This is a genomic window from Ralstonia sp. RL (assembly GCF_001683835.1).
GTDB classification, from domain to species: domain Bacteria; phylum Pseudomonadota; class Gammaproteobacteria; order Burkholderiales; family Burkholderiaceae; genus Ralstonia; species Ralstonia mannitolilytica.
Genome location: NZ_LWRX01000018.1, coordinates 1 through 55,900, shown reverse-complemented (window position 1 = coordinate 55,900; position 55,900 = coordinate 1). Strand labels below are relative to the sequence as shown.

Here is a 55,900-nt window from a genome sequence, read left to right as displayed (position 1 = left end):
CCTCTCGCGCACCTATACCAACAAGTTTGTCGATCAGGTGCGCGAGCGCCGCTAGCTCAAACCAAACACTCCCTTAGAAGCGCGTGCGCATACCGACGCCAAACTCCGTCTGGCTGTTGTGGCCGTTGGTGCCGCCCACGATGTACTGGTCCTTCAGCTTCATGTAGTCGGCCGCAACGTAGAACTCCGTGCGCTTGGACACGTGGTAGAACACCGAGCCGTACAGCGTGCTCTTGCGGCCGCTGCCCGCTGCGGTGGCGCCCACGACGCTGGCATACGCATTGAGGGTGTTGCCGTCGGAGCTGAAGGCGGCGTTGTTGGCCTTCATGATCTGATAGCCGATTTCGTAGTCGAACGCGCCTGGGGGCGCCACCTTCAGCGACACGGTGTACGCGTTGTCGCTGCGGTTGCCGATCGCGGCCGGCTGTTCGCCGGTGTAGTGGAAGTAGCCGGCATTGACGCGGAACATGCCGAAGATCACGTTGCCGCCCACCGAATACGAACGGTCCATGAAGCCGCCCACCTTGGCCTGTTGCGCAAAGCCGGCCAGGTTGAAGTTGCCGCCGTTGTAGCCCAGGGCCAGCGACTCGGTGGTCCCTTGCGTGAACTGACCCGGCACTTCGCCAAACTGATAGGCCAGGCCAGTGAAGAAGCGGCCGTCCCACAGCTTCTTCCACACCACGCCGTTGTTCAGACGCGTGCCCGTGGCGCTACCTGCGTAGAAGATCAGTTGCTTGAAGTTGTTGACGTTGGTGTAGCCGCCTTCGTCCAGCGTGACGGTGGCGCTGGTGTACGGGTCGCCGTAGATGCCCGACACATCGCGCGCAATCGCGTTCTGGCGGCCAAAGGTCAGCTTACCGAGCGATTCGCTCGACAAACCCACCCACGCATCACGGTTGAACAGCACCCCCGGGGTGTCCATGTTGCCGGTGGGCGTTTCGAATTCCGATTCCAGCTTGAAGATGGCCGACAGACCGTTGCCCAGGTCTTCCTTGCCGGTCAGGCCCCAGCGGCTGCCGGAGAACCAGGGCACCTGGAAGCCGGTCAGGCGCGCGCCCGAGGCATTGGCGTTGTTGACGGTGCTGATGGTGGTGTCGATCAGCCCGTAGAGCGTCACGTTCGACGACTGGGCGTGGGCGCCGGTGGCCAGCGTGGCCGCCGCAGCCGCTGTTGCCGCAAGGGCAAACTTGATGCGGGACATTGAAGTCTCCTTCCTTTGTGGGTGATGGTGTCCGGTCGTGGTGCCGGCTTCGGAAAACGCGCGACGGCGGTGGGTCAGGCCGCCGATGCAATCGCTGGGCGAGCGTAGAAGGGGCCACCTTTCTGGAGCCTTTCGCGTCGGCGTGCGCGCAACGTTAGGGTCTACCCGCATTGGGGCATGGGCAGGCGCGCGTTGTTGCGTCGTCCAATGCAACGCATTGCAGCCCCGGCAATCAGGCTCGCGGTAGAGTGTCGAGTCACCTCACCCCAACTCCACCAGACCTTCCCCATGCACCCGTCCCAAATGACCGGCCTGCAATTGCTGCAGGCCATGTCGCACGGCGAGCTGCCGCGCGCGTCCATCAGCGAAACCATCCCGATGACGATGGATTCCATCGAAGCAGGCACCGTGCACTTCACCGCCCAGGCCGACAAACGCCACCTCAATCCGCTGGGCGGTGTGCACGGCGGCTTTGCGGCGACGGTGCTCGATTCCGTAACGGGCTGCGCCGTGCATTCGATGCTGGAAGCCGGCGTCGGTTACGGCACGGTCGACCTGAACGTGAAGATGGTGAAGGCCGTACCGGTGGATACACCGCTGGTGGCCGTTGGGCGCGTGCTGCATGTCTCGCGCACGATCGGCGTGTCGGAGGGCACGCTCAAGACGCAGGACGGCACGTTGCTCGCGCATGCCACGGCAACGTGTGTCATCCGCCGTCCGTAAACCCGATTGCCTGGAGCCCCTGATGTCCGAACCGCTGCAAACCCTGTCTGCCCTGTCTGCGAAGACCACCGCGCTGGTGCTGATCGACCTGCAACGCGGCATCCTGCCGTTCGCGCAAGGGCCGCATACGGCCGACCAGGTATTGGGCGCGTCCGCCAAGTTGGCCAAGCGCTTTCGCGAGCTGGGTGCGCCCGTGGTGCTCGTGCGCGTGGGTTGGGCGGCCGACTACGCTGATGCGCCGCGCCAGCCCGTCGACCGCCCCACACCCACGCAGCCGGGCGGCCTGCCGCCGCAATGGTGGGAACAGCCCGCCGAGCTGGAAGTCGCAGCCACCGACATCCAGATCACCAAGCGCCAGTGGGGCGCGTTCTACGGCACCGAGCTCGACCTGCAATTGCGCCGCCGCGGCGTCACCACCATCGTGCTGGGCGGTATCTCGACGCATGTGGGCGTGGAATCGACCGCGCGGGCCGCATGGGAACACGGCTACGCGCTGGTGCTGGCCGAAGATGCGATGAGCTCGAACGATGCCGCGCTGCACCGTTCGTCGGTCGAGCACGTCTTTCCGCGCCTGGGCCGGGTGCGCAGCACCGAAACCATCCTCGCGGCGTTGACGGATTAAGCGCCGCCGTCTTCCCTCGGTACATACATCACGAGGCGCAGCCGCGGGTCTTCCATCACCGGCAGGCCGATGTAGTCGTAGCGGACGACCTTGCCGCCCGGCGTGCGGATCAGCTTGTGCTCGGCGCGGGCGGCGCGGACTTCATGCTGGCGCCACCAGGTGTCGAACTCGCGGCTCTCGGTGCGCAGCCGGTCGACCAGCGCCACGAGGACGAGGTCGTCGGCATGCGGGTCGTACACCGCGCGAAACTTCGCCAGCATGCGGCGCGCCTCGCTCTCCCACTCGACAAAGCGCTCGCGCGCGTTGGCATACAGGAACATGTAGACCAGCGCGTTGCGGTCTTCCGGCGGCATCGTGCCGAAATCCATGAACAGCTGCGACGCGGCATCGTTCCAGCACAGCAGGTCGGTACGGTAACTGCGCACGTGCGCGGGCAGGGCCATGCCGGCGACGGCGCGGCGCAGCACGTCGGGCACATCCTCCATCAATGAGCGCACCGGGGTGCCCGGGAAGACCGATTCGGCCCGCGCCAGCCCGCGCATGTGGGCGCGCTCGTCCGACGACAGCTTCAGCGCGCGGCCGATCGCCTCGATCGTCGCCACCGAAGGCCGCACGTCGCGCCCCTGTTCGATGCGCACATACCAGTCGATGCTGATGTTGGCGAGCTGCGCCACTTCTTCGCGGCGCAGGCCGGCGGTGCGGCGGCGGCCGCCACCCTCGGGTAGCCCCACATCCTGCGGGCGCAACTGGCCGCGGCGGCTGCGCAGGAACTCGCCCAGCTCGTTGCGCGGCGAGGCGGGGAAGGGAGCCAGGTCTGCAGTGAAATCGTCCATGACGGTATTACACACAAGCGCGCGCGAAGGTGGGAGGGACAGCCCAATCCTAGGTTAATCCTAGCTCTGCATCGAATCGGCACGGGCGCCTACGCTGCGATCACCTCTCTTTTCCGGAGCCGATCGTGACCCACGTTTCTTCCTCCTCTTCCGCATCGGAACCGCGCCGCTGGCTTGCCTTTGGTGTGATGGTGACGGCGCAATTCATGTTCATCGTCGATGCGTTCATCGCCAATGTGGCGATCCCCAGCATCCGCACGAGCCTGCACGCCACGCCCGCGCAACTGGAGGCGGTGCTGGCCGTCTACCAGCTCGGCTACGCGATCCTGCTTATCACCGGCGGCCGGCTGGGCGACCTGTTCGGGCGGCGGCGCGTGTTCCTGCTCGGGCTCATCGCCTTTACCGCCACCTCGGCCGGTTGCGGGCTGGGGGCCAGCGCGGCCGCGCTCATCGCGTGGCGCTTTGCGCAAGGTCTGTCCGCCGCGATGATGGTGCCGCAGGTGCTGGCGAGCGTGCAGGCGCTCTTTGCCGGCACGGAGCGCGACCGCGCGCTGTCGATCTTCGGGCTGGTGATGGGCACCGGCGGCGCGGCCGGGCTGCTGGTGGGCGGCGCGCTCACCAGCGCAGATATCGCAGGGCTGGGCTGGCGCTCAGCCTTCCTGATCAACGTGCCGGTGGGGCTGGCCGCGGCGCTGCTCGGCTGGCGCTGGATCCCGCGACCGGCGGCAACCACGCCGGTGCGCCTGGACACCGCCGGCGTCGCCTGGATGGCCGCGAGCGTGGCCGCCGTGCTGGTACCGCTGCTGTTCGGCCGTGAGCTGCACTGGCCGGGGTGGACGCTGGCGATGCTCGCCGCGGGCGTACTCGGCGTGGCAACGTTCCAGCGGCTCGAAGCGCGCGTCGACCGCGCCGGCGGCACGCCGCTGCTGCCGCCGGCGTTGCTGCAGCATCGCGCCTTCATGACGGGGCTGACGGCGTCGGGCCTGCACTACATCGGCATGATGGCGTTCTTCCTGGTGCTGACGCTGTATCTGCAGAACGGGCGGCGGCTGTCTGCGCTGCAGATGGGCGTGGCGATCCTGCCGCTGGCGATCGCGTTCCTGGGCACGTCGCGGGTGGCCAACGCGCTGGTACGGCGCCACGGCGTGCGCGCCATGCTGGGCGGGCTCGCGTTGATGGCGCTGGGCCTGCTGGTGCTGGTGTCCGGCTTTGGCGCTGACTGGTCGCATCCCGCTGCGCCGGGCATGACGCTGATCGGCATTGCCGTGGCGCTGTACGGGGCGGGGCAAGGCCTTGTCGTGGTCCCGCTGATCGGCCTGGTGCTGACGGGCGTGGCGCGGGCGCAGGCGGGGGCCGCGGCGGGGTTGCTCATCACCACGCAGCAGGTGGCAGGCGCGCTGGGCGTCGCGTGTATCGGCGGGTTGTACTTCACGTTCGCCGCAGACGGCGGCGCGGGCATCGCGCGCGGCACCATCGCCGGCTGCGTCGCCATGCTGGCCGCCCTGGCGGCGGCGGCGATCGGCTTTGCACGGTTGGGCGCGCACCAGCGCCGCCTGTCTGCCGCCGGCGCGGCAAACCCGGCCTGAGCCGGGGCATTCGATACTCCGGCGCGCGGCACAAACGCGCCGGCGTGCATTGATCGGCATGGGCGAAGGTTCCACACTCCCGCGCGATGCATTTGGCATCGTCCGCCTTCCCCCGCTCATGGCTACCGTTTCCCCGCTTCGCGCCGCTGCGTCGGCGAGTTCTCCGGCGCCGTCCGCCGTTTCGCTGGCGCGCCGCGTCGTTGCTGAGGCGCTGGGCACGGCGCTGCTGATCGCGGTGGTGATCGGCACGGGCATCCACGCAAACCGCATCTCCAGCGGCGATGCCACGTGGACGCTGCTGGCGCAATCGCTGGCCGGCGGCGCGGGCCTGCTGGCACTGCTGACGGTGTTTGCGCCGGTGTCGGGCGCGCACCTGAACCCGGCGGTGACGTTGTCGGCGGCACTGCAGGGCGGCTTGCGCGCGCGTGAAGCGTTGGCGTACGTCGCGGCGCAGACGGTGGGCGCGGCGCTCGGGGTGGCCGCGATGCATGCCATGTATGGCATGGCCGTGTGGTCGGCAGGCACGCATGCGGCCACGGGCGGCGCGCTGTGGTGGAGTGAGGCGTTGGCAACCTTCGGCCTCATCGGGGCGGGCATTGCGTGCGGGCGTCATGCGCCCCGGCACCTGCCGGCGGTGGTGGCCGCCTATATCGCGGCGGGGTATTGGTTCACGTCGTCTTCGTCGCTGGCCAACCCGGCATTGGCGTTCGCGTGCGCGCTGACCGACGGCCCCTCGGGCATCCGCCCTGAAGACGTGCCCGGCTACATGCTGGCGCAACTGGCCGGCGCGCTGTTGGCGACACCGCTGTTCCGCTGGTTGGCGGGGGCAGAACCGGCGCGGGCTCCCCGCCCCGTCGCGGCCCGCACCGACGCGCTGCCGATGCGCCGCCAGGCTACCGGGCGCAGCGCTTAGCGGACCAGCGAGATGGCCTGGGTCCGCATGTACTGAAACAGCTCGGTGTCGCGCGCCAGGCCGAGCTTGCGCAGCGCCATGGTCTTCTGCGAGCTGACGGTCTTGATGCTCGAGCCGAGCTGCTTTGCAATCTCCGACAGGGCCATACCGCGCGCGTACAGTTGAATGACTTCACGCTCACGCACGCTCAGTCGTCCGTAGGCCTCCTGCACGCTGGAGCCCAGGCGGACGTCTTGGGCGATCCCCGGGCTGTAGTAACGCACGCCGCGCGCCGTTGCCATGACGGCGTGGCCGACGTGGATCAGGTCGTCGTTCTTGCTGACGAGGCCCATCACGCCGGCATCCTGCATCGCACGCAGCAGGGCGGGATTGTCGACCATCGTGCAGACCACGACGGCACGCCTGGGCTGCAGCTTACGCAGGCGGGTCAGCAGTCGCATGGCATCGCAGGCCGGGTCGCCGCCCATGTTGTAGTCGGTGACGACGACCTGGCAGTCGATATGGCGGAGCACCTGCAGGAGTTCGCGCCCGTCATGGGCCTGCGCCACGACACGCAGTTGCGGAAACCGCGCCAGGGCGGCGGTCAGCCCCATGAGGATCACCGGATGATCATCGGCCGCCACGATCGACAGGAACGCAGACATGGCGGGCCCTCAACCGTGCCCGCACGACAGCGGGCACCGCCGTGCACGGCGGCGGCAAGCGCAATCGGCCTGGGCAGGCGCTACGGCCTGCGCTCGTGCATGGCGCTGGGCCAGCAGAGGGAAGGGGCGGACTGGGGCCGTCATGGAATCGGGTGAAGCGGCAAAGGAGTGCCGGTACCTTACTGAGCCCGCGCACCGCTCGGGATCAGACCAGTCCTACTTTGGCCCCGTCGTAACGTTTCGGGGCAGAAGCTGTTTCAATCAGGGCTGCACAAAACTAAACGCGATGCCGCCATCGGCTAGCCGGCCGCCTGCACATGCGCAAGAAATGCCGTCACCGACAGCGGCGCGGCCCACAGATACCCCTGGCCCGTCGCGCAGCCCAGCGCCCGCAAGGTCTGGCGCTGCGCTTCGGTCTCCACGCCTTCGGCAATGCACTCGAGCTGCAGCGCGCGCGCCAGCTCGATCATCGTGCGGCAGATCACGCCGCGCTGGCTGCTCTGGTCCACCGCTGCCGTGAACGAGCGGTCGATCTTGAGGATGTTGAAGGGCAGGTCGGCCAGCAGCTTGAGCGTGGCGATCCCGACGCCAAAATCATCGATCGCAAGCGGATGTCCCATCAGGCGCAGCCGGTTCAGCGCGATGGTGAGCTGCGTCGCGTCGGGCACCAGGGAATCCTCGGTCAGTTCAATGGCGATGGCGCCGGGCGCTATGCGCGCTCCGCGCACGGTCGCCTCGATGCGGTCCACGGTGCCCGCGCGGCCCAGCGTCGCGGCGGACGCATTCACGCCAATGGACACCCCATGCGCCTGCGCGGCGAGCGCCTGTTGCACGCGCACGCACCGCTCGAGCATGTGAAAGAAGAGGCCGTCGGCCAGGCCCAGCGCCTCCAGTCGCGGCACGAAGGCGGCGGGCGATACGCGCCCGTGTGTCGGATGGATCCAGCGGCACAGCGCCTCCGCCCCGACGATCTGGTTGCTCGCGAGATCATGCTGGGGCTGCAGCACCAGCTCGATCTGCTCGGGCGTCTCACCGATCAGCGCGGCGAGTTCGTCGTCGGAAAAACGTGGCACGGCCGCGGGCGCCGGCGGCGCAGGATCGCGCTCGCGCGCGGCGGCGGCCTCCAGCAGGGGCAGCACATGCGCGGGCCGCAGCGGCTTGTGGATGCCATGCGTCTGGGCCAGGCCCACGGCATCCGCGAGGCTCACGTGCGATTCGACGATCGGCGCGTCCATGGCGCTCACCCACGCCCACACGGGCGCCTGGCGCGGAAACACGCGACCCTGGCGCAGGCGCATCTGCTCCATGAGTTCGGGGCCGTTCATGCCGGGCATGTCGATGTCGCACAGCACGAGGTCGACGTGACAGAGTTCCAGCAGGTAGAGCGCCTCGCGGCCATCGCATGCGGTCAGGATCTGCTGCACGCCAAGCGTATGGAGCAATTGCCGGGCGGCGGCCCGTTGTACCGGATGGTCGTCGACCACCAGCACGGCGAGTTGCGCGAAACCTTCCATCGGCCGTCCTCGTTCTTGTCGATATGGCGGGGCCCATCCCGTTTGCGCCGTGCAGCGTCCGCCGTGATCCGCCATTGAAGCACTGTGCGACGCCCTTGTCAGGCGCAAGGGTCAGAAAAAACAAAGCCCGCGCAGCTTTTCAACTGCGCGGGCCTTGAGCGATTTCCCCCAACCTTTTGAGCTCCGGCGCCGGTGTCGACGGCGCCAAGATGCAGGAAATCGTGCCCGAAAAAAATGAAGCCCGCAACAGGGGCGGGCTCAAAAGGGGGGGAGTGCTCTCTAAAGAGAGAGCAAGATGAAGTGTAGTGGAGGGGAAGGCGTCGGACTGTCCGGATGCGGCCGAATCGCTTGTAGGACAAAAACCGACGCAGTTCCGCGATGTTAGGCGCATGAACGCCGTGGATAAACACCGATTCACAACATTTGAGTGACGCACGAACCGCTTTCCGGCAGCTGCCCGCGCCGTCAGCGCCGACATTGGAAGCGCGGCTCAAAGCACCCGCTTGAACGGTCGTGCGCGTTGCGATCCGGCAACGGTGCGGGCATGGAGTGATGAGAGACAGCGTAGCCGGAACCGGCGAGAAGACAAGGCAGCGGCATCCGCCGCCGCAAAGAAAAAAGCCCGAGCACTAGGTGCTCGGGCCACAATCCACCAAGGAGGGTGGAGGAGACAGTTCCTACTATAGCGAATCGTTTGCTGCGTTGCAATAACGTAGAACTACGTAATGGAGCAAAGCGTTGTCAAGGCGCCACGGAGGGCGGAAACGATCGCAACAGTCACACCATGGCGCAACGCAACAAACAGCGCGGCGGGCCCTGGGAATGCGTTGCCCACCGGCTCGCCACAGCTGAAACAAATCGGGTACGAAGTACTCGCTTACTTTTTCAGCGCCGATCAGAACGCAGGCAGGATCGCGCCCTTGAATTGCGTGTCGATGAACTTGCGCACCTCCTCCGACTGGTACGCATGCACCAGCGTCTTCACCCACGGCTGGTTCTTGTCTTTCTCGCGCACGGCGATCAGGTTGGCGTACGGGCCCTGGCGGTCTTCGAGCGCAATCGCGTCCTTCGCGGGGGTCAGACCGTTCTTGACGGCGTAGTCGGTGTTGATGGAAGCGGCATCGAGGTCATCGAGCGAGCGCGGCAGCTGCGCCGAGTCCAGCTCCACCAGCTTGATCTTCTTCGGGTTCTCGACCACATCGCGCGGCGTGGCGTTGTTGCCGTTGGTGCCGACGCCGGCCTTGAGCTTGATCACGCCGGCCTTCTGCAGCAGGAGCAGCGCCCGATTGCCGTTGGATGGGTCGTTCTGGATGCCGACCTTGGCGCCTTCCCTGAGCTGCGCCAGCGACTTCACCTTCTTCGAGTAGAAGCCCATCGGCGCCACGTAGGTCAGGCCGACGTTGACGATCTTGTAGCCGCGCGCCTTGATCTGGCTGTCGAGGAAGGGCTGGTGCTGGAAGCCGTTGGCGTCAAGGTCGCCGGCGTCGAGGGCAGGGTTGGGCTGGGCGTAGTCGTTGAATTCGATGATCTTGACGTCCAGGCCGTCCTTCTTGGCGACCTTCTGCACGACTTCCCAGATCTGCGCGTCGGGGCCGCTCATGGTGCCGAGCTTGATCTGCTTGGTGTCGGCATGGGCGGCGGCGGCCACGGCGAATGCGACGGCGGGTACGGCCGCGCGGGCGAGACGGGTGAACAGGGACATGGAGAAACCTCGTGGATTTTTCGTGGATGCGGGAATGAAATCCGCCCGCGGGTAGCGGGCGTGTGACGTGATCCTGTCACAGGCGAGGCCGCAATCGAACGATATTTTCGGCATGTGCATATGCCCCGCGATGGTGCAGCGAGCCACCTCGCTGCGGGAGGTGCCGCCACAGGCAGGTCGGCGCGTCGGCGCGCAGACGCGTGGGGCGCCAGCACGGCAACTGGGGACAGGGCATTGTCCGCGCCGGGCACCGGCATTGAGTGCGGGGCGCCGCTCTCTGCCACTCCACGCTTCGCGGGTTACCGCGCGGCCCCGGATCAGCGATGCAGCAGCGGATACAGCGCCAGGCCAAGCAACGCCGCCCCCGCCACGATCACCGGTTCGGGCAGCTTCTTGAACTTCACGAGCAGCAGCACCGTCGCCACGGCCAGCAGCGCCGTCGGGACATCGACGATGGAGCGCTTGGCCAGCACGATGACCGCGCCGGTAATGGCGCCCACGGCGGCCGCCGTCACGCCGTCCACAAACGCGAGGATGGAGGGCAGCTTGCCGTATTTCTTGAAGTACGGCGCCGGGAGGATGGTGAAGAGGTAGCACGGCAGGAACGTGCCGAGCGCGGCCACGCACGCACCGGGCAGGCCCGCCACCAGGTAGCCGATAAAGCCGACGGTGATGACCACCGGGCCGGGCGTGATCATTGCCACGGCCACCGCGTCGACGAACTGCTTTTCATTGAGCCAGTGGTGCTCCGTGACCACGCCGCCGTAGAGGAACGGCACGATGGCCAGCCCCGAGCCGAAGACGAATGCGCCGGCCTTGGCGAAGAACGCGCCCAGCTGCGAGAGCAGCGGCCAGTCCACCGTGCCCAGCAGGCTGCTGGCGGCCGCGACCGGGGCAGCCGCGATGGCGTTCGTGCGGCCCTGGCGCAACCACCGGGGCGGTGTGCGCCAGAACCACACCAGCACACCGGCGGCCAGAAAGAGCCACGCCACTTCGGATTCCGTCACGACCGTCACCGCCGCAAGCAAGAGGTAGATGGCCCACAGCAGCTTGTCTTTGCCGACGCTCTTGGTGGTGAGCTTGTGCGCACTGATGGCGATGATGCCGATCACCGCTGCGCCCACGCCGTAGAACACCGACTGCATCCACGTCAGGCCGCCAAAGCGCGTATAGGCCCACCCCAACGCCACCACCATCAGGAACGACGGCAGCACGAATGCAATGCCGACCAGCGTGGCGCCGACGATGCGGTAGTGCACATAGCCAAGGTAGATGGCCAGTTGCGCGGCCAGCGGCCCCGGTGCGAGCTGGGCCAGCGCGAGGCCTTCCTTGTAGTCCGCTTCGGTAATCCACTGACGGGCATCGACCAGATCGCGGCGCATGTAGCCGGCCAGCGCTACGGGGCCGCCAAAGCCCAATGCGCCAAGCCGGAGGAAATACAGCAGCAGTTGCCGCAGCGTGTAGGTGGGGCGTTCAAGGGCAGTGTTCATGGGTGACCTAAAGGGGTGGCTGCAAGGGGTGACAGCCGTCACGGCTTGCGGCTGCCGGAAAAATGCACATACAACGAATCGAGCACGGTGCCGATCTCTGCAAGCAGGGCATCGTCGTCCGCCACGCGCTTGCGAGCGCCTGCCAGGATGGCTTCGAACCCGCCGGCTTCCGGCGTGGCCGCGCCGCCCACATCGAGCGCATGCACCATGGCGCCCAGGCGCGCGAGGCCGGCATCGTCGTCGAGCCCAAAGCTGGCGACGAGCACCTCGAACGAAACGCGTTCGCCAACATGCGTGAAGGCGGCACCGTCAAAGTCGAAGCCGAGCGCATCGGCGGGGCAATCGGCCGGGCTGTCGAGCCACAGGAAGCGGGCGTGCGGATCGATGAAGCGCTGGATGAGCCAGGCGCTGGCAACGCGGTCCACCCACAGGTGCCGGCGGGTGGCCCACAGGCGGCCCTGATATTGGGTGCGATCGCGGCGGGGGATGCTGCCCGCGGCGGCGCGCGGTTCGCCCGGCGAGTGTGTGGCTTCGACCGCCGCGGCAAAGTCGCGCCATTGCGCATCGGCACGCACGGTCGCTTCATTGGAGAAGAAGTCGATCTTGCGGATGGCCTCGTAGGCGCGGGCATGGCGGCGCAGCAGCCGGTTGCGCTCGGCGGCGGGCAGGTCGGGGAGCGTCTTGCGCGCTTCGGACAGCTCGGCCAGCCACTCGGCGTAGTCGGGTGACCGGTCGAACAGGGCGCGGTAGGCCGCGTCTTCCGCCGCGTCGCCGGCCTGCAGGCGCAGCACCCAGGCCTGGCCGTCTTCCTGCAGCGTCTCGTCTGCCAGGTCGTTGAGCTGGGCGGCATGCTCGGCGCGCGCAGGCAGCAGGTAGACGCCATCGCGCAGCGCCGCACAGCCGATCGCCTTGATGGCGCGCCAGATGCGCATGCGCGCGGTGGCGCGGGCGGTCGGCAGGCTGACGATCAGCAGCAGCCAGGAATCGGGCGAGGCGGTCATGACGGCAGCATAGGCGTACGTCATAACCGCTGCAATCTTGTAGAGGTTCCTACATCAGCGCGGCGGGAGGTTCATGGCGTTGGTCAGGAACGCTCTGACGTCCGCCTCGGCGCGCTCAGCTTGCTGCAGGTTGGCGCCCGTGGAAACGCCCCGCACGGTGCAGCGCTTGTAGTCGGCCTCCATGGCCTGCAGGTTGGGGTATTTCTCGCCGCTCTGCAGCCGGTAGTACGCATCGTGCTGCACGTCGATCAGGGTCTGCGGACAATCGCGCGCCGTGGTGGCACCCGGAAAGTACTTGAAGTACGCACGCGTGCTGTCGAAGTCGTGATACGCGCCGGGGTAGACATGCACATCGACGGTCTGGCCGTCACGCTGCATGACCTCCGCCGCGTTGCGGCAGAGCTGCGCGGGCGTGTAGTCGTCTTTCTCGCCCAGCGCGAGCATCAGCGGGGCGCCGGACAGCGATGGCGGCGGGACCTCCCACCAGAGCGCCGAACACCCGGGGTAGAAGCCGATGAGCGCCGCAAACCGCGTGTCGTCATCGATGACGCCTTTGCGGAACGCGTCGAGTGTCATGTCCAGTGCCACACCGCCGCCGCGCGAAAAACCGATCTGCCCGATGCGCTTCGGGTCGATGCGCGGGTCGGTGCTCAGCAGCTTGAGCGCGAACAGCGCATCGGCGTCATTGGCGGCGGGGTTGAGCTGCGATTGGTTGTCCATCGTGTTGGCAATGCCGCGCGGGCCATACGAATCCACCACGAACGCGGCCATGCCCATCTGGTTGAAGAGCCGCACCCACCGGTCGACATCTTTCTGCTGCGGCCCGGCGGAGCCATGCGAAATCACCATCGCTGGCACCCGGCCCTGGAGGTTCTCGGGCAGATACAGCGTGCCCCAGATGGGCGTGGGCGTCTTGTCGAACTTGCGATGCACCAGCTCCCATTTGCTCTTGGGCGTGGCGCTGTTGAAGTGAATGCGGCCGGTGGGTTGTGCCGAGAGATCGTTGACGATTTGCTGCGCCGATGCGGGCAGTGCCAACGCCACGGCGGCAACGGCGGTAACAACAATGAACAGGTGACGCAACAAGCCGACGGTCGAACGCCTTCTCATGAGAATTCCTGGCGATGAAGTTGAAGCGCTGATTGTGCCGCGGGGAGACGGCAGGCGCAGCCATCTTTGTCGATCTAGAAATTCCACACCACACCGGCGCGCACGGTGCGTGGCTCGGCGGGATGAATGTGGCGGTCATTGATGCCCGTTGCCACGCCATTGGCATCCAGCGGTGACGCCTCGCCCTTGAGCAGGGATGCGTAGTAGTAGTCGATGTCGTTCACTTGCTTGTTGAGCACATTGAGCACCTCGACGAACACGCGCACGTTCTTCTGCAGCCGGTAACCCAGCTTGAGGTTGACCAGGAACGACGATGCCGATCGCACGCTGTTGTCTTCAACGAGCGGGCGCGGGCCGAAGTAGCGCAGCCGTGCGCCAAGCATCCAGCGGTCGTGCACCCACGACACGCCGGCCGAAGCGGTGGTCTGGATGGCCTCGGGGATGGTGTCGCCTGCCGGGTTGCTGTCGCGAAAGCGCGCGCGCGAGAAGGCCGCATCCGCATCCAGAATCAGTTCGGGCAGCGGTGTGTAGTAGGCCGCGAGTTCCACGCCCGTGCGGCGGCTCGGGCGGCTGGGCTCGGTGGTGCCGGTGTCGCCCGAGAAAACAAGTTCAGAGCCGATGTCCAACCGCCACAACGACGCGGAAAGCTGCAGGTTGGGGGCAAGCGCCCGCGTGCGCAGGCCGACCTCGTAGCCGGTGGCGGGGACGAGCACCGACACCTTCTGCACCGGGTCTGCGCTCACCGGATCGACGGTGGTGGTCGCGCCGCGCACGTCATTGCTGTGATAGCCCCGGCCCCAGTTCATGAACACATCGGTACGCGCCGTGGGCGACAGCACGACGCTCAGCTTGGGGCTCACGATGGGGTCCGTTCCATTGCCCGAATTGAGCGGGTTGCTGCTGGCGACGCTGTACCAAAACTGATCGGCCCGCACACCGGCGATGGTGCGCAGCCACGGCAGCCACTGCGTGCTGTTGCGCACGTAGAGCGCGGTGCTGGTTTCGTTCACGGTGTCGCTGCGTACCAGCGCGTACGGTTGCCGCGCCTGCGTGTTGGTCAGGCGGATCGGGTCCAGCCGGTCAAAGCGCGTCTGCGAGCCGACTTCCGTTTCGCTCTCACGCCCGGCAACGCTGCCCAGCCACGTGCGCGATGCATTCACGCCGGTGGTGACGCGGTTCTCGAACTGCTCGAACTGGTCGCCTTGCTCGGGGTTGTTGAGCGCATACGTAAAGTTGGAGAACAGCTGCAGCCGGCTCTTGATGACGTAGGCGTTGGCCTTGAACACCCCATCGGCAAGCGGCCGCAGCCAGTCGGCCGAGAGGCTGTAGCGGGACGCCGCGCCGCCATCGCTCGGATCGATTGCACCAAAGCGCGGAATCAGCCCTTCGTTGATGGCGCGCAACGGCACCTGGTCGGTGGATTGCCACGCGTTCTTGTACGCCATGCCCGTCACGCTGACGCGCTCGCCGCCGCCCAGCGGCACGGTGTAGCGCAGCACGCCATTGAGCTTGTGCACGCCTTCGGGCACGGTCCACGGGCCGTTCTCGCCCAGCCATTCGAAGCCATAGAGCAGCGTGCCGGTGCCGACCGTGCTGCAGTTGGCCAGCAGGCCGCGCCGGTAGTTGTGCTCTCCCAGCTCCAGCTGCGCGATGCCCTGCGGCAGACGGCTCACGTAGTCCATCCGGACTGCACCGGCGGCGGAGAAGTCGCCTTCTTCCGCAAAGCTGGTGCCTTTCTTGTAGGCAATGCCGTCTACCAGTTCAGGGATGACGAAGTTCAGATCGGTGTAGCCCTGGCCGTGCGCGTGCGTACGCATGTTGACCGGCATGCCGGCCACCGTGGTGGCGAGATCCGTTCCGTGATCGAGGTTGAAGCCGCGCAGGAAGTATTGGTTGGCCTTGCCGTCGCCGCTGTGCTGCGTGACGATCAGGCCGGGCACGCTCTCCAGCAATTCCCCCGGCCGCAGCAGGGGGCGATTCTCCAACTGGGCGCGCGGCACATAGCCTTGGTTGGCGGCCTCGCCCGTGGCGGACGCGGCGCCTGCAGAACCACTGACCGTGACGGCCTCAAGCTGAAATTCCGGCTGCTGAAGACCGCCCGCATGAGCGATGCCTGAATGGCCCCATGTCCAGCACAGGCCCCACAGTGCCCCCATCGACCACGCGTAACGCGCCTGCATACCACGGCCCCCTTGCCCCGGATGTTGTTTGCGAAGTGTTATGCAAGCCTCATACCACATGTCGATGGGCGCGGGGCTTAGGGGCGTAGGGAATGGCTGGTAGGGGGCAAACGCTGTGTGCTGCAACGTTGCACGGTGGAAAAGAAGGGGCGCCCCTTGCAAGCGCCGCCGCCTCGTCAACGGCCGGGCAGCTCCGCGCCCCACGCCGCCGTCACGTTGCCGCCAAGCCGCCATTCCGAAAACGGGCGGCGTGGCGCAATCAGCGCAGGCAGGCGTGGGGCTCGCACGTGGGCATAGTAGGGCTCCATCCAGCACAGCTCATCCTGGAAAGTCCACGGAAACAGCTGCTGCTTGATCGGCGTGATTTTCTCGAAGCTCGCCGGGTCGATCACCGCGTTGATCACGAGATTCGCCAGGCGGTCGATCGCGTGGTCGTTCTCGCGGTACAGATCGATATGGCGCCGCTGCACCAGCTCGGCGGCAAACACCAGCGGAATGAGCGCGAACGTGTGGTAGTGCAGCGCACGGTCCCCGCGCTTGACCTCGCGTGCGAGCGCGCCGTCCGGGCCGATATCGCGGATGCCCTCGCGAACGCGCAGGAGTCCGGAGTTGATCAGGTCGCTGTTGTCGGTTGCGGTGCCGATGGCAATCAGGTTGAGGCCGGCCCAATACACCAGGTTGTTATGCAGATGATTGATCGCCTCGGCGTTGCGTGTGGCGATCGCGATGCGTTCGAGCCACGGTGCGATGGCGTCCAGCTCGCCTGGTTTCGCCTGCGGATGTCGCTCGGCATGCGCAGCAGCACCATGGCGAAATCCGTTCCGGCCCACGATCGCTCGTAGTGGCCCTGATAGCCGGAAATCTTGCCCATCAGCGCGTCGGCATCGGCCCAGGTTCGCAGCTGGCTCAGGGCGCAGGTCCAATCGCCCTTGTCGGCTGAGGCGTTGAGGTGCGCGATGAAATTGCGCATGGGTTTCACGTCGCGCGCATAGCCGGCTGCGTCGTCGTAAAAGCCGGGTGGATCGATCGTCTGGACAGGTGCAGGAATCTCACAGGCGCGGGCTGCATGCACCAGGCCGAAGCCTGCGCCGACGGCCAGCGAAACGGCTAACAACGTTCGAATGTACGCACGACGCATTTCGACCTCCGGCACGGGGCGGCAAAGGACGGCTGGCGGGGGGAAGGCTGGAGCGGGCGGGCTTGCGAGAATCGATGCCCGCACACGCAAAACGGCGTGGTTCGCGGCGGCGTTGACGGGGGTTACAAACGGTAGCGACTATGAAAAAGAGCCGCATCGAGCGGCTCTTCTGACGTCAGTGGCAACGTGCTCTTACGCCGCGTTCGATGGTCGCCGGTTGCAGGAGGCTCAGCGCCCCACCACTTTTTTGGTCATGGAAGCTTGGCTCTGAGGCGATCTAGCAATGTCGGCGGCAGCGGCACGTACTCCTCCGGAGAGACTCCACGATGGTAATAAACACGGTCCCCATCAAAGAGCATTTGCGGGTGGATATCACTATATGTCCTCTCCGCGATTAGCTTGTTCGTTTTTGCGTCATACAGCCTGAACAACGCACCGTCTCGGTAAGGAAGATAGCAAGTCTCGCCAATATATCGACGAAGGTCATCCACCTCCCTCCTGCACTCACTGGTATATACCCGACTCCTGACAAAGAAAGCGTACTGCGCAACAAGGGCAATGACAAAAAGAATAAAAATGGCCTTAATTACCCTCAATTTCATCTCGCATTAGAAAAATCGAACTCTATTATTTCCGGTGGATTCAACCTCACCGACCGGCGATCCGAGTACAAAACCATGTCCCCACCCTGCTTGTTTTTCATCTGCCAAATTCTATAGTCCTTGTTTCTCACGGGATAATAAACCGTGGCATCAGATATGGCGTTATACAAAGCGACCGGATAATTTGACCAGTCCAGTTCGGTCAACTCGCCCACAACTGTTGCAATCGGAACCACTATGAAGCCACGCTTATTCCAATGTCCTAAATACTGAGTTCCCATCTCACCAGAGCGATCATGGAATGTAAAAACATCCCGCATATAGACAACAATTTCGTTGATAATCAACCGCCCCCTCCATCCGGTTTTGTCAACAACATATTGATGCTCTCCAAGGGCAGCATTGATCGAAAAGGCGCCTAGCGCCCCATACAAATCATCCATGAATGTTCCGTCTTTCCAAGCCACTCCCCTAAGGAACATCTCAAATTTCTTCAGATTCCCACTGTCAACTGTTATTAACTGAAACTGATATTCTTTATGCCATCTCTGAATATCTGCACCGCACAAGTGCCAGGGGTCAACATAGTTAGCCGACGACTCTTTTCCAATAAACTTATTCTTGAGGACACGAACAGCCGCCCTACTAAACAAGTAGTCCCTATTCAGGAGTTCGTCATATTTTTTTCGCGCCCGATCAAATCCAAGTATCCAATCCAGTTTAAACATGGCCGTATCAACCATGCTTGATGGAAACGGCTTCCCATTCTGATTGATGCCCATTGCAGCCCCCTCGTCAGTGGTCGCGTAGTTGAGCTCCCCTGAAAACCATTTCCTCTGCAGTTTTGCTGACATTGGCCAACCTACGCGATCCAGTGCATCTGGAATATCTTGAAGGTCAAAGGGCTTCACTTTGGGCTTGCTTGAAGTCACTACAGCAGGTTTGGACGATTCCGGAGGCGGTGGCGTATTTAGCCAGTCCTTGAAATCCAAGAACCCTTCGAGCAAGCTCCTCGGTGCTCGCTTGGGCTCCGGCGGTTTTTGTGGCGGCGGCGGTTGGTCTCGTAGCGGGGGTGCAGGGCGGTTCATGGAGAGAGAAAACTCTTCCGCATCAACCGCTGTGCAAGTGCTTTTTGAAACGACCCACCATGGATTCCACAAGATGCTTTTTTCCAAGTAATGCATCTTCTCGTCTGACGTGCTCATTTCGAGTGACCCTCTTTAGATTCTTCGGTCGGATTCAGCAGAAAACCGCCGCAAGGCGGTTTTCCTTGCACTGGGAGCCTCACTCCACGCCTACCGCGTCCTCCTTTTTCCTCGACGATTTGGCAAATCGCGCCGACAGTTCCTTGCGGGCTGCGTCCAGCCCCTCACCGTGGCCTGCCACCTTGAGGAAGGCATACCCTTCCAAGGCAGCGTTCATCACGTCGCTGCCCAGCGCCAGTTGCGAATCGGCCATCCGTTCGTGAATGCGGCCCAGGCGCATCACACGGCTGCGCAACAGGTCGAACGCGGTCAGATCGCGGCGTAGCTCTGCAATGTTGAAGTTGGCGGGCAGCACGTTCGGGTTGGCGCCGAGCACCTCCACCGTCGTGCGGGCAAACGCTTCGGATTTGCCGCCATCTTGGTCAGAAACCGACGCTGTTCGATGGTCAGGTCGATCAAGCCGGTGAGCTTGTCTTCCAGCGTCTTCAGCGCACCGTCCACGGCGGCCAAATCGGTTGCACTCATCTGAAACGAAATCAGGTTTTGCGACATCACATTCCTCTGTAACGGGTTGGCAGCGTCATGCCTCAGGGGCATGACTGCGCGAGAGTGGACGCTGTCCACGCCGTACGCAATGCCAGCCAGCGCTTTTCAGAAAATGCTGATGCAGACCGTGTCCGGAACCACGTCGATGCAGTTTCGAACGCGACACCTTCATGTTCAGCACGTCATGGATGCCGTTTGGGACCGGACATTTGCCGTTCCGAACGTCATGTATGAGGTTCAGAACCGGATCTGTTGCGTCTGAAACTCGGCCCTATGGCGTTCTGAACGCCATCCCATTGGGTTCGGAACGCCATGGGGAAGGTTCCAAACGCAGCCGTTGTGGTTCTAGTCTCGGCGACGGCCGTCGTGAACTCGATGGTCGGGGTTCAGCACGCTTGAGGAAAGCCGCCAGAGGGGAGCACAAGGACGGTTGGAACGTGAGCGGTAACGCTCGATCGGCACGAAGCCTTCCTTACCGGGCTCGTTCATAAAGCCGAGCGGCCACGCGAGAGTGACGGCAAGTACTATCGCGCTTAGTCCTTGTTGGTTACCGCCGGTGGTTCCAGTCTTCGGCCGCTTTCCCGCATGGCACGGAAGCAGCACCACGAATACGGGTGCCACCTCCCGTTGAAGCACTGTGCGGCGGAACAAATCGGAGTTTGCTCATGCACGTGCAGTGCTGTGTCCCGTGGAGCACGAGGCGAGCACTATTGCTAACGGCTATCTCAGCCCGGATTATCCCCACCTTCCTGCGCCTCACGCTCTTCGCGTTCCTCGCGCTCTTCACGGGGCAGGGTCAGCATGCCGGTGTTGTAGACGTACTCATACACCTCGCCGTAACGGCCCCATTCGATGCCGATCTTGAGCACGCGCTCGGCTTCTTCGGGCTTGAGGTACGCCTCCAGCTCGCGCAGCACGTGCTCTTCGCGGATCTCGCCGTCTTCGTTGGCTTCCAGTTCGGCGCGGATGTGCGCGGCCAGGGCCACGCGCTCCAGCAGCTTCTGGCCGAACAGCACCTTGCGCTCGGGCGGTTCGGTTTCCATGTAGGTCTTGCCGAACGGCGTGACGATGATGTCGCCGCGCTCGATGGTGGCCAGTTGCAGCAGGGACAGCGCTTCGCACGCGGGCAGCAGGTCGTCGTCGGTCACGCCGGCTTCTTCTGCCAGGTGCGGCAGGTCGGCGCGGCCGTTGAACGGCGCTTCGACCAGCAAGTCCAGAATGGCCTCCATCTGGCCGATCTCGGCGTCGGGCAGGCGGTAGGCAAGCTGCTCGGCGGCCGGCTCCACGCCCAGATGCACGCCCACGCGCTGCGGCGAGGTCATCAGGCCATAGACCTCGTCGATGAGGTTGCGCACGGCGGCGGAATCGCGGTTGCGCGGGCGCGGGAACGGCACGCGCACCTCGGCGCGGATGCGCCCCGGATCGCTCGACAGGATCACGATGCGATCCGCCATCATCACCGCCTCTTCGATGTTGTGCGAAACGATGAGGATGCTCTTGATGTTGGTGCGGCGGTCTTCCCACAGGTCGAGCATTTCGTCGCGCAGGTTCTCGCCGGTCAGCACGTCCAGCGCGGAGAACGCTTCGTCCATCAGCAGGAGGTCAGGCTCGGTGACGAGCGCGCGCGCAATGCCCACGCGCTGGCGCATGCCGCCCGACAGTTCGCGCGGCAGGGCGCTGTTGAAGCCCGACAGGCCGATCAGGTCGATGGCCTGTTCGGCGCGCTCTTCGCGCTCGGCCTTGGGCACGCCTTGCGCTTCGAGGCCCAGCTCCACGTTCTGCTGCACCGTCAGCCACGGAAACAGCGCGAAGGACTGGAACACCATCGCAATGCCCTGCACGGGGCCGGTGTACTCGCGCCCGCGAAACAGTACCTGGCCGCGATCGGCGCGCACGAGGCCCGCCATGATGCGAAGCAACGTCGATTTGCCCGAGCCCGATTTGCCCAGCATGGCGACGATCTCGCCCTGGCGCAGGTTGAGGTCCACGCCTTCGAGCACGGCGCGGTCGGTGTGGTCTGCGGTGCGGAAAATCTTCGAGACGCCGCGCAGCTCGATGACGCTTTCGCTGTTCGTGCCGGTGGTTGCCATGTTGGTGCTCTCTGCTATCTGTGCTTGGTAAGATCGCCTGGGAACGTGCTCAAGATCCGTAGCGAGCGCCACGATCCTGAGCGTGTTCTTAGAGGCGGGTGCGCTCTTGAGCGATGTCGTACAGGCGGTTCCACAGCAGCCGGTTGAAACCGACCACGAAGAGGCTCATCACCCCAATGCCCAATGCAATGCGGGGGAAGTCGCCCTTGGCCGTCATCTCGGCGATGTAGCTGCCCAGGCCCGTGGCCGTGAGGGTGCGGTCGCCCCACGAAACGTATTCGGAGACGATGCTGGCGTTCCACGAGCCGCCCGCGGCCGTCACCAGGCCGGTGAGCAGGTTCGGGAACACCGCCGGGATCAGGAACCGCTTCCACATCAGCCAGCCGCGCAGGCCGAAGTTGCGGGCGGCGAGCTTGAGCTCGGTCGGGATGCTCGACGCGCCGGCGATCACGTTGAACAGGATGTACCACTGCGTGCCGAAGATCATCAGCGGGGACAACCAGATCTCGGGATTCAGCGCAAAGCGCGCGATCAGCATCACCGCCAGCGGGAACATCAGGTTGGCCGGGAAGGCCGCCAGGAACTGCGCGACGGGCTGCGCGATGCGCGCGACGTTCGGGTTCAGGCCGATGCGGATGCCGATCGGCACCCACACCAGCGCCGCCAGGGCGATCAGCACGATCACCCGCACCATCGTCAGGAAGCCCAGCCAGAAGACGTGGCCCACTTCGGCCCAGCCGACTTCGGAGCGCACGAACTGCAGCACGTGCGCCACCGCCGCCAGCGCGGCAATGACGATGATGACGTCGGCCAGCCGGTGCGACCACGGAAAGCGCACGAAGCTGCTGCCGGCGCTGGCGGTCGGGCGCGTGCGGTCGGCGCCCCAGGCGAGCGTACGCTCGGCCAGCGCGGCGCCGCGTTCGAGCATCGCCTTGACCCACTCGGAGCGGCGCAGCAGATCCAGCAGCCACGATTGCGGCTCGCGCTCGGAAGACATCGCATCGAAGCGGAAGCGGTCTGCCCAGGCAATCAGCGGGCGGAACAGCAGCTGGTCATACAGGATGATGCCGATCAGCATGGCGACGATCGCCCAGCCGATGGCCGGCAGGTTCTGCTGCTGGATCGCCAGCGAGATGTACGAGCCGATGCCCGGCAGCTTGATGTCGTGGCCCGACACCGAAATCGCTTCCGACGCCACCACGAAGAACCAGCCGCCCGACATCGACATCATCATGTTCCACAGCAGCCCCGGCATGGCGAACGGTACCTCCAGGCGCCAGAAGCGCTGCCACTTGGACAGGCGGAACACCGTGGCCGCCTCTTCGAGGTCGGTGGGGATGGTACGGAACGACTGGTACAGCGAGAACGCCATGTTCCACGCCTGCGACGTGAAGATGGCGAAGATGGCCGCGCATTCCACGCCCACCAGGTTGCCCGGGAACAGCGCAATGAAGCCCGTGACGGTAATCGACAGGAAGCCGAGCACCGGGATCGACTGCAGGATGTCGAGCGCCGGCACCATGACCTTCTCGGCCGTGCGGTTCTTCGACGCGATGGCCGCAAACGCAAACGAGAACGCCAGCGACGCACCCAGCGCCAGCAGCATCCGGATGCTGGTGCGCAGCAGGTAGTAGGGCAGTTGCGCCACGTCCAGGCTCACGTCGAGCGGCTCGCCGGGCGTGTACGGCACGTTCATCTGCCGGGCCGCATAGGCCACGAGCACGATGGCGGCCAGGATGATCGGCAGCAATGCCAGGTCGAACCGGTTGGGCGGCGCGGTCAGCAGGCTGCCGAAATTGACGCCCAGGTTGGTACCGAAGCGGCCCCGGATGGTGGTTTCGTTGTCGTTTTGCTGCATCGTGGATGACCGGGACGAGGATCGCGGGCCAAAAACCCAATAGCGGCGCGCGGGCCGGAAGTTGGCGCAGTACGTGGTGAGCGCGGTAGACCGCAGCGCTTTCACAAGCGTTGCTTGGCACCCGGCGGCAAGCCGCCTAGTTTACCTTGCGTAACGTCGGACCCCGCCGCGCGGTTGTCAGTCTGACGACGTCACATTCCAGAAATGTGACAGAGATGCGACAACCCGGCCTTGTCATGCTCCGCCCAACACATCGCCTGCGTTTTTGCCCCGGAGAGCCTCCATGTCCGCCATTGCGCAAGTGATCGTTACCGTACAGGGCCGCGTCCAGGGCGTCGGCTATCGCGCGGCCTGCGCCGAGCGGGCCCGCGCGCTCGGCCTGCGCGGCTGGGTGCGCAACCGCCGAGACGGGACGGTCGAGGCATTCCTGGCGGGCCCCGCGCCGAACGTGCTCCGCATGCGCGAATGGATGTGGGAAGGGCCCGACGCCGCGCAGGTCACGCAAGTCGAGGTGGCCAGCGCCGCCCATGGCGAAACCCTGCCGCCCGGCTTCGAGGTGCGTCCGACCCTATGAGCGGCGCCGGCCGCGGGGCAGGCCGGCGGCGGGTCAGTAGACGTTCGGAACGATCATCTCTTCCGGCACGGGGTGGCGGATGTATTCCGCGTGATACACCCGCTCGGGCAGCACCACCGCCGGATGCGGCACGGGGTGATACGGCACCTGGCCCAGCAGATGGTGGATGCAGTTCAGGCGCGCGCGCTTCTTGTCGTCGGCCAGCACCACCCACCACGGCGATTCCGGAATGTGCGAGCGCTCGAGCATCGCCTCCTTGGCCTGTGTATAGGCTTCCCAGCGGCGGCGGCTCTCCAGGTCCATCGGGCTCAGCTTCCACTGCTTGAGCGGATCGTCGATGCGGCTCTGGAACCGCACTTCCTGCTCTTCATCCGTAACGGAGAACCAGTACTTGACGATCTGGATGCCGGAGCGCACGAGCATCTTTTCGAACTCCGGCACCGAGCGGAAGAACTCTTCGTATTCCTCGTCGGTGCAAAAGCCCATCACGCGTTCGACGCCGGCGCGGTTGTACCAGCTGCGATCGAACAGGACGATCTCGCCGGCGGCGGGCAGATGCGCTACGTAGCGCTGGAAATACCACTGCGTGCGTTCGCGGTTGGTGGGCGCCGGCAGCGCGGCCACGCGGCACACGCGCGGGTTGAGCCGCTGCGTGATGCGCTTGATGGCGCCGCCCTTGCCGGCGGCGTCGCGGCCCTCGAAGATCACGACGAGCCGGTGGCCGGTCTCGATCACCCAGTCCTGCAGCTTGACGAGTTCGCCCTGCAGGCGGAACAGCTCGCGGAAGTACATGCGCCGCGTTTCGCGGGCTTCCTCGCTGATGCCCTCGCCGCCGCCGAGCAGGTGGTCGTCGATTTCCATCTCCAGCTCCTCGTCCAGCGTGTCGAGGAGGTCTTCCTGCAGGCGCGCCTGACGCGCTGCGTCGCGTTCGCTCATGGTGTGTTGCTCCTGCCGATCTTGCCGAGAGTGCCGGGAGGGGCGCTGCGCACGGACAGCGCAGTGCAAGTCTAAGCCCGACTAGGTAGCACGGGCATGTGGCAGGGGAGTGACATGTGGGCTCTCAGCCAGCTGGAGGTGGCAGCCAGTTCGCATCCCGCAGCCGCTGCTTTACCGCTTCACTTGTGTCTCGATGCGCAGGGATCGTGCGGTCGTACAGTTCGCGCGTCGTAACGATGTATGTGCCCAGCGAATCGATAGCATGAACCTCAACAGGCGCCGGCAACGATGGCACGCTCTCCTTTGGCTTGTTGCCATAGACGAACCAATATACCGGCGGCACCGAAAAATCGGTGTCGTTAATGTCGGTGTGGTCGATCCAGGCCCAATCCGGCTTCCAGCACTTCACGGAGGCGACGAACAGTCGTTCAAGCGTGGAGGCGTTGAGGATTGTTTCGGCGATTGGGCCTTTGTTGGGGAAATCGACTTCCGCATTGTTAGAAGCATCTTCGCCGGCACGTCCCAGCCCGGCATGAATTGCTGCACAATTATTTTTCGAACTGAATAAAAGTGCGCTGAAACCAACCTCCGGATAAGTTCTATCCAGTGGAACGCCTTTTCTATCTCCATTTACCGGAGAAATTACTTTTTTATTAATCTCAGATATGTCATCTGGAAATTCAAAGAACCTCGATCGATAGTCGTCGTAATACCAGGTAAATTCCGGAAGAATTTCCCGCACAATCCCAACAAAATCTTTTATCTGAGCGGCACACTCTCCAGCGCTTTGCAGGCGCGCCCCCCAGATACAGCTCACTCTGTAATTTTTGAATTTCATTTCATCGCTCATCGCTCGTTAGAATGATCCATTTGAACCACTGTTCTTATTTAATGCATCTTCCACGTCTTTGTCGGGTGCAACCGGATCCAACGTTAGGTCTTATGCAGCCGGCTTTCCGTCAAACGTTGTCAATTCACGCGGAAATGCGCGCGTCACAGCGCGCCGCCACCGGCAGATGCAAACGCGGCCACACGTGGCGGTAGGGCGTTTGGGTTTTCCCGTTCGCCAATGGTGAGGTCGTTCTCTCCACGCGGGTCTTCTCCAGCGAGTTTGCGCGACGTGTCAGCTGAGAGATTCGCGAGGTAGCAGCCAGACGCAGCAGGCGGCCAAACGGAAGGGCGCTGGATGGTGCGGTTGCGTGGGGAGATTCACGCGACGCAAACCACGCGGACGGTGCGCTCCAGTGGTGTGCGGGGTCACGCAGGCGGCCCCGCGCATCGCCCTGGGTGGCGGTGGATTTGGAGAACTGCGCTGGCGTCGTACCAGCGCAGACGGCGCTTGACGATGGCTAGGGACGCGGGGCGTCACACCGCCCAATGGCTTAACTGGATTCGCCTTCCAGCATGAACTTGGCGCCGTCGTCCTGGCCGAGCAGGCGCACCAGCGTGGGCAGGGCTTCCTGCAGTTGCGCCTTGAGCGTCCACGGCGGGTTGACGATGAACATGCCGCTGCCGTGCAGGCCCAGGCCGCCTTCGACGGGGCGCCTGACGGTGAGCGTGACGTGCAGCCAGTCCGTGAGTCGCAACTGCTTCAGGCGCGCCGGAAACTGCGCCGCTTCACGCCGCTGCACCTGCGGATACCAGATCGCATACATGCCGGTGGCAAAGCGCTGCAGGCTGTCCTGCACGGCCTGCACGGTGCGGGCGTAGTCGTGCTTGTCTTCGAAGGACGGGTCGATCAGCACCAGCGCGCGGCGCGGCGGCGGCGGCAGGATCGCCTTGATGCCGGCAAAGCCGTCGCCGTCGTACAGCATGACCTTGCGGCCTGCACCGCGGAAGTTGTTGGACAGCACCTTGATTTCGGAGCTGTGCAGCTCGAACAGGCGCAGGCGATCGGCGTCGCGCAGCATCTGCCACGCCAGCCACGGCGATCCGGGGTAGTGCCGGAGTGCGCCGTTCGGGTTCAGTTCGCGCACCTGATCGAGGTACGCATCGAGCAACGGCGGCAGCGTTTCACCGCCTTCGGCCGCGCGCCACAAGGGGCCGATGCCGGTATCGAATTCGGCCTTCTTCTGCGCCCATTCGTGATCCAGCGCGTAGAGGCCGGCACCAGCATGCGTGTCGATGTACCAGAACGGCTTGTCCTTCTGCGTGAGGTAATCGAGCATCTGCACAAGCACAGCGTGCTTGAGGACATCGGCGTGATTGCCGGCGTGGAAGGCGTGGCGGTAACTGAGCATCGGCGGGCCATGTGCGCCCGGAGTATCAGGCGCGGGCAGAGAAAACGGTAGGCGCGAATCCTACCACCGCGCCGGGTGCGTCCCCAGCGGGACGCTGGGCAGCGCCCAGTGCGGCGGCGTGTCGGAAAGCTGCCCCGCGTGGCGCAACGCCGTGAGGGCGCCGAAGCCGGACGGCGTCGTCTCGAGGTACGCGCCGATGTCTTCGTAGCGCGGGTCGGCCGCGTCAAAGCCGTTGGAGACGCGGCCGAAGCCGCGCAGCCAGTGCGCCGTCTGCGCGAGCGACACGCGCACGTGCCAGCTCCCCCCTTCGGTCATGCGGCGCGCAAGCGCTGCCATCGCGCCGGCGGCCATCAGATAGCCGGCGCCGTGGTCCAGTGCCTGCGCGGGCAATGCACGCGGCCTGGCGTCGCCCGCCGCCTGGGCTTCCGCCCAGTTGAAACCGCTGGCGGTCTGCACGAGCGAGTCGAAGCCTCGGCGATTGGCCCACGGGCCGTCATAGCCGTATGCACACAGGCTGACGTAGACGATGCCGGGGCGCAGTGCGGCAACCTGCTCGGGACCAAACTGCAGCGCCGCCAGGCCGCCCGGTCGATAGCCCTGCACGAAGATATCGGCGTCGCGCAGCAGCGTGCGGAGTTGCTGGGCAGCGGCTGCATCGTGCAAATCGAGTTGCGCGGAGCGCTTGCCGCGCCCGGTGTCGATCACCAGCGGAGGGATGGCGGGCAGATGCGGCCCCGTGACGAGCAGCACATCGGCCCCATGCGCGGCGAGCGTCCGCCCGCAGACGGGCCCGGCAATCACGCGCGTGAGATCGAGCACGCGCACGCCCGAGAGCGGTCGGCCCTGGGCATGTGCGGGCAATGGCTGCGGTGGCGCATCGCCGATGCGCTCGATTGTCATCAGCGGCTGGCTGGCGACGGCGATGCCTTGCGGGTGCGCGTCCCACTCTTCAAACGTACGCGCCGCGGTGACGACCATGCCCGCCTGCGCCGCCGCGTCTTCAAACGCTTCGGCCTTCCATTGGCTCAATGCAGCGGCCACGGCGTCGCGGTCATACGCGCAGCCGAGCAGCTTGAGCACGCCGTCACGGTGATGTGGGAAGTTGGTATGCAGGCGCACCCAGCGCCCGTCGCCGCAGCGGTAGAGCCCGGCGATCTTGTCCCATGGCTCGGGCGGCAATTGGCCGTCGACGCGGAAGTAGCGCTCGGAGCGGAACTCCAGCGCGGCGTGGTGCATGTCGACCGACACCGTCTGCTCGCGCCCGGTGCGCAGCGTATCGACGTGCGCGGCGGCCAGGGCGGCGGCCGCGATGGTGCTCTGCGCGAGCGTGCCGACCGCAAAGGATGAGGGGAGCGCGGGCTCGGCGCCCGTCAGGCTGACCCGCGACAACGCCTGCGCCGGCTGACCGAGCGCCGCCCACAGCTGGGCAAGCGCATCGGCGGCTGTCACGGGTTGCACGGTGTCCTGAAGATCAGGCCTGCGGAATCTCGATCTTCACCTCGAGCACTTCCAGGTTGTCCTGGCGCTCGAGGTTGACCTTGATGTCGTCGTTGCCGATCTTCACGTACTTCGAGATCACGGCCACCAGCTCGCGCTGCAAGGCGGGCAGGTAGTCGGCGGGCGCACCGCTGGCGGTGCGTTCGTGGGCGAGGATGATCTGCAGGCGTTCCTTGGCGACGGTTGCAGTCTTCTTCTTCTCGCCCAGCAGGAAAGACAGAATCGACATGGATGTGCGTCTCCTTATTTTCCGCCGCCGAACAGGCGCTGCAGGAAGCCCGGCTTGTTGTATTCGACGTAGCGCAGCTCCTTCTCCTTGCCGAGGAAGCGGTCGATCACATCGTGATAGGCGTTGGCGACGTCCGTGCCTTCGAGGTGGATGGCAGGCAGGCCCTGGTTGGACGCCTGCAGCACGGCCTCCGATTCCGGAATCACGCCGATCAGCTTGATGCGCAGGATTTCCTGGATGTCGGTGAGCGACAGCATCTCGCCTTCGGACACGCGCTTCGGGTTGTAGCGCGTGAGCAGCAGGTGTTCCTTGATCGGCTCCTTGCCTTCCACCGCGCGGCGCGACTTGGACGACAGGATGCCCAGGATGCGGTCGGAGTCGCGCACCGAAGAGACTTCCGGGTTCGTCACCACGATGGCCTCGTCGGCAAAGTACATCGCCATCAGCGCGCCCGACTCGATACCGGCCGGCGAATCGCAGACGATGTATTCGAAGCCCATTTCCTTCAGGCCTTCGATCACCTTCTCGACGCCTTCACGCGTGAGCGCATCCTTGTCGCGCGTCTGCGAGGCGGGAAGGATGAAGAGGTTTTCGCACTTCTTGTCCTTGATGAGGGCCTGGTTCAGGTTGGCCTCACCGTGGATCACGTTGATCAGGTCATACACCACGCGGCGCTCGCAGCCCATGATGAGGTCGAGGTTGCGCAGGCCGACGTCGAAGTCGATGACGGCGGTCTTGTGGCCGCGCAGCGCAAGGCCGGCAGAAAATGCCGCACTGGTGGTCGTCTTGCCGACGCCGCCCTTGCCGGAGGTGACTACGATGATCTTGGTCATGGCTCGTATATCTGTAAGTTAAATCGCTCGGTTACTTCATCCGCAACGGTTCGAAAACCAGCGTGTTGTCCGCGAGCCGGACCTGCGCAGGCTTGCTGGCATAGGCGTCGGGCCACGGGGTTTCGCCGGTGCGGTAGATGCCGGCGATGGAAATCAGTTGGGGCTCCAGGCACGTGCAGAAGATGCGCGCGTCCAGATTGCCCTTCACGCCCGCCAGCGCACGGCCGCGCAGCGTGGCATACACGTAGATGTTGCCCTCGGCGATCACCTCGGCGCCGTCGCTCACCAGATCCAGCACGACGAGGTCGCCGCGCGCATAGATGCGCTGGCCGGAGCGCAGCGGGCGGTCGACGATCATGGTGCCGGGCTGCATGGCCACGGCTTCGGCGGGTGGTGCAGAAGGGGCGGGCGCGGCGGTATCGGACGCCTGGGCGTGCTCGGGGTCCTTGGCGTCTTTCTCGCCGCGCGGGCGACGGCCGTGGCTGTCGAGCAGCGGCAGGCCAAAACCCTGTGCCCACTCGGCCTGCTCGGGACTGGCCACCACGCCGATCGCGCGGGCGTGCAACCCTGCCAGGGTCTCGACCAGACGGTCGATGGGCAGGCGCTCGTCTTCGGCAAGGCGGCGCACGTCGATGGCGATCACGTCGTTGGAGAAGAACTCCGGCGTGTCGGCAAAGCGTCGCGTGAGTTCGGCGGCCAGGGCGTCCATGTCGGCGGTGCGCGGCGACAGCAGCAGGGCATCGACGGTGCCGCTGCGGATCTCGAACAGCGGCGCTTTCTTTTGAGACATAGAACGGCTACGCGGAAAAATGGGCTCATTCTAACGTTGTTGACGAAACGTCCAGGATTTTTTGCCCCCGCCGATCCCCCGTCTGGCCGAGAGCGCCGGCCGGTGCCCTTTTCGGCCACGCCGCCCCGCGCGCAAATGTCATCCGATGGTCACGGCACCGTCATGCGCGCTTCCGATACTCCCCGCTTCTGAGCCCCGGCCCAGCCCGCAGCTCTTTCGTGCTGCGCAAACGATCGCGCACACGCTCGGCAGTTCGTAGTCCGCAGTTTGCCGTTCGCAGACCACAAGAAGATCTTCAGGGAGAAGTTCATGCGAGTCCGACCGTTGTGTTCGGCGGCGTTGCCGCTTGCCGCGTTTTTGTCGCTGTCACTGGCTGCCTGCGGCGGCAGTGACGATAGCCCGTCCAGCGGGGCTAGCACGCCGGCCGCGACGGCCGCACCCGCCGGCACCAAGGCCACGCTGGCCGTGCTGGAGACCACCGACTTGCACACCAACGTGCTGTCGTACGACTACTTCAAGCTGGCCGCCGACAATTCGTTCGGCTTCGAACGTGTTTCCACCCTCATCAACCAGGCGCGTGCTCAATTCCCCAACACGCTGCTGCTGGACAACGGCGACACCATCCAGGGCACCGCGCTGTCGGACTACCAGGCCATGGTCAGCCCCGTCACGTGCGACCAGACGCTGGCGATCTACAAGGTGATGAACGCGGCCAAGTACGACGGCGGCGGCATCGGCAACCACGAGTTCAACTACGGCCTGCCGTATCTGTCGCAGGTCACGGGCAATACGTTCAACGTGGATGGCCTGCCCGATCCGGCCACGCAGAAGAAATGCGCGGGCCCGGCCTTCCCGCAGGTGCTGGCCAACGTGATGAGCGCGAAGACCAACGCGCCGCTGTTCCAGCCGTACACGATCATCACCAAGACGGTGACGGCCACGGCGCCGGACGGCAGCACGGTCAGCGCGCCGGTCAAGGTCGGCATCATCAGCTTTACGCCGCCCACCATCACGAGCTGGGACAAGCGCTGGCTCGACGGCAAGGTCTACACCGTCGGCATCAAGGAAACGGCGGCCAAGTACATCCCGGAAATGCGTGCGAAGGGCGCTGACCTCGTGGTGGCGATTTCGCACGGCGGGCTCGACAACTCGACGTATTCGCCGACGATGGAAAACGGCAGCTGGTGGCTCTCCACCGTGCCGGGCATCGATGCCATGCTGATCGGCCACTCGCACCAGCTCTTCCCCGATGCCAACAGCACGGTGAGCCAGTTCAACCTGCCCGGCGTGGACAAGGTCAAGGGCACGGTCAACGGCGTGCCGACCGTGATGGCGAACTACTGGGGCAAGCACCTGGGCGTCATCAAGCTCGGCCTGACGTTTGACGGCAAGACCTGGAACGTGGACAAGACGCAGACCACGGTTGAAGCGCGCTCGATCCAGAACGCCGACAAGACGTATGTGGCCGCCGACCCCACGGTCTCCGCCGCCATCGCCGCCGAGCACCAGGCGACGATCAACTACGTGAAGACGCCGGTGGGCAGCACGGACTTCCACATGAGCACGTTCTTTGCCGACGTGGGCGACCCGGGCGCGATCGAGATCGTCAACCAGGCGCAGGCCGATTACGTGTCGAACTACATCCAGGCGAACCTGCCGCAGTATGCGTCGCTGCCGGTGCTGTCGGTGAGCGCGCCGTTCAAGAGCGGCTTTGGTGGCGGGACCGATTTCACCGATGTGGCGGCCGGCCCGCTGGCGATCAACAACGCGGCCGACCTGTACCTGTATCCGAACACGGTCTACGCCGTGAAGGTGAGCGGTGCCGACATCAAGAACTGGCTCGAAACCGCCGCAAAACGCTTCAACACCATCGACCCCAACAGCGCGACGGTGCAGAAGCTGGTGAGCACGTTCCCGGGTTACAACTTCGACATGTTCACCACGCCGGACCTGACGTATGAAATCGACGTGACGCAGCCCGTGGGCAGCCGCATCAAGAACCTGCAGTACAAGGGCGCGGCCATCGACCCGGCCGGCCAGTTCATCGTCGCCACCAACAACTACCGCGCCAGCGGCGGCGGCAACTTCCCGGGCCTGGACGGCAGCAAGACAATCTATGCGTCGCCGGATGCCAACCGCGATGTGCTGATCAGCTACATCAAGAAGATCGGCAGCGTGAAGCGCGCCACCAATGGCTCGCAGCGCAGCTGGCGCTTCACGAAGCTGGCGAGCTCGGTGGCGCAGGTGCAGTTCACGTCGGCACCCAACCGGATTGCCGATGCCACGGCTGCGGGCATCACGAACGTCACGCAGGTGGCGGCCGATGACGGCTCGGGCAAGGGCCTGGCGGTGTACCAGATCGACCTGACGCAGTAAGCAGGAGCCCCGGCCATGCCTTCTCTTCGTTCTGCGTGGGCCGGTGCGCCGGCCATCGGGTCGCCGAGGCAATCGGTGCCGATGCTGACGGTGGCTGCCGCGCTGGCGGTGATCGTGGCCGCGGGCGGCTGGCTGTCGCACACGCGCCGCCCGCCCGACGTCGATGCCGCGCAGCTCGAAGCGTGGCGTGCGATGGTCGTGCAGGCGATGGCGCCCGAGGCGCTGCAGCAGTTGCGTCAACGCGCACGCAGCGGTTCAGTGCCTGCGCAATCGGCGTTGGGCGAAGCACTCCTCAACGCGCACGACGGCACCTTGCGCAACGAAGGCATGCGCTGGCTCGAGGCTGCCGCGCCGAGCGACATGCGCGCGCAACTGTCGCTCGGCAAGGCGCTGTTGCTCGGCACGGGCGGCATCGCGCGCGACTATCCGCGTGCACTGCATCTGCTGCGCCAGTCCGCCGACAAGGGCGATGCGGCGGCCGCGTATTACCTGGGCCTGATGCACCGCAGTGGTTATGGCACGCCCGTCGACCCCGCACAGGCCGCGCGCTGGTTCGATCGCGCGGCGCACCAGGGCATTCCATCGGCCATGTTCATGCTGGCCAATGCGTATCGCGAAGGCGAGGGCGTGCCGCGTGACGAAGCGCGCGCCCTGGCGCTGTACCAGGAGGCGGCCGAACACGAATTGCCCGAAGCGGTGCAGGCGCTGGCAATGGCCTACCAGAACGGCGAGCTCGGCCTCAAACGGGACGACGCTGCTTACCACCAGCAGTGGATCGAAACGGCGCATGCGCTGAAGCATCCGGCGCTCGCGCCGTAAGCGCTACCGTCCTCCGCCTTCCTGTTCCTCCCGGCTCAACACGATCCTCGCTGGCATGGCGATGGATCGTGTTCGTCCTATTGCGACGTGTTTGCACGACGCTGGACAGCCGGTGGTAACGCAGCGCCACGTCTGCATCTCAGGAGGCTGCAGAATGAGACGATTCCTAATCACAGAGTTTGACGCATGTGTTTTTATGTTGCCCCGATGATAACCAGGGAGCAAAAACATGCGCGTATGGTGCGCAAGACTCGCAGCGGGTCTGCTGTGCATTGGGGCAAAGAGTGCCTTTGCCTACAGCTGCGAAACGGTGACCAGCGACACACTGCTTCAACCCAAGGCCATGGCAGTCCAGCGCGATTTGCCTGTGGGTTCCGTCATTGCTGAAGTTGTGTCGGACGTCAAAAGCACCTTCAGATGCACGAATAGCGAGCCCCGATTGAGCTTTCAGGAGACCGGCGTCAAAGCCTTTGGCACCTACGTCGGCGACTTCGATGGTAAGCGCGTCTACAGCACCAATATTGAAGGCATTGGCTACGCCGTTGCCGGAACGCCAACCAGTCAGTGTGTCGGTAAGACTTACTGGGTCGACGGAATTGAAACAACCAACGTCGACCACAAGGTCTATTGCAGAGTGAACGGCATGTTCGGCTTTCAGCCGATGACAGCCAAAGCGACCATCCGCTTTTACAAGACGGCCGCGACAACGGGTACGGGCACCATTACAGCCAGGCAGGTGGGTTCTTTCATTTTGAAGAACAATCTAAGTACGTGGTTCCAACCTGAAGCGAAGATTAGCATCAGCGCGTTTGACGTCAGCTCGGTGTCTTGCACGCTGGGCAGCACCGCGATCAATGTGAAGATGGGCGACGTGCCGGTTGGCGCATTCAAGGGTGTGGGTACCTGGCCCGACAGCGCCCGGACGAAGGCGTTCGACATTCCGCTCACGTGTTCCGAGGGTGCCAGCATCAACCTGAAGCTCGATGGCACGGTGTATGACGCGACGAAGGGCATGTTGAAACTGGACGAAGCTACGAACCCAGCAAAGGGCGTCGCCATTCAATTGCTGTATGACGACCAGCCGGTCGAGCTGGCGAAAAGCTTCAAGTGGCAGACGGCCAGCGAAGACGGCACGTACGCCATTCCGCTCAAGGCCCGCTACGTACAGACGGACAGCAGCATCACGCCCGGCGCTGCGAATGGCAGTGCGACCTTTACGCTCACGTATCAGTAAAGCCCCTTCGCGTGGTGCATTGGAACGCGCGCTATCAGATTCGTCCTAGCTAAAAGCTACAGTCGGTGTGTTCAGATGCCTCTTTTCAGAAAAGAGGAGGTATCTGGACATGCGTGCGACGTACGTCGGGTTTGCGACGGGGCTCATGTTGATCCCGGCACAGGGAGCATTTGCTTACACCTGCGAGACCGTGACGAGCAGCACCACGGTTCAACCGAAAGACTTGACCATTCAGCGTGGTCTGCCCGTGGGCTCGGTCATTGCCGAGGTGGCATCGGATCTGGTGAGCACCTTCAAGTGCTCCAATACGGAGCCCAGGCTGCCTTGGCAGGAGGTCGGCATCAAGGCGTACGGGACATACGTTGCAGACTTCGATGGCAAGCGCATCTACAAGACGAACGTTGAAGGCATCGGTTATGCGGTTGGCATAACGGCAGGGTCGGATGACAAATGGGAGAAATGCGCTAACTTGATGCGCTGGGTTAACGGATCCGAGACAGATAATCCGAACCACTACATGTACTGCTCAGTGAACGGAATGTTCAGCGCGCTCCCACGACAAGGCAAAGCGCTGATCCGCTTCTACAAGACGGCCCAAAGCATCAGCGCTGGGTGGGTTTCGGGAAGACAGGTGGGTTCTTTCATCCTGCGAAACAACAAGACCTTGTGGCACACACCTGAGTCCACCATCAATATCGGCTCATTCAAGGTCGATGTCATGTCATGCACGGTGAGCAACACGTTGATTCCGGTGAAACTCGGCGACGTGCCCATCAGTGCGTTCAAAGGCCCGGGCACTTCGCCGCCTTCGAGGACGAAGGCCTTCAGCATTCCGCTGAACTGCGCAAAAGGCACAAGCATCAACCTGCAACTGGACGGGGCGGCACATGACGCCGCGCAGGGCATGCTGAAACTGGACGCTGGCTCGACCAGTGCCACGGGGGTGGCCATCCAGCTGCTCTACGACGACAAACCGATCGAACTGGCCAAACGCTTCAAATGGCAGGTGGCTGATGCGGATGGGGATTATGCGATTCCGCTGAAGGCGCGCTACGTGCAAACCGCCAACAGCGTTACGACGGGCATCGCCAACGGCAGCGCGACCTTCACGCTCACGTATCAGTAACGCGGCCTGGCCGCTCAATAGAGCCCACGGGTCTGGGCATGCAGTCGCACCAGGCCCAGCAACGCATCAATCTGCGGCGTCGGCACGCCGACGTGCTGACCGATCTCCCGCACCGATGCCACCAGTGCATCGATCTCCAGCGGGCCGCGCCCGGCTTCCGCATCCTGCAGCATCGACGTCTTGAACGCGCCAAGCTGCCGCGTGACGGCGCTGCGTTCTTCACCGCTCTGTTCGATCGGGCAGCCGATGCGCGCGCCGATCGCTTTCGCTTCTTCCATGATGGCGAGGCAAAACGCGCTGACCTGCGGGTCGTCGAGAATGCGGTCACACGTCGCGCCGGTCAGCACCGACACCGGGTTCATCGTCATGTTGCCCCACAGCTTGAACCAGATGTCGCGCTGGATGGCTTCGCTGCGTTCGATCTGCAAACCGGCGCGTTCAAGCAGCGCCCCGATTGCATCGAGGCGCGGTGAGGTGCCGCCCGCAGGTTCGCCGATGATCAATCGCTTGCCGAACCCGTGGCGCACGTGGCCAGGCGCAGCGGTCGAGCAGGTCAGATGCACCACGCAGCCGAGCACGCTCTTCGTTGGAATGGCCTGCGCGATGCGGCCGTGCGGATCCACCGATTGCAGGCGCAGACCTTCCAGCGGGCCAGGTCGATCAAAGAACCACCACGGCACGCCGTTCATTGCCACCACCACGGAAGTCTCCGGGCCGATGAGCGGGCCGATGGTTTGCGCCACGCTTTCCATGGCCGGCGCCTTCACGGCCACGACCACGACATCCTGCACACCAAGCGCATGCGCATCGTCACTCGCGTGCACCGGCACAGAGCGTGTGTTGCCGTCTTCGGTCAGTCGCAGCCCTTCGGCCTGCAGTGCTTGAAGCGTCGCGCCCCGTGCCAACACGTTGACGGGTTGATCGGCCAGCGCGAGCTTCGCGCCAAGATAGCCGCCGACCGCGCCGGCGCCCACGATGCAAATGCGTGTCATGTGATCAGGTTCGGTAGGAAGGGTCGATGCGGTCGATGGTGCGGGTGAGCGCGGCAAACACATCTTCGCCAGCGCCAAAATTCGGGTTGAACTGCAACGAATCGCGCGTGCAGTTGCGCGCAATCGCTTCGGGAATCTCCAGCACTGGGCCCATCGACGTGGAAGCCAGCTGGATCTCGCACGCGCGGTTGAGCAGCCACAACACCGCAAAGGCCCGCGCAATCGAATCGCCCCAGGCCAGCAACCCGTGGTTGCGCAGAATGACGGCAGGCTTGTCGCCGATGTTCTTGACCAGGCGCGGCCCTTCATCGGCATGCACGGTAATGCCTTCAAAGTCGTGATACGCGACCTTGCCGTGCAGCTGCGCCGCATAGAAATTGCTGATCGACAGACCATCGCGCGCGCAGGCCACGGCCATGCCGGCGGTCGTGTGGGTGTGCATCACGCAATGCGCGCCCGGAATACCGGCGTGAATGGCGGCATGCACGGTAAAACCGGCGGGGTTGACGGGCCAGTCCGGCTGACCCGGCGCGCGCTGCGCATTGCCCTGCAGGTCGATCTTCACGAGGTTCGACGCGCAAACCTCAGCATAGGTCAGGCCGAACGGGTTGATGAGGAAATGCGGGCCGCCATCGTCGGCGCGGCCATCTTCGGGTGACAGGCGCAGCGTGATGTGGTTGTAGATCAGCTCGGTCCAGCCGAGCTGCGCAAAGATGCGGTAGCACGCCGCCAGCTTCACGCGCGCGGCCCATTCATGTGGGCTGCACCAGTCCGGACGATGGGCCTGGATGCTCGATCCGGCGTCGGGTGAAAGCGAAAGCACCGTCATGACCTGTCTCCTGATCGCAGGGGCCATGCGCCGGTCGGGTTGCCGGCGCTTAAGTGATTCACATGTTAATGAATTTGCGCCGGGCGTCAAACAACGTTACATCTGCCGTCTGCTAGGGCAACTGGTTGCGCAGGATCACCAACCACTGCATGACCGAATTCGTGTACGGATCGAGCTGGTTGGCGTCATTCAACTCGGTGATGCTCATCGACGCGGATTGCTGCACGTTGCCGCCAATCGATTTCACTTCATGGCGCACCGGGTCCACCTCAACGACGAGGTCGCAGTGCATGGGCGTTCTGCCGGCCTGGATCTCGGCCGGGTCCGTCATGAAGCGATCGGCGCCGCGTGCGGTGCAGATGAGGTCGCCCGGGCGCGGCACGGCCGGCGTGCGTTCGAGCACGAAGGCGGGATGCTTGAGCAGATGGTCGCGCGCATCGGTGACGTATTCCGCATGCGTGGCGCCGGTCAGGAACTGGTCGTTCTGCAGGCCGGCCTTGCGCATGATCCACGAGATGAACACGGCCGACCACGCCCAGCCGCCGGTGGTCAGCTGGTGGCAGCTCGGCGTCTTGCCGACGATGGCCCAGTAGCGCTTGGCCAGCACGCAGCCGCGCGCGGTGGCTTCACCGCCCGTGCCGTCGGGATAGCGCAGGCAAGGGGCAGGAGCAGGAGCAGCGGGCGTCGCAACCGCTTTGGGCAGCGGCATGTCGGCAACCCGTTCTTCGTCCACCGGGGCAGGGGTGGGGTCGTCAGCCGTCAGCCAGCGGCCCTGGGGCTGATCGGGAAAGCCGCCGCCGGTCACGCAATACGTATCGTCACGACCCACCCGCACGACCTGACGGCCCCACCGGTCCCATTCGGTGAGGGCGATCTCGATCATCTTCTCGCGCGGCGTGGCGCCCGGCCGCGTCTGCACGACTTCGTTGTCGGGCAGCGGTTCGGCCTGCGGACGCGCGGGCGGCGTGGTGCAGCCGGCGAACCAAAGGACCGGTGCGATCAGGACGATCGGCAGGGCAATACGCAAAACGAGCGAATTGCGCAGAAGAGGGCGGGGCATGAAAGAGGAGGGAAGGGATGGCCTGACGGGGAGGCAGGCCTTCCGACGTGGTACGCCAATGCTGCGGTCGATTCACGCATGCAATGGCATGCCACGTCGTGGGCGCAGCAGACAGGGCTGGCTACGCCAGGATCGTCATTGCGTCAGGCGTTGACGGCGTCCTTGAACTTCTGGCCAGCCTTGAACTTGACGGTCTTGGCAGCTTCGACCTTGATTTCTTCGCCGGTGCGCGGATTGCGGGCCATGCGCTCGGCACGTTCACCTTGGCTGAAGGTACCAAAGCCGATGAGGCTGACCGCATCGCCCTTGCCAACGGATTCCATGATGGCCTGCAGGGTCACGTTCAGTGCCTGCTCGGCCTTGGCCTTGGTCAGACCGTCTACGCCGCTGGCGATGGCGTCGATCAGTTCGGTTTTCGTCATTGCTTGACTCCCTTCAAGAGTAGATAACACACACATCAGAGCCTCCGGGGGGCGGCTCCAAGGGCGACATGATACCGGCATGCGATTGGCGCCGGCACGTGAGCTTTGTAACGACGTATCGCGAGCGGGTTCCGTAAACCCGCATCGGGCTTGCATTGCGAGGCGGTCCCATCACATCGGCAGGCTGTTGAAGGCATCGGCTTGTGCCTGATGTGTTCGCTCGTCGATAGGATCGACGCAAGTCGATCGATGGGTTTACCTTTTTCTTTATGTATACAGATAGTAGTAGTAAATAAAGCCGCGCCCTTTCTGTGGATAACTCGGAAAATCGCTTCCGGTTCAAGCACTTGTTGAAAGCAAAACCGCTGGTACAGCGTGTGCCCCGGCGTGGATGGATCGCTGGTTTGCATCCACGCTCCATCGGCAGCTGCGTCACTTGTGCCCACACCATCGACAGGGCAGCCACAGACAGCCAACAGGCTTTGCCGGTAGTTATCCACAGCCGCAGGCCCGGTTATCCACATCGAGCGGCGAGACAGGGCGGCGGCACGTGTCGGGTTGCCATGCTTTTGGTGTAGGCTCTCGGCTTCGTTGATCGACGTTTCCGTTCTTCCCCGCACCTCCATGACACGCACGTCTGCTGATGCCATGCCGGCTCCGGCTGAGTCTCCGTCCGCGCCGCAAGCCCCGGCCAAACTGCGCCGCCGCGACCGCATCGAGGTGCGCCAATCGGGCGTGCACGGGCGCGGCGTCTATGCCGTGGCGCCCATCGCCAAGGGCAAGAAGATCATCGAATACAAGGGCGAGCACATCTCGTGGAAAGAGGCGCTGCGCCGCCATCCGCATGACCCGTCCGACCCGAACCACACGTTCTACTTCAGCCTCGAAGACGGCAGCGTGATCGACGCCAAGTACGGCGGCAACCGCGCACGCTGGATCAACCATGCGTGCAAGCCGAACTGCGAGGCGCGCGAGAAGGACGGCCGCGTGTTCATTCATGCGCTGCGCGACATCGAACCCGGCGAGGAGCTGTTCTACGACTACGGCCTCGTCATCGAAGGCCGCCAGACCAAGGCGCTGAAGGAACAGTTCGCCTGCCGCTGCGGCGCCAAGAACTGCCGCGGCACGATGCTGGCGCCGCCCGAGAAGAAGAAAAAGAAGAAGTGAGCCGCGCCTAGCCCGGTTCGCCGGCCAGCGGCACGCGCAGCACGATGCGCATCACGCGGGAGCCGTCGCGGGCTGCGGCGTCTTCAATGGCAACATGGCCGCCGTGCAGGCGCACGATGTCGTGCACGATGGCCAGGCCCAGGCCGCTGCCGTGTGGCTGCCCGGGGCGGTGATCCGCGTCGCCACGGAAGAAGCGCTGGAACACCTCGCCGCGCCGCTCCGGCGGAATGCCCGGCCCGTTGTCTTCCACGCTGACCACACCCCACCAGCGCGAGGACGCATCCGCTTCCATGCCCGCGCGCAAGGTGATGCGCCCGCCGGTCGGCACGTACTTGATGGCGTTGTCGATGAGGTTGTTGATCGCTTCGCGCAGCAGCACCGCGTTGGCCAGCACGGGGGCCTGCAATGAACCTGGCGACGTGGCTTCCTCTGGCCAGGCCTCGAAGCCCAGGTCGAGCCCGCGCGCAAGCGCGCGCGGCACCCACTCGGCACCGGCATCGAACGCAAGCGATACGAGATCCACGCGCACCGGCGGCCCCAGTTGCTCGAGCGTCATGCCGGGCTCGGCCCGTGCCAGCGTCAGCAGCTGGTTCGACAGCCGGATGGCCCGGTTGGCACCCGATTGCAGTTCGAGCAGGGCAGGGCGCGCGTCTTCCAGCGTCGTGGCCTGCACGGCGTGATCGGCGTGCAGCTTCAACGCGGTGAGCGGCGTGCGCAACTGATGGGCCGCATCGGCGATGAAGGTGCGCTGCGCTTCGAGTGCATCGCGCAGGCGCGCCAGCAAGGCATTCATGGCGTTGATGAGCGGCTGCAGCTCGGCCGGCACGCGCTCCGCCGATTCGGCGGGAAGGGGCCTGACGGACTGCGCGCTTTGCCGGTTGAGCGTATCGGCCAGCGTCTGCAGCGGCTGCAGTTCTTCCTTGAGCACGAGCGAGAGGATCAGCCCGCCCACGGCCAGCAGCACGATCAGCGGAATCGATACCGATAGCAGCACTTCCTTGGCCGCCGCATCACGGTGGTCCAGCAGTTCGGCCACTTCCACGACGATGCTGTTGTCGGGCTGCATCGCATCGGGCGGCTTGGACGGATTGAACGCGGGCGCCGTCTGGGCCTGCGTGGGCGCCAGCGCGGGCCGCGTGACGTCGTCTTCCGGATCGGGCGGCGCCGGCTGGCGCGGCGAAACCGGCTTTGGCACATCGGCGGTCACACCCGGCACGGGCAGGCGCACGGCGCGCACTTGCTTGCCGTCGATCCAGCTGTAGAACACGCGCGCCTCGCCAATGCGCACCTGTCCCGAGCCGTAGCCGAGCGCCGTGTCGCGCCCGATCAGCGTGCCCGCGGGCCCGGCAATGCGCCAGAAGATGCGGTCTTCTCCGCTGTTCTGCACCAGCGTCTGCGCGGTAAGGGCGATGTCGTACAGCCTGGCCGGCGGCACGTGCGGCCCGGCCAGGCGCATTTGCTCGGCCAGCGTATTGGCCACGCCCACCAGCGCCCGATCGAATACCTGCGCGGTGTAATGCGCCGCCAGCCAGTACGAGAGCGCACCCGTGCCGACCACGAGGCCGAACAGCGGCGTCGCCAGCGCCCGCAGCAGATGCAGCCGGAGGCTGAGTGCGCCGTGGGCGGGCGCAGGCGCGGCAGGCCGGTGGCGTTTGAACATGATGCGGCGCTACGCCGGAGCGCGTGCCTGCAGCAGATAGCCAAAGCCGCGCACGGTGACGATCTCGGCTTCGGAGTGTTCGATCTTGCGGCGCACGCGATGCACATAGACTTCGATGGCCGTATCGCCCACTACATCGTGGCTCGCCTCGCCGATGGCGTGACCAAAGCTGGCCAGATGCTCCTGCAGCTGCACCTTGCTGACCACGCGGCCCTGACGCAGCATCAGCAGTTCCAGCACGGCAAACTCTCGCGGCGACAGCTCCAGCGGCGCGGCATCGACAAAGATGCGCCGCTCCACGCCGCTCAGGCGAAGTCGCCCGACCAGGATGTCCGGCCGCGCCGCGGGCTCGGAAGGATCGCCGCGGCGGCGCAGCAGCGCACCGACACGCGCCACGAGCTCGGGCATTTCGAAGGGCTTGAGGAGGTAATCGTCGGCGCCGGCATTCAGGCCGTTGACCTTATCGGAAAGGCCGTCGCGGGCGGTGAGGATCAGCACCGGCGTGGCGCGGTCGCGCGCGCGGAACTGCGACAACAGCGTCATGCCGTCGATGCCCGGCAAGCCGAGATCCAGGATCACCAGGTCGTGCGTCTGCCGGGCCAGCTGCTCGGCGGCGAAGACACCGTCATGCACGGCATGCACGCGGTGTCCGGCCTGCGTCAGTCCGGCATGGATGCCGCTGGCAATGGCGCGGTCGTCTTCAATCAGCAGGATGCGCATGGGGCGGTCCGCAAAGCGCGGCGGAAAAGGAATCGGTGCGGTTTGGCAGCGCTACAATGCGCGGATGACCGAAGCCCTGCTCACCATCACCGACCTGGAGGCCGCCATCAATTACTGGCGTGCCCGTTCGCCCGCCCAGGGCGAGGAACTGCGGCTGTGTGCCGAGGCGTCGGCGTTGGCCAAGCCGTATGCGCTGATGATTGTACAAGGCGCCACCCGCATCGCCCCGGAGCAATTGGGCGACAAGGCGCGGGCGGCGTATGAAGCGTGGCGCGCGGCCACGCAGGGCTGAGCGCCAGCAGCAGCGGCGTTACTTCGCGCCGGTTGTCCTGGCGGCCTGCTCGATGAAGCGGGCGAGATCGGCGTCACGGTGCGTGAGGCCGTTTGCGTCGTGCGTCGACAGGGTGATGTCGACGCGATTCCACACGTTGAACCACTCCGGGTGGTGATTCATCTGCTCGGCCTTGATCGCCACGCGCGTCATGAAGCCGAACGCGGCGTTGAAGTCGGCAAAGGTGAAGGTTTTCTGGATGGCGTCGCGGTCCTTCTGCAGCTGCCATCCGGGCAGCTCGGCAAACAGGGCCTTGCGTTGGTCGTCGTTGAGCGTGGGCATCATGATGGGTCACGGAAATCGGTCGAGAATGCGCGCAGTATAGTCAGCGCCCAGAACGTGTTGTGCCCGGAAGCATGCATGCGAAGTCCAGCTTCCGGGCACCACGCGCTCTAAATGTCTGCCGTATCGGCCCAGCCTTCACGGTTGCCTACGTTCAGCACGAGATCGCCGTCGACCACATCGCCGGCGCCGAAAGTCGGCAGCGCGGCGAGTTCTTCATACAGCGGCGTGAAATCGGGGCGCGTGGCGTCAAACAGCTGCTCGAAACTGTCGATCACGAAGTACGTCTTCTGGAACGTGTCGATGCGATAGCGCGTGCGCATGATGCGGCGTACGTCGAAGCCGATGCGGTTCGGGCTGGCTGAATCGAGCGCATACACCGATTCGCTCTTGCTCGACACGATGCCCGCACCGTAGATGCGCAGGCCGGCCGGCGTGCGGATCAGCCCGAATTCCACCGTGTACCAGTACAGGCGCGCCAGCATGTCGAGCTGGCCGAGGCGCGCCGCCTTCAGGCCGCCCTTGCCGTAGGCCTCCATGTAGTCGGCGAAGATCGGGTTGATCAGCAGCGGCACGTGGCCAAAGATGTCGTGGAAGCAGTCGGGCTCTTGCAGGTAATCGAGCTGGTCGGGCCGGCGCATCCACCAGCTGGCCGGGAAGCGCCGGTTGGCGAGGTGATCGAAAAAGACTTCGTCCGGCACCAGGCCCGGCACCGCGACGATCCGCCAGCCGGTCGCGCGCAGGAGCGTTTCGTTGAGTTCGTCGAACGACGGCACGCGGTCCCGGCTCATGCCCAGCGTCGACAGGCCCTGCAGGAATTCATCGCACACGCGGCCCGGCAGCAGCGCCTCCTGGCGGTCGTACAGCGTGCGCCATGTCGCATGGTCGGCGGCGGTGTAGCGGTGTACCGGCTGATCGATCGTGAAGTCGGCGCGCAGCGTCTGGTCGTCGAGGCCTTGCGCAAACTGTTCGCGCAGCTTGTCGGTCAGGGTGCCGTTGAAGCCGGCGGGGGCCGCGGTCTGGGTCGAGTCGGGGGCGGTGGTGGCGGGGGCCATTCGGGTGTCTCGCTCTCGTGTTATTCAAGTCCGGCCAGTGTAGGGGTGCGGCCCTGCGGATTGTCCGCAAAACGGGCGCCTCTGAGCCGCGGCATGCGGAAATCGTGCAGAATGGCGTGCATCTACGCAGGAGATATGCATGATTTCGCTCGATACCTTCGATCTAGCCCTGCTGGCGGCGCTGCAGCGCGATGGCCGTGCGACGCATCAGCAGCTTTCGGAGCAGGTGCACCTCTCGGCCAGCCAGGTGGGGCGGCGTCTGGCGCGGCTGGAGTCCGAAGGCGTGATCGAAGGCTACCGGGTGGTGCTGTCGCCGACCGGCCTGGGGCTCGGCGTGACGGTGTTCGCCAGCATCAAGCTCGCGCATCATGGCGACGCGATCGTCGAGCGTTTCCGCGAAGAGATCATGCTGCTCGACGCGGTGCAGGAGTGCTATTCCGTGGCCGGCGATGCCGACTACATGCTGCGCGTGGTGGTGCCCGACCTGCCGGCGCTATCGGAGTTCGTCATGCGCAAGCTGATGCGGGTGCCGGGCGTGGACAATGTGCGTTCCAATATCGTACTGACAGCTTTGAAGCGGGACGGCGCGCTGCCGCTATCCCACCTCGGTGGGTGACCGTGCGCCTTGCGCCAGGGTGCGCGGCGTGTCACGCTGCAAGCCGATCACACCCAGTTTCAATGAATCGCCTTTCCCGGGCGGGAGACCATGATGGTTGAAGGACACACCACGCATCCGGCGCATCTGCCGGCACGTCGTGCGGGCGGCTACGGCATGCCGGCACGCGTTCGTGCGTGGTGGGTGGCGGCCGCCGTGGCGGGGGTCACCTATGGCGGCATGTTGACCATGGTGGCCGTCGACGTGCCGCCGGGTACGCCGCTGGTCGGCCGCATCGTCGCGCAGCCGCTGTGGAAGATGCTCATGGCGATGCTGCTGGCGCGTGCGGCGTCGCTGCATGAGATTCCGCGCGAGCGCCGCTGGCTCGTCGGCGCGATGCTGTTTTCGGCGCTGGGCGACCTGTGCCTGGCATTGCCGGACTGGAAGCCGTCGTTCATTGCCGGCCTCGGCTGCTTCCTCGTCGCCCATCTGTGCTATCTGCGCGTGCTGTGGCAGTTGCGAGGCGCGTCGTCGCCGGTGCGCCTGCTGGCGGTGGGCGCGATGATCGGCGTGGCCATCGGCATGCTGCTGTGGTACTGGCCGGGCCTGGGCGGTTTAAAAGGCCCCGTCATCGTTTACATGGTCGTGCTCTCGTCAATGGTGTGTGCCGCGCTGCTGGCGCGCCTGCCCGGGCCGCTGACCGCCTGGGGCGCCATCGCCTTTGCCGCCTCCGACGCCATGATCGGGATCAGCGTGTTCGTGTTTCCCTTTACGGACCATGAGCTGGCGATCTGGTGGAGCTATGCCGCCGCGCAGCTGCTGATCAGCGGCGGCCTGCTCACGCGCCGCACACCGCCCGCGCGCCGGGCATAAGCTCGATCGCCGTGTCCTTCGCTGTGGGAGCCCCGATGCTGCAGACCCTCGACGCCAGCGCGACGGCAGCGTGCCTGCCGTACGCCGCGCTTGCCGACGCCATCGCCCAGGTATTGCGCGACGCGCGCGCCGGCCGGGCCCAGGCGCCCGCCCGACTGGTGATGCCCTTGCCCGGGCCCGGCAGCTTGTTGCTGATGCCCGCGTCCAATGCCGACATGGCCATCACCAAGATGATCACGGTGCACCCGCATAACCCGTCGCGCGGTTTGCCGGCCATCCACGGCGAGGTCGTCGTCATGGACGCGCAGACCGGCGTGCGGCGCCTGCTGCTCGATGGGCCGACCGTCACGGCGCACCGCACGGCAGCGGTCTCGCTGCTGGCCGCGCGCCTGCTGGCCCCGGAGCCAGCGGGCGACCTGCTGCTGGTAGGCGCCGGGGCCCAGGCGCGTGCACATCTGGAAGCCTTCCACCTGGGCCTTGGCACGCGGCGCGTGACCATCATTGCCCGCAATGCCGCCAGCGCCGAGGGCTTGGCCGCGCATGCACGTGCCCTCGGGATGGACGCCACCGCGCTGGCCGGCGGGGATGCGGCCGGGGTGGCGCAGGCCGCGCGCGCCGTGTTGCCGCATGTGTCGCTCGTGGTCACGGCCACGCCGTCGTCGCAACCCGTGCTGCCGGACTGGGCGGAGCCCGGCGACGGGCACGGCCGGACGTGGCGGCCGCAACACTTCATCGCGGCAGTCGGTGCGTTCCGGCCCGACATGGCCGAACTGCCGCCGCGGCTGTGCGTGCATGCCGCCGCGGTCGACCGGCTGTACGCCGACACGCTTGTCGACCTGGAAGTCGAGGCGGGCGACCTGCTGCAGGCAGGTGTGCCGTGGTCGCGTGTACGTCCGTTACAACAGTGCGTCGACGTGACGCCCGACACGCTCGCGCAGGCCGCGCCGGTGTCGCCCGTGGTGTTCAAGAGCGTCGGCAGCGCCTTGTGGGATCTAGCGGCGTGCGTGCTCGCGCTGTCGCAGTCCAGGCCTGTTTAAAAAGCGCGTTCGGGCCGAGGAGGCCCGCCATCAGCAGGTCTCGACCCGCGCTTGTAACAGGAAACCTCTAGAAAAAGCATTCTAGCCACGGCAATCAAACGGGATAATGACCATCCCTTCCGCCTGGGAGGAGACTGAGAACGCACCGGCACACGCCGCTGTACGGCACGTTTGCCCGGATGCGTCTGACACTGGAGCACATACAGATGGCCTATAAAAAAGCACTGGCGGCCGCCGCCGGGATGATCCTCGCCACCGCCGCGCACGCACAGGCTGCCGGCAGCAACATCGTCAGCCTGGGCTGGTTCCGCGTGATGCCGAACAGCTCGAGCGACCCGCTGTTCGTCAACAGCGTGGGCGGCGTTCCCGTCAACCAATCGCAGCCCAACACCGGCGCCAAGATCAAGGACGCCGATACCGTTGGCCTCGCGTTCACGCACTTCTTTACCGACAACTTCGCCATGGAACTGGTGGGCGGCATCCCGCCGCGCCACAAGATCGAAGGCACGGGTTCCTTCTCGCGCTACGGCGAAATCGGTTCGGCCAAGCAATGGAGCCCGGCCGTGCTGGCCAAGTGGTACTTCTTCGGCGCCGACAGCAAGTTCCGCCCGTACGTCGGTGCCGGCCTGAACTACACGTGGTTCTCCGACGAGAAGATCACCAACAGCGCCTTCCAGAACCAGGTGCTGGGCCGCGGCACGCCGGGCAGCACGAGCAGCGTGTCGACCGACAGCTCGCTGAACCCGGTGCTGAACGTGGGCGCCACGTACGCCATCACCAAGGACTGGTTCGTGGGCCTGTCGGTGTCGTACCTGCCACTGAAGACGACGGCCAAGATCGATACGAAGCTGATCAACGGCACGCATATCCAGAGCGAAGCCAAGATCAAGATCAACCCGGTCGTGACCTTCCTGAACGTGGGCTACCGCTTCTGAGCGGCGGCCGCGTTCAACAAGAAGGCGTGCCATGGCGGCACGCCTTTTTTTGTGCGCTGCTCAGGCAACGGCTTTGACCGGGTAGCCGGCCTGCTCGATGGCGGCCTTGAGCGCGTCGACGCTCGCGCCGCTCGTGACGGCCACGCTCTGGCGGGACAGATCGACCTGCACATTGGCGCCGGCATCCACCTGCTGTACCGCACGCGTGACGGCCGATACGCAATGGCCGCAGCTCATACCTTCAACGGAAAACGTCGTCATGGTTCGCTCCTGGAAAGGAAGGAAGAAATCATGCAGCGGAGTATGAACCTTCCTACCGTGGGAACCGCAAGCGTAGAATGATCGCTTGACCTTGCCAAGATGGGAAGGTCTAGGCTGATGCCATCTTCCTTCGACAGCACGTTTCCATGACCACCAGCCTTGCCCATCCGGCTTCACTCGATCTCGAAATCGGCGGGATGACCTGCGCCGCCTGTGCGGGCCGTGTCGAACGCGCCTTGCGCGCCGTGCCCGGCGTGACGGAGGCCAGCGTCAACCTCGCAACCGAACGCGCGCGCGTGCACGGCGCCGCGGCGAGCGATGCACTTGTGGCGGCCGTTTCGGCTGCTGGCTATGAAGCGCGCGTCGCATCCGACGAAGCGGCAGCGCGTGCCGCCGCCGAGCCGGATTTCTGGGACGGTGCCGGCCCCGTGTGGATTGCCGCTGCGTTGTCGCTGCCGCTGGTGCTGCCGATGATCGCCGGCTGGTTCGGCAGCGAGTGGATGCTGCCCCCCTGGGGGCAGTGGCTGCTGGCGACGCCGGTGCAGTTCGTGATCGGCGCGCGCTTTTACAAGGCCGGCTGGAAGGCCGTGCGCGCGGGTGCGGGCAACATGGATGTGCTCGTCGCGCTCGGGACGTCGGCTGCATACGGCCTGTCGCTGTGGCTGTGGTGGCGTGCGGGCGAAGACCACCTGCCGCATCTGTACTTTGAAAGCGGGGCCGTCGTCATCACGCTGGTGCGCCTGGGCAAGTGGCTCGAGGTGCGGGCCAAGCGGCAGACGGCGCAGGCGATTCGCGCGCTGCAGGCGCTGCGCCCCGATACCGCTCGCGTGCGCACTGCCGACGGCACGCTGCGCGACACCCCCGTCGCCCAGGTGCGAGTGGGCGATGTGGTGTCCGTGCGTGCCGGCGAGCGCATCCCCGTGGATGCGGTGGTGCTGGAAGGCGACAGCCACGTCGATGAATCCATGCTGACCGGCGAAAGCCTGCCCGTGCCCAAGCGCGAAGGCGACCGCGTGACCGCCGGTGCCATCGCCACCGACGGCGTGCTGCTCGTGCGCACCACGGCCATCGGCGCGGACACGATGCTTTCGCGCATCATCCGCCTCGTAGAAGACGCGCAGGCTGCGAAGCCGCCGATCCAGCAACTGGTCGACCGCATGAGCGCCATCTTTGTGCCGGCGGTGCTGGTGGCGGCGTTGCTGACGCTGGCGGGTTGGTTCATCGCTGGGGCGGGGTGGGAGACGGCCATCGTCAACGCCGTGGCGGTTCTGGTGATCGCTTGCCCGTGCGCGCTCGGCCTTGCCACGCCGTCCGCCATCATGGCCGGCACGGGTGCGGGCGCGCGGCGCGGCATTCTCATTGCCGATGCGCAGGCGCTGGAACGCGCGCAACAGGTCGATTTCGTCGTCTTCGACAAGACGGGCACGCTTACCGTGGGCCGGCCGCGCGTCACGGCGGTGGAAGCCGCGCCGGGCGTCGATGCCGCGACGCTGCTGGACGAGCTCGCCGCGCTGCAGGCCGAAAACACGCATCCGCTGGCCCACGCCACGCGCGAATACGCCGAGCAACAAGGCCGCGCCATCACGCCGGCGCAATCGCCCGAAGTGCTGGCCGGACGCGGCACGCGCGGCATCGTGAATGGCGCGTCGCTGCAACTCGGCAACGCGCGGTGGATGGATGAACTGGGGCTCGATCGCCGCGCATTGCAAGCGCGCGCCGATGCGCTGGAGGCGCAAGGCAACACCGTCTCGTGGCTTGCGCAGCGTGATGAAGGCGGCCTGCAGTTGCGCGGCCTGATTGGTTTTGGCGATGCGCTCAAGCCCGGCGCGAAGGAGGCTGTGTCCGCGCTGCAGGCGCGTGGCGTGCGCACCGCGCTCGTGACCGGCGACAACGCCGGCGCGGCACGCAGCGTGGCACACGCGCTCGGCATCGACGAAGTGGCCGCGCAGGTGTTGCCGCAAGACAAGGCCGCGCGTGTCACGGCATGGCAGAAGGCCGGCCACGTGGTCGCGATGGTCGGCGACGGCATCAACGATGCGCCCGCGCTGGCCGCGGCCGATGTCGGCATCGCCATGGCCACCGGCACCGATGTGGCGATGCAGGCCGCCGGCATCACGCTCATGCGCGGCGAGCCGCGTCTGGTGAGCGACGCGCTGGACCTCTCGCGCCGCACGGTCGCCAAGATCCGCCAGAACCTGTTCTGGGCGTTCGTCTACAACGTGGTCGGCATTCCACTGGCCGCGTTCGGCCTGCTCAGCCCGACATTCGCCGGGGCGGCCATGGCGTTCTCGAGCGTGAGCGTCGTCACCAATGCGCTGATGCTGCGCCGCTGGCCATCCACCGGAGACCGCGCATGACCCGCACCGATCTCAATGCAACCCAGGGCCCCGTCAACATCGGCGAGGCCGCCAAGGCCAGCGGCGTATCGGCCAAGATGATCCGCTATTACGAGAGCATCGGCCTGCTGCCGCCAAGCCCTCGCACGGAGGGCAACTACCGGATGTATGACGCGCGCGCCCTGCATGTGCTGCGGTTCATCCATCGTTCGCGCTCGCTGGGGTTCTCGCTCGAAGAGATTCGCACGCTGCTCTCGCTCTGGAACGACCGCGAGCGCGCCAGCGCCGACGTCAAGGCCATCACGCTGCGCCATGTGGCCGACCTGGACGCGCGCATCCGCGAGCTGCAAGGCATGCGCGATACGCTCATGACGCTGGCGAATGCGTGCCACGGCGACGACCGGCCCGATTGCCCCATCCTGCAGGGCGTGGCCGGCGAGAGCGCAGACACCGGCGGCCAGGGCGGCTGCTGCCACTGACGGCTCGGCCCGTTGCAGCGCGCGGCGTCTATGCCACAATCTGGCAACCAAAGGAGGAGACGCCGATGACGCAAGCCCCCGCTCAGGCCGCACCCGATCAGGCGCAGGAGGCCCGCCAGCGCATGAAGGACGGCACTGAACTGCTGGTCCGCACGTGGTCGCCCGACACCCAGGCGGGCGAACCGCGCGGCACCGTCATCCTCGTGCACGGCATGGCCGAACACAGTGGGCGCTACGTCCATGTGGCCAAGGTGCTGACCGACCTGGGCCTGCGCGTGCGAGCTTTCGACCTGCGCGGCCACGGCCGCAGCGGCGGCCCGCGCATGGCGCTCGACGCGCCGGACAACTACCTGACCGACCTGGCGGAAATCGTCGACGCCGCCGTCGCCGAATGGCACGAGATGCCGTTCGTGCTTGGGCACAGCATGGGCGGGCTGATCGTCGCGCGCTTCACCACTGCGCGCGTCCGGCCAGTGCGCGGCGTGCTGCTGTCATCGCCCGCGCTGCGCGTGAAATTGCCGCCAGGAACGGGCATCGTGCGGGGGATCCTCTCCGCCATCGCGCCGCGGCTGCCGGTGCCCAATCCCGTTGATCCGGCCAAGCTTTCCCATGATCCGAGCGTGGCAGCCGCCTATCGCGCTGACCCGCTCGTGCAGGGCACGATCAGTGCTTCCGTGCTGGAGTTCATGCTCAATGCCATCACCCAGACGCAACAGGACGCCCCGCGCCTCGAAGCGCCGATGCTGCTGATGGCAGGCGGCGCCGATTCGATTGTCGATCCGTCCGGCAGTCGCGATTTCTATGCGAATGCGCCGGAAGACTTGCGGACCTTGGCGTGGTTCGACAACGGGTATCACGAGATCTTCAACGAAGCCGAGCCGCTGCGCAGTGAGGTGTTTGGAAAGATGACGGAGTGGCTGGCTTCGCGGATTTGATTTGTAGTGAATTGGTCGCACCACAAGAATAAAAACCAATAACACCAAGGAAAAGAAGCACGGAGACATGGAAACGTACGACTACATCATCATCGGCGCAGGCTCCGCAGGCTGCGTCCTGGCCAACCGCCTCACACGCGATCCCGACGTCTCCGTGCTCCTGCTGGAGGCAGGCGGCAAGGACGACTACCACTGGATCCACATCCCCGTCGGCTATCTGTATTGCATCGGCAACCCGCGCACGGACTGGCTCTACCGCACTCGCGAAGAGCCCGGCCTGAACGGCCGCTCGCTCGGCTACCCGCGCGGCCGGGTGCTCGGCGGCTGCTCGTCGATCAACGGCATGATCTACATGCGCGGCCAGCGCGAAGACTACGACGGCTGGGCCGACATCACGGGCGATGCCTCCTGGAAGTGGGATGCGGTGCTGCCGCTGTTCAAGGCGAGCGAGAACCACCACGGCGGGGCCAACGCGTGGCACGGCGCCGACGGCGAATGGCGGGTCGAGCCGCAGCGCCTGCACTGGCAGATTCTTGAAACCTTCATCGAAGCCGCCGTGCAGGCCGGCATTCCGCGCACCAGCGACTTCAACCGCGGCGACAACTTCGGCGTCGGATACTTCGAGGTCAACCAGAAGCGGGGCATCCGCTGGAACACGGCCAAGGGCTTCCTGCGCCCCGCATCGCAGAGGCCGAACCTGACCATCATGACGGGCGCGCAGGTGCGTGCGCTGACCTTCAGCGGCAAGCGCTGCACGGGCGTGACGTATCGCGGGGCCGGGGTCGATTACTCGGTCGCGGCGCGCGAGGAGGTGATCCTCTCGGCGGGGGCGATCAACTCGCCGCAACTGCTCGAGCTGGCGGGGATCGGCCAGCCGGAGCGGCTGCAGGCGCTGGGCATTCCGGTGCGGCAGGCGCTGCCGGGCGTGGGCGAGAACCTGCAGGACCATCTGCAGTTGCGCAGCGTGGTCAAGGTGCACGGCGTGCCGACGCTGAACACGCGGGCCTCGAACTGGTGGGGCAAGGCGATGATCGGCATGCAGTACGCCTTCAACCAGAGCGGGCCGATGAGCATGGCGCCGTCGCAGTTGGGCGTGTTCGCGCGCTCGAATCCGCAGGTGTCGCGGCCCGATGTGGAGTACCACGTGCAGCCGCTCTCGCTCGACAAGTTCGGCGACCCGCTGCACGCGTTCAACGCGTTTACCGCCAGCGTGTGCAACCTGCGCCCGACCTCGCGCGGCACGGTGCACATCACCTCGGCCGACCCGTTTGCCGCGCCGACGATCGCGCCGAACTACCTGTCGACCGACGAAGACCGCAAGGTCGCGGCCGATTCCTTGCGGCTCACGCGCCGCATCGTCGCCCAGCCCGCCCTGGCGCAATACCGGCCCGAAGAGTACCTGCCCGGCGCCGCCTTCCAGACCGACGAAGAACTCGCCCGCGCCGCCGGCGAGATCGGCACGACCATCTTCCACCCGGTCGGCACGTGCCGCATGGGGCGCGCCGACGACGTGAACGCGGTGGTCGATGCCCAGCTGCGCGTGCGCGGTATCGAAGGGCTGCGCGTGGTGGATGCGTCCATCATGCCGACCATCACCTCCGGCAACACCAACTCGCCGACGATCATGATCGCGGAGAAGGCCAGCGAGATGATCCGGGCGGCGCGCAAGGCGCGTGCGCGCGGCGAGGCGGTCGCGGTTTGAGGGGCGGCCGACATGGGCGAGACACACCGCCCATGTCCCATGAATAGGGCAATCGGTATTGCTCCGATACGTAACTCTACGTAAGCCCCATCAGCGAGCTGCAAACCCAATGCCGGTGCGGGTTTTGGGCTGTAAGCGATGTGCAATCCGCCTCGGTACAAACCCCGATGTTTTGCAACGCAACAGCCGTTGACAATCATCCGCACCAAAAAAAGAGGCGGGAGACAAGAGGGAATCATGGCGCAGGACATCATTCTCGAAACGCGCGGGCTGACCAAGGCCTTCAAGGGCTTTACCGCCGTGTCCGACGTCAACCTGCGCGTGCAGCGCGGGTCGATCCACGCCCTCATCGGCCCCAACGGGGCAGGCAAGACGACGTGCTTCAACCTGCTGACCAAGTTTCTGGTGCCCACGCGGGGCACGATCCTGTTCAACGGCGTCGACATCACCTCGGAGAAGCCGGCGCAGATTGCACGCCGGGGCGTGATCCGCTCGTTCCAGATTTCCGCCGTGTTTCCGCATCTGAGCGTGCTGGAAAACGTTCGCGTCGGCCTGCAGCGCCAGCTGGGCACGGCGTACGCGTTCTGGCGCAGCGAGCAGTCGCTCAATGTCCTGAATGAACGCGCGATGGAGCTGCTCGATCAGGTGGGCCTGACGCAGTTCGCGCACACCGTGACGGTGGAGCTGCCCTACGGCCGCAAGCGCGCGCTGGAGATTGCCACCACGCTGGCGATGGAGCCCGAGCTGATGCTGCTCGACGAGCCCACGCAGGGCATGGGCCACGAAGACGTGGACCGCGTGACGGAGCTGATCAAGCGCGTGGCCGCGGGCCGCACGATCCTGATGGTCGAACACAACATGAACGTGGTGTCGTCCATCGCCGACAAGATCACGGTGCTGCAGCGCGGCCAGATCCTGGCCGAGGGCCCGTATGAAGACGTCTCGAAGAACCCGCAGGTGATGGAGGCCTACATGGGCACCGCCGATGCGGCGCTGGAAGGCCACTGAGCCCGTCAAGGCCATGGAAGCAGTCGGCCGGCGCAGGCCGGTCACCGATGCAGCGGCTGGCTGCATCACCGAACGCTAGACCCGAACACACGAGAACACTGCATGAGCACGCCCGCGCTCCAGATCAAGGACCTGCACGCCTGGTACGGCGAATCGCACATCCTGCATGGTGTCGACCTGACCGTGAACCGCGGCGAGGTGGTCACGCTGCTCGGCCGCAACGGCGCGGGCCGCACCACCACGCTGCGCGCCATCATGGGCCTGGTGGGCACGCGCAAGGGCTCCATCGTCGTGCACGACGCAAGCGGCCAGGGCGTGGAAACGATCGACCTGCCGACGCACAAGATCGCCCACTGCGGCATCGGCTACTGCCCCGAGGAACGGGGCATCTTCTCCAGCCTCTCGTGCGAAGAGAACCTGATGCTGCCGCCGGTGCTGAAGGGGCAGGTGGCCAGGTCCGGCAATGCCGGCATGAGCATCGACGAGATCTACGAGATGTTTCCCAACCTGAAGGAGCGCCGCCAGAGCCAGGGCACGCGCCTGTCGGGCGGCGAGCAGCAGATGCTGGCGGTCGGGCGCATCCTGCGCACGGGCGCGAACCTGCTGCTGCTCGACGAGATTTCCGAGGGCCTTGCGCCGGTGATCGTGCAGGCGCTGGCCCGCATGATCCTGATGCTCAAGAAGCGCGGCTACACGGTGGTGATGGTGGAGCAGAACTTCCGCTTTGCCGCGCCGCTGGCAGATCGCTTTTATGTGATGGAACACGGCCGCATCGTCGAGCGTTTCGAGGCGGCGCAACTGCAGGACAAGATGCCGGTGCTGCACGAACTGCTCGGCGTGTAAGACGTTTTCCCGATCGACTTGCAAGACCATGCGCCAGCGTGATCCGCGGCGCGCACGACACAGGAGACAAGACCATGACACTCAAGAAGCTGGCTGGTGCATTGATGGCGGTAGGGCTGGGCGCGGCTGCATTCGGCGCGCATGCGCAGGTGAGCGGCGACAAGGTGAAGATCGGCTACATCACCGATCTCTCGGGCCTGTATGCCGACATCGACGGGCAGGGCGGTGTCGAGGCGGTCAAGATGGCGATCGAGGATGCGGGCGGCAAGGTGCTCGGCAAGCCGATCGAACTGGTGACGGCCGATCACCAGAACAAGGCTGACATCGCGGCGTCCAAGGCGCGCGAGTGGATGGACCAGCAGGGTATCGACATGCTGCTGGGTGGCACCAACTCCGCCACGTCGCTGGCGATGAGCAAGGTGGCGGCCGAGAAGAAGAAGGTGTTCATCGGCATCGGCGCCGGCACGGCCCGCCTGACCAACGAGGAATGCACGCCGTACACGATTCACTATGCGTATGACACGGTGGCCCTGGCCAAGGGCACCGGCAGCGCGGTGGTCAAGCAGGGTGGTAAGTCGTGGTTCTTCCTGACCGCCGATTACGCCTTCGGCCACTCGCTGGAGAACGACACCGCTGCCGTGGTCAAGGCCAACGGCGGCACGGTGGTGGGCTCAGTCAAACACCCGCTGTCGGCGTCGGACTTCTCGTCGTACCTGCTGCAGGCGCAGTCGTCCAAGGCGCAGATCCTGGGCCTGGCCAACGCCGG

The 55,900-nt window shown here is 65.3% G+C and carries 53 protein-coding genes and 1 pseudogene (1 of these 54 cut by a window edge); 23 read left to right on the top strand and 31 right to left on the bottom strand.

All coding sequences use genetic code 11. The features are described from left to right. Positions 1–55, top strand: partial view of an ABC transporter substrate-binding protein gene (locus A6M56_RS02935; RefSeq protein WP_286757739.1) — the end only. 995 nt of this gene lie to the left of the window's left edge; 55 of the gene's 1,050 nt are visible here — the last part of the coding sequence; its start codon lies beyond the left edge, outside the window; the stop codon is at positions 53–55. A gap of 18 nt (positions 56–73) precedes the next feature. Here A6M56_RS02935 and A6M56_RS02930 read toward each other — a convergent pair whose 3' ends face one another. Then, positions 74–1,201: a porin gene (locus A6M56_RS02930; RefSeq protein WP_045785344.1), complete on the bottom strand. Its 1,128-nt coding sequence runs from the start codon at positions 1,199–1,201 to the stop codon at positions 74–76. 288 nt (positions 1,202–1,489) lie between these two features. Here A6M56_RS02930 and A6M56_RS02925 point away from each other — a divergent pair, with 288 nt between their 5' ends. Next, entirely contained in the window at positions 1,490–1,924 is a 435-nt protein-coding gene (locus A6M56_RS02925; RefSeq protein ID WP_102064083.1) for a PaaI family thioesterase, read from the top strand. 22 nt (positions 1,925–1,946) lie between these two features. Further along, complete coding sequence (locus tag A6M56_RS02920; RefSeq protein WP_102080444.1) at positions 1,947–2,546, top strand: hydrolase; 600 nt, start codon at positions 1,947–1,949, stop codon at positions 2,544–2,546. On the opposite strand, the gene A6M56_RS02915 is transcribed toward A6M56_RS02920, so the two are convergent. After that, positions 2,543–3,379 (bottom strand): helix-turn-helix transcriptional regulator, encoded by an 837-nt coding sequence (locus A6M56_RS02915; RefSeq protein WP_045785341.1) that lies wholly within the window; start codon positions 3,377–3,379, stop codon positions 2,543–2,545. The two genes, A6M56_RS02920 and A6M56_RS02915, sit on opposite strands and share 4 nt — an antisense overlap. A 125-nt stretch (positions 3,380–3,504) precedes the next feature. Here A6M56_RS02915 and A6M56_RS02910 point away from each other — a divergent pair, with 125 nt between their 5' ends. Then, entirely contained in the window at positions 3,505–4,965 is a 1,461-nt protein-coding gene (locus A6M56_RS02910) for an MFS transporter (RefSeq protein WP_045785340.1), read from the top strand. Positions 4,966–5,083: 118 nt separating this feature from the next. Beyond that, positions 5,084–5,878: an aquaporin gene (locus A6M56_RS02905; protein WP_082062832.1), complete on the top strand. Its 795-nt coding sequence runs from the start codon at positions 5,084–5,086 to the stop codon at positions 5,876–5,878. On the opposite strand, the gene A6M56_RS02900 is transcribed toward A6M56_RS02905, so the two are convergent. The 13 genes and pseudogenes from A6M56_RS02900 to A6M56_RS02835 all read right to left on the bottom strand — a co-directional run bounded on the left by A6M56_RS02900 (position 5,875) and on the right by A6M56_RS02835 (position 22,958). Further along, positions 5,875–6,522 (bottom strand): response regulator, encoded by a 648-nt coding sequence (locus tag A6M56_RS02900; protein WP_045785339.1) that lies wholly within the window; start codon positions 6,520–6,522, stop codon positions 5,875–5,877. The genes A6M56_RS02905 and A6M56_RS02900 overlap by 4 nt on opposite strands. A gap of 299 nt (positions 6,523–6,821) precedes the next feature. Beyond that, positions 6,822–8,036: an EAL domain-containing response regulator gene (locus A6M56_RS02895; protein ID WP_045785338.1), complete on the bottom strand. Its 1,215-nt coding sequence runs from the start codon at positions 8,034–8,036 to the stop codon at positions 6,822–6,824. Positions 8,037–8,931: 895 nt separating this feature from the next. Beyond that, a complete protein-coding gene (locus A6M56_RS02890; protein WP_045785337.1) occupies positions 8,932–9,738 on the bottom strand; it encodes a MetQ/NlpA family ABC transporter substrate-binding protein in 807 nt (268 codons plus the stop codon). A 317-nt stretch (positions 9,739–10,055) separates the two neighbouring features. Continuing rightward, positions 10,056–11,228: a chromate transporter gene (locus A6M56_RS02885; RefSeq protein ID WP_045785336.1), complete on the bottom strand. Its 1,173-nt coding sequence runs from the start codon at positions 11,226–11,228 to the stop codon at positions 10,056–10,058. Positions 11,229–11,266: 38 nt separating this feature from the next. Continuing rightward, on the bottom strand, positions 11,267–12,229 hold the full coding sequence (locus A6M56_RS02880) for a chromate resistance protein ChrB domain-containing protein (protein WP_045787710.1): 963 nt from the start codon (positions 12,227–12,229) through the stop codon (positions 11,267–11,269). A 54-nt stretch (positions 12,230–12,283) separates the two neighbouring features. Continuing rightward, positions 12,284–13,339 (bottom strand): dienelactone hydrolase family protein, encoded by a 1,056-nt coding sequence (locus tag A6M56_RS02875; RefSeq protein ID WP_045785335.1) that lies wholly within the window; start codon positions 13,337–13,339, stop codon positions 12,284–12,286. A gap of 74 nt (positions 13,340–13,413) precedes the next feature. Then, positions 13,414–15,495 (bottom strand): TonB-dependent receptor, encoded by a 2,082-nt coding sequence (locus tag A6M56_RS02870; protein ID WP_257984098.1) that lies wholly within the window; start codon positions 15,493–15,495, stop codon positions 13,414–13,416. Between the two features lie 200 nt (positions 15,496–15,695). After that, positions 15,696–16,657 (bottom strand): annotated as a pseudogene (locus A6M56_RS24260) (mannuronate-specific alginate lyase). Between the two features lie 598 nt (positions 16,658–17,255). Then, on the bottom strand, positions 17,256–18,464 hold the full coding sequence (locus tag A6M56_RS02855) for a DUF6402 family protein (protein WP_257984072.1): 1,209 nt from the start codon (positions 18,462–18,464) through the stop codon (positions 17,256–17,258). Between the two features lie 79 nt (positions 18,465–18,543). Next, positions 18,544–18,840 (bottom strand): hypothetical protein, encoded by a 297-nt coding sequence (locus A6M56_RS02850; protein WP_257984071.1) that lies wholly within the window; start codon positions 18,838–18,840, stop codon positions 18,544–18,546. Next, positions 18,774–19,016: a hypothetical protein gene (locus A6M56_RS02845; protein ID WP_257984070.1), complete on the bottom strand. Its 243-nt coding sequence runs from the start codon at positions 19,014–19,016 to the stop codon at positions 18,774–18,776. The genes A6M56_RS02850 and A6M56_RS02845 overlap by 67 nt, the downstream gene beginning before the upstream one ends. A gap of 719 nt (positions 19,017–19,735) precedes the next feature. After that, entirely contained in the window at positions 19,736–21,100 is a 1,365-nt protein-coding gene (locus A6M56_RS02840; protein ID WP_102080440.1) for an ABC transporter ATP-binding protein, read from the bottom strand. A gap of 88 nt (positions 21,101–21,188) precedes the next feature. Next, positions 21,189–22,958, bottom strand: coding sequence for an ABC transporter permease (locus A6M56_RS02835; protein ID WP_045785332.1), 1,770 nt, complete (start codon positions 22,956–22,958; stop codon positions 21,189–21,191). Between the two features lie 283 nt (positions 22,959–23,241). Here A6M56_RS02835 and A6M56_RS02830 point away from each other — a divergent pair, with 283 nt between their 5' ends. Beyond that, positions 23,242–23,532, top strand: coding sequence for an acylphosphatase (locus tag A6M56_RS02830; protein WP_102080439.1), 291 nt, complete (start codon positions 23,242–23,244; stop codon positions 23,530–23,532). Positions 23,533–23,565: 33 nt separating this feature from the next. On the opposite strand, the gene ppk2 is transcribed toward A6M56_RS02830, so the two are convergent. The 7 genes from ppk2 to minC all read right to left on the bottom strand — a co-directional run bounded on the left by ppk2 (position 23,566) and on the right by minC (position 30,057). Next, on the bottom strand, positions 23,566–24,468 hold the full coding sequence (gene ppk2, locus A6M56_RS02825; protein WP_045785330.1) for a polyphosphate kinase 2: 903 nt from the start codon (positions 24,466–24,468) through the stop codon (positions 23,566–23,568). Positions 24,469–24,592: 124 nt separating this feature from the next. Further along, positions 24,593–25,306 (bottom strand): Imm52 family immunity protein, encoded by a 714-nt coding sequence (locus A6M56_RS02820; protein WP_180964273.1) that lies wholly within the window; start codon positions 25,304–25,306, stop codon positions 24,593–24,595. A 544-nt stretch (positions 25,307–25,850) separates the two neighbouring features. Next, positions 25,851–26,708 carry a 23S rRNA (adenine(2030)-N(6))-methyltransferase RlmJ gene (locus A6M56_RS02815; protein ID WP_102080437.1) on the bottom strand — a complete coding sequence of 286 codons (858 nt, stop codon included), beginning with the start codon at positions 26,706–26,708 and terminating at the stop codon, positions 25,851–25,853. Positions 26,709–26,768: 60 nt separating this feature from the next. Next, entirely contained in the window at positions 26,769–28,166 is a 1,398-nt protein-coding gene (locus A6M56_RS02810) for a CoA transferase (protein WP_102080436.1), read from the bottom strand. 13 nt (positions 28,167–28,179) lie between these two features. Further along, positions 28,180–28,434, bottom strand: a complete 255-nt coding sequence (gene minE, locus A6M56_RS02805; RefSeq protein ID WP_024977189.1) for a cell division topological specificity factor MinE — start codon at positions 28,432–28,434, stop codon at positions 28,180–28,182. A 14-nt stretch (positions 28,435–28,448) separates the two neighbouring features. Continuing rightward, a complete protein-coding gene (gene minD / locus A6M56_RS02800; protein WP_045785326.1) occupies positions 28,449–29,267 on the bottom strand; it encodes a septum site-determining protein MinD in 819 nt (272 codons plus the stop codon). A gap of 31 nt (positions 29,268–29,298) precedes the next feature. Then, the gene (gene minC / locus A6M56_RS02795; protein WP_045785325.1) at positions 29,299–30,057 is read right to left on the bottom strand and encodes a septum site-determining protein MinC; all 759 of its coding nucleotides are present in this window, start codon (positions 30,055–30,057) and stop codon (positions 29,299–29,301) included. Positions 30,058–30,366: 309 nt separating this feature from the next. Between minC and A6M56_RS02790 the strand changes: the two genes are divergently transcribed. The 4 genes from A6M56_RS02790 (at position 30,367) to A6M56_RS02775 (ending at position 35,612) form a co-directional block, all read left to right on the top strand. Beyond that, positions 30,367–32,433 carry a bifunctional 2',3'-cyclic-nucleotide 2'-phosphodiesterase/3'-nucleotidase gene (locus tag A6M56_RS02790; RefSeq protein ID WP_102080946.1) on the top strand — a complete coding sequence of 689 codons (2,067 nt, stop codon included), beginning with the start codon at positions 30,367–30,369 and terminating at the stop codon, positions 32,431–32,433. A 15-nt stretch (positions 32,434–32,448) separates the two neighbouring features. Then, on the top strand, positions 32,449–33,252 hold the full coding sequence (locus A6M56_RS02785) for a tetratricopeptide repeat protein (RefSeq protein WP_102080435.1): 804 nt from the start codon (positions 32,449–32,451) through the stop codon (positions 33,250–33,252). 310 nt (positions 33,253–33,562) lie between these two features. Next, positions 33,563–34,486 carry a fimbrial protein gene (locus tag A6M56_RS02780; protein WP_180964272.1) on the top strand — a complete coding sequence of 308 codons (924 nt, stop codon included), beginning with the start codon at positions 33,563–33,565 and terminating at the stop codon, positions 34,484–34,486. A gap of 109 nt (positions 34,487–34,595) precedes the next feature. After that, positions 34,596–35,612, top strand: coding sequence for a fimbrial protein (locus A6M56_RS02775; protein WP_102080432.1), 1,017 nt, complete (start codon positions 34,596–34,598; stop codon positions 35,610–35,612). A gap of 14 nt (positions 35,613–35,626) precedes the next feature. On the opposite strand, the gene A6M56_RS02770 is transcribed toward A6M56_RS02775, so the two are convergent. The 4 genes from A6M56_RS02770 to A6M56_RS02755 form a co-directional block, all read right to left on the bottom strand. Beyond that, a complete protein-coding gene (locus A6M56_RS02770; RefSeq protein WP_045785321.1) occupies positions 35,627–36,604 on the bottom strand; it encodes a 2-dehydropantoate 2-reductase in 978 nt (325 codons plus the stop codon). Between the two features lie 4 nt (positions 36,605–36,608). Then, positions 36,609–37,433 carry a class II aldolase/adducin family protein gene (locus A6M56_RS02765; protein ID WP_045785320.1) on the bottom strand — a complete coding sequence of 275 codons (825 nt, stop codon included), beginning with the start codon at positions 37,431–37,433 and terminating at the stop codon, positions 36,609–36,611. Between the two features lie 112 nt (positions 37,434–37,545). Next, on the bottom strand, positions 37,546–38,493 hold the full coding sequence (locus A6M56_RS02760) for a DUF2272 domain-containing protein (RefSeq protein ID WP_102080431.1): 948 nt from the start codon (positions 38,491–38,493) through the stop codon (positions 37,546–37,548). 143 nt (positions 38,494–38,636) lie between these two features. Beyond that, positions 38,637–38,915, bottom strand: coding sequence for an HU family DNA-binding protein (locus A6M56_RS02755; RefSeq protein ID WP_004628548.1), 279 nt, complete (start codon positions 38,913–38,915; stop codon positions 38,637–38,639). Positions 38,916–39,539: 624 nt separating this feature from the next. Between A6M56_RS02755 and A6M56_RS02750 the strand changes: the two genes are divergently transcribed. Continuing rightward, a complete protein-coding gene (locus A6M56_RS02750) occupies positions 39,540–40,082 on the top strand; it encodes an SET domain-containing protein (protein ID WP_082062829.1) in 543 nt (180 codons plus the stop codon). A 7-nt stretch (positions 40,083–40,089) separates the two neighbouring features. On the opposite strand, the gene A6M56_RS02745 is transcribed toward A6M56_RS02750, so the two are convergent. Further along, positions 40,090–41,742 carry a sensor histidine kinase gene (locus tag A6M56_RS02745; RefSeq protein WP_045785318.1) on the bottom strand — a complete coding sequence of 551 codons (1,653 nt, stop codon included), beginning with the start codon at positions 41,740–41,742 and terminating at the stop codon, positions 40,090–40,092. Positions 41,743–41,751: 9 nt separating this feature from the next. Next, positions 41,752–42,462 (bottom strand): response regulator transcription factor, encoded by a 711-nt coding sequence (locus A6M56_RS02740; RefSeq protein WP_045785317.1) that lies wholly within the window; start codon positions 42,460–42,462, stop codon positions 41,752–41,754. A gap of 64 nt (positions 42,463–42,526) precedes the next feature. Between A6M56_RS02740 and A6M56_RS02735 the strand changes: the two genes are divergently transcribed. Continuing rightward, positions 42,527–42,754 (top strand): DUF3717 domain-containing protein, encoded by a 228-nt coding sequence (locus A6M56_RS02735; RefSeq protein WP_045785316.1) that lies wholly within the window; start codon positions 42,527–42,529, stop codon positions 42,752–42,754. Between the two features lie 18 nt (positions 42,755–42,772). On the opposite strand, the gene A6M56_RS02730 is transcribed toward A6M56_RS02735, so the two are convergent. Further along, entirely contained in the window at positions 42,773–43,078 is a 306-nt protein-coding gene (locus tag A6M56_RS02730; RefSeq protein ID WP_045785315.1) for a 4a-hydroxytetrahydrobiopterin dehydratase, read from the bottom strand. Between the two features lie 107 nt (positions 43,079–43,185). Then, a complete protein-coding gene (gene phhA, locus A6M56_RS02725) occupies positions 43,186–44,130 on the bottom strand; it encodes a phenylalanine 4-monooxygenase (protein WP_102080430.1) in 945 nt (314 codons plus the stop codon). Positions 44,131–44,269: 139 nt separating this feature from the next. Here phhA and A6M56_RS02720 point away from each other — a divergent pair, with 139 nt between their 5' ends. The 4 genes from A6M56_RS02720 to A6M56_RS02705 all read left to right on the top strand — a co-directional run bounded on the left by A6M56_RS02720 (position 44,270) and on the right by A6M56_RS02705 (position 47,570). After that, on the top strand, positions 44,270–44,746 hold the full coding sequence (locus tag A6M56_RS02720; RefSeq protein ID WP_045785313.1) for an Lrp/AsnC family transcriptional regulator: 477 nt from the start codon (positions 44,270–44,272) through the stop codon (positions 44,744–44,746). Positions 44,747–44,839: 93 nt separating this feature from the next. Next, complete coding sequence (locus A6M56_RS02715) at positions 44,840–45,598, top strand: lysoplasmalogenase (RefSeq protein ID WP_045785312.1); 759 nt, start codon at positions 44,840–44,842, stop codon at positions 45,596–45,598. A gap of 35 nt (positions 45,599–45,633) precedes the next feature. Then, positions 45,634–46,635 carry a delta(1)-pyrroline-2-carboxylate reductase family protein gene (locus tag A6M56_RS02710; RefSeq protein WP_062737679.1) on the top strand — a complete coding sequence of 334 codons (1,002 nt, stop codon included), beginning with the start codon at positions 45,634–45,636 and terminating at the stop codon, positions 46,633–46,635. A gap of 206 nt (positions 46,636–46,841) precedes the next feature. Then, the gene (locus A6M56_RS02705; RefSeq protein ID WP_062737680.1) at positions 46,842–47,570 is read left to right on the top strand and encodes an OmpW/AlkL family protein; all 729 of its coding nucleotides are present in this window, start codon (positions 46,842–46,844) and stop codon (positions 47,568–47,570) included. Between the two features lie 60 nt (positions 47,571–47,630). On the opposite strand, the gene A6M56_RS02700 is transcribed toward A6M56_RS02705, so the two are convergent. Continuing rightward, complete coding sequence (locus A6M56_RS02700) at positions 47,631–47,831, bottom strand: heavy-metal-associated domain-containing protein (protein WP_045785310.1); 201 nt, start codon at positions 47,829–47,831, stop codon at positions 47,631–47,633. A 146-nt stretch (positions 47,832–47,977) separates the two neighbouring features. On the opposite strand from A6M56_RS02700, the gene A6M56_RS02695 reads away from it, so the two are divergent. The 7 genes from A6M56_RS02695 to A6M56_RS02665 form a co-directional block, all read left to right on the top strand. After that, positions 47,978–50,188, top strand: a complete 2,211-nt coding sequence (locus tag A6M56_RS02695) for a heavy metal translocating P-type ATPase (RefSeq protein ID WP_102080428.1) — start codon at positions 47,978–47,980, stop codon at positions 50,186–50,188. Then, complete coding sequence (cueR, locus tag A6M56_RS02690) at positions 50,185–50,646, top strand: Cu(I)-responsive transcriptional regulator (protein WP_045785308.1); 462 nt, start codon at positions 50,185–50,187, stop codon at positions 50,644–50,646. Before A6M56_RS02695 ends, cueR begins: the two co-directional genes overlap by 4 nt. 65 nt (positions 50,647–50,711) lie before the next feature. After that, entirely contained in the window at positions 50,712–51,581 is an 870-nt protein-coding gene (locus tag A6M56_RS02685; protein WP_045785307.1) for an alpha/beta hydrolase, read from the top strand. Positions 51,582–51,648: 67 nt separating this feature from the next. Next, positions 51,649–53,283 (top strand): GMC family oxidoreductase, encoded by a 1,635-nt coding sequence (locus A6M56_RS02680; protein ID WP_102080427.1) that lies wholly within the window; start codon positions 51,649–51,651, stop codon positions 53,281–53,283. A 237-nt stretch (positions 53,284–53,520) separates the two neighbouring features. Beyond that, positions 53,521–54,291: an ABC transporter ATP-binding protein gene (locus A6M56_RS02675; RefSeq protein WP_045785305.1), complete on the top strand. Its 771-nt coding sequence runs from the start codon at positions 53,521–53,523 to the stop codon at positions 54,289–54,291. Between the two features lie 102 nt (positions 54,292–54,393). After that, positions 54,394–55,134, top strand: a complete 741-nt coding sequence (locus A6M56_RS02670; protein WP_045785304.1) for an ABC transporter ATP-binding protein — start codon at positions 54,394–54,396, stop codon at positions 55,132–55,134. A gap of 74 nt (positions 55,135–55,208) precedes the next feature. Beyond that, positions 55,209–55,900 (top strand): ABC transporter substrate-binding protein (locus A6M56_RS02665; protein WP_286757727.1); only part of this gene is annotated, 692 nt, incomplete at its 3' end.

What these genes read in the sequence shown, in the direction of transcription:
- A6M56_RS02930 (WP_045785344.1), bottom strand. Translation starts at nt 1,201, where the DNA reads ATGTCCCGCATCAAGTTTGCCCTTGCGGCAACAGCGGCTGCGGCGGCC.
- A6M56_RS02925 (WP_102064083.1), top strand. Translation starts at nt 1,490, where the DNA reads ATGCACCCGTCCCAAATGACCGGCCTGCAATTGCTGCAGGCCATGTCG.
- A6M56_RS02920 (WP_102080444.1), top strand. Translation starts at nt 1,947, where the DNA reads ATGTCCGAACCGCTGCAAACCCTGTCTGCCCTGTCTGCGAAGACCACC.
- A6M56_RS02915 (WP_045785341.1), bottom strand. Translation starts at nt 3,379, where the DNA reads ATGGACGATTTCACTGCAGACCTGGCTCCCTTCCCCGCCTCGCCGCGC.
- A6M56_RS02905 (WP_082062832.1), top strand. Translation starts at nt 5,084, where the DNA reads ATGGCTACCGTTTCCCCGCTTCGCGCCGCTGCGTCGGCGAGTTCTCCG.
- A6M56_RS02900 (WP_045785339.1), bottom strand. Translation starts at nt 6,522, where the DNA reads ATGTCTGCGTTCCTGTCGATCGTGGCGGCCGATGATCATCCGGTGATC.
- A6M56_RS02895 (WP_045785338.1), bottom strand. Translation starts at nt 8,036, where the DNA reads ATGGAAGGTTTCGCGCAACTCGCCGTGCTGGTGGTCGACGACCATCCG.
- A6M56_RS02890 (WP_045785337.1), bottom strand. Translation starts at nt 9,738, where the DNA reads ATGTCCCTGTTCACCCGTCTCGCCCGCGCGGCCGTACCCGCCGTCGCA.
- A6M56_RS02885 (WP_045785336.1), bottom strand. Translation starts at nt 11,228, where the DNA reads ATGAACACTGCCCTTGAACGCCCCACCTACACGCTGCGGCAACTGCTG.
- A6M56_RS02880 (WP_045787710.1), bottom strand. Translation starts at nt 12,229, where the DNA reads ATGACCGCCTCGCCCGATTCCTGGCTGCTGCTGATCGTCAGCCTGCCG.
- A6M56_RS02875 (WP_045785335.1), bottom strand. Translation starts at nt 13,339, where the DNA reads ATGAGAAGGCGTTCGACCGTCGGCTTGTTGCGTCACCTGTTCATTGTT.
- A6M56_RS02870 (WP_257984098.1), bottom strand. Translation starts at nt 15,495, where the DNA reads ATGGGGGCACTGTGGGGCCTGTGCTGGACATGGGGCCATTCAGGCATC.
- A6M56_RS02855 (WP_257984072.1), bottom strand. Translation starts at nt 18,464, where the DNA reads ATGAGCACGTCAGACGAGAAGATGCATTACTTGGAAAAAAGCATCTTG.
- A6M56_RS02845 (WP_257984070.1), bottom strand. Translation starts at nt 19,016, where the DNA reads ATGTCGCAAAACCTGATTTCGTTTCAGATGAGTGCAACCGATTTGGCC.
- A6M56_RS02840 (WP_102080440.1), bottom strand. Translation starts at nt 21,100, where the DNA reads ATGGCAACCACCGGCACGAACAGCGAAAGCGTCATCGAGCTGCGCGGC.
- A6M56_RS02835 (WP_045785332.1), bottom strand. Translation starts at nt 22,958, where the DNA reads ATGCAGCAAAACGACAACGAAACCACCATCCGGGGCCGCTTCGGTACC.
- A6M56_RS02830 (WP_102080439.1), top strand. Translation starts at nt 23,242, where the DNA reads ATGTCCGCCATTGCGCAAGTGATCGTTACCGTACAGGGCCGCGTCCAG.
- ppk2 (WP_045785330.1), bottom strand. Translation starts at nt 24,468, where the DNA reads ATGAGCGAACGCGACGCAGCGCGTCAGGCGCGCCTGCAGGAAGACCTC.
- A6M56_RS02820 (WP_180964273.1), bottom strand. Translation starts at nt 25,306, where the DNA reads ATGAAATTCAAAAATTACAGAGTGAGCTGTATCTGGGGGGCGCGCCTG.
- A6M56_RS02815 (WP_102080437.1), bottom strand. Translation starts at nt 26,708, where the DNA reads ATGCTCAGTTACCGCCACGCCTTCCACGCCGGCAATCACGCCGATGTC.
- minE (WP_024977189.1), bottom strand. Translation starts at nt 28,434, where the DNA reads ATGTCGATTCTGTCTTTCCTGCTGGGCGAGAAGAAGAAGACTGCAACC.
- minD (WP_045785326.1), bottom strand. Translation starts at nt 29,267, where the DNA reads ATGACCAAGATCATCGTAGTCACCTCCGGCAAGGGCGGCGTCGGCAAG.
- minC (WP_045785325.1), bottom strand. Translation starts at nt 30,057, where the DNA reads ATGTCTCAAAAGAAAGCGCCGCTGTTCGAGATCCGCAGCGGCACCGTC.
- A6M56_RS02790 (WP_102080946.1), top strand. Translation starts at nt 30,367, where the DNA reads ATGCGAGTCCGACCGTTGTGTTCGGCGGCGTTGCCGCTTGCCGCGTTT.
- A6M56_RS02785 (WP_102080435.1), top strand. Translation starts at nt 32,449, where the DNA reads ATGCCTTCTCTTCGTTCTGCGTGGGCCGGTGCGCCGGCCATCGGGTCG.
- A6M56_RS02775 (WP_102080432.1), top strand. Translation starts at nt 34,596, where the DNA reads ATGCGTGCGACGTACGTCGGGTTTGCGACGGGGCTCATGTTGATCCCG.
- A6M56_RS02770 (WP_045785321.1), bottom strand. Translation starts at nt 36,604, where the DNA reads ATGACACGCATTTGCATCGTGGGCGCCGGCGCGGTCGGCGGCTATCTT.
- A6M56_RS02765 (WP_045785320.1), bottom strand. Translation starts at nt 37,433, where the DNA reads ATGACGGTGCTTTCGCTTTCACCCGACGCCGGATCGAGCATCCAGGCC.
- A6M56_RS02760 (WP_102080431.1), bottom strand. Translation starts at nt 38,493, where the DNA reads ATGCCCCGCCCTCTTCTGCGCAATTCGCTCGTTTTGCGTATTGCCCTG.
- A6M56_RS02755 (WP_004628548.1), bottom strand. Translation starts at nt 38,915, where the DNA reads ATGACGAAAACCGAACTGATCGACGCCATCGCCAGCGGCGTAGACGGT.
- A6M56_RS02750 (WP_082062829.1), top strand. Translation starts at nt 39,540, where the DNA reads ATGACACGCACGTCTGCTGATGCCATGCCGGCTCCGGCTGAGTCTCCG.
- A6M56_RS02745 (WP_045785318.1), bottom strand. Translation starts at nt 41,742, where the DNA reads ATGTTCAAACGCCACCGGCCTGCCGCGCCTGCGCCCGCCCACGGCGCA.
- A6M56_RS02740 (WP_045785317.1), bottom strand. Translation starts at nt 42,462, where the DNA reads ATGCGCATCCTGCTGATTGAAGACGACCGCGCCATTGCCAGCGGCATC.
- A6M56_RS02735 (WP_045785316.1), top strand. Translation starts at nt 42,527, where the DNA reads ATGACCGAAGCCCTGCTCACCATCACCGACCTGGAGGCCGCCATCAAT.
- A6M56_RS02730 (WP_045785315.1), bottom strand. Translation starts at nt 43,078, where the DNA reads ATGATGCCCACGCTCAACGACGACCAACGCAAGGCCCTGTTTGCCGAG.
- phhA (WP_102080430.1), bottom strand. Translation starts at nt 44,130, where the DNA reads ATGGCCCCCGCCACCACCGCCCCCGACTCGACCCAGACCGCGGCCCCC.
- A6M56_RS02720 (WP_045785313.1), top strand. Translation starts at nt 44,270, where the DNA reads ATGATTTCGCTCGATACCTTCGATCTAGCCCTGCTGGCGGCGCTGCAG.
- A6M56_RS02715 (WP_045785312.1), top strand. Translation starts at nt 44,840, where the DNA reads ATGGTTGAAGGACACACCACGCATCCGGCGCATCTGCCGGCACGTCGT.
- A6M56_RS02710 (WP_062737679.1), top strand. Translation starts at nt 45,634, where the DNA reads ATGCTGCAGACCCTCGACGCCAGCGCGACGGCAGCGTGCCTGCCGTAC.
- A6M56_RS02705 (WP_062737680.1), top strand. Translation starts at nt 46,842, where the DNA reads ATGGCCTATAAAAAAGCACTGGCGGCCGCCGCCGGGATGATCCTCGCC.
- A6M56_RS02700 (WP_045785310.1), bottom strand. Translation starts at nt 47,831, where the DNA reads ATGACGACGTTTTCCGTTGAAGGTATGAGCTGCGGCCATTGCGTATCG.
- A6M56_RS02695 (WP_102080428.1), top strand. Translation starts at nt 47,978, where the DNA reads ATGACCACCAGCCTTGCCCATCCGGCTTCACTCGATCTCGAAATCGGC.
- cueR (WP_045785308.1), top strand. Translation starts at nt 50,185, where the DNA reads ATGACCCGCACCGATCTCAATGCAACCCAGGGCCCCGTCAACATCGGC.
- A6M56_RS02685 (WP_045785307.1), top strand. Translation starts at nt 50,712, where the DNA reads ATGACGCAAGCCCCCGCTCAGGCCGCACCCGATCAGGCGCAGGAGGCC.
- A6M56_RS02680 (WP_102080427.1), top strand. Translation starts at nt 51,649, where the DNA reads ATGGAAACGTACGACTACATCATCATCGGCGCAGGCTCCGCAGGCTGC.
- A6M56_RS02675 (WP_045785305.1), top strand. Translation starts at nt 53,521, where the DNA reads ATGGCGCAGGACATCATTCTCGAAACGCGCGGGCTGACCAAGGCCTTC.
- A6M56_RS02670 (WP_045785304.1), top strand. Translation starts at nt 54,394, where the DNA reads ATGAGCACGCCCGCGCTCCAGATCAAGGACCTGCACGCCTGGTACGGC.